The sequence below is a fragment of the Stenotrophomonas sp. CASM114 genome (genome assembly GCF_049384325.1).
GTDB classification, from domain to species: domain Bacteria; phylum Pseudomonadota; class Gammaproteobacteria; order Xanthomonadales; family Xanthomonadaceae; genus Stenotrophomonas; species Stenotrophomonas muris.
On the sequence record NZ_JBMRGJ010000027.1, the window covers coordinates 1 to 56543 of the forward strand.

Consider the following 56543-nt stretch of genomic DNA (forward strand, 5'->3'; position numbering starts at 1 on the left):
TTGCGGGAGTGTCCGCGGCATGGATGCCGCGGCCAAGCCCCCAGGGACGGGTTTACGGCGTCTCCCGCAACCGGACCCACCCGCCTACCCACGGATAGCCAGCTTTTGCCGTTGACGTTGATTCGGCAGGTGCAGGGCTGCAAGCCCTGCCGCCCCCCTACCTGCGCGGCGCGAGCTGCTCGAGCATTTCCCAGGACTTCAGCCCGCGCGCGCCCAGGTGATGGGCCAGCACCCGCCGCATCGGCAGGCGCAGGCTGGCCAGATCGGCCGCATTGGGCTCTTCGTCGGCCGCAAGGGCCAGCAGCGCCGAGCCAGTGGCCGCCGCCCGGCGCTCCCCGCCACGCTCGCTCAGCAGGCGCTGCGCCCCTTCCTGCGGGTCCAGCTCGTAGCGCGCCGCCGGGTCGATCGGCTGGCCATCACTGGCACTGTCCAGCTCGAAACCCAGGCCCAGCGCGGACAACAGTTCGCGTTCGAAACGGCGCAGGGTCCAGGCCAGGCCGGCACCGACCGCCAGCCGCGCGCGTGCCTCACCGTAGGCAAGGTACAGCTCCGGCAGCGGGTCCTGGCGCGGGGCCAGGCGCAGGGTCAGTTCACTCAGGTAGAAGCCGGCCAACATCGCCTGGCCGACCAGGCGTGGTGCGGCATCCAGCGCCTCGGCACCCCGCAACTGGGCCAGTTCACCCCGCTGCTGGGCACTGAAGCGGATCCACTGCAACGGCTGCAGGGCGGCGCGCAGCACCTGGCCCTTGGCGGTGGACACGCCACGCGCCAGCAGGCCGATACGGCCATGCTGCGCGCTCAACACTTCGACCAGCAGGCTGGTCTCGCGGTAGGCCCGTGCGTGCAGCACGAAGCCGGTGTCGTCCTCGATCATCATCGAAGCGACCGTCGCGGCTTATTCGTAGCCGAAGGCCTTCAGCGCGGCCTCGTCGTCGGACCAGCCTTCACGCACGCGCACCCAGGTTTCCAGGAACACCTTGGCCCCGAACAGACGCTCCATCTGCAGGCGGGACTTGGCGCCGATCTCCTTCAGGCGGGCGCCGCCCTTGCCGATCACGATGGCCTTCTGGCCCTCGCGCTCGACCCAGATCACCGCACCGATGCGCAGCAGGTTGCCATCCTCGGTGAAGCGCTCGATCTCGACGGTGGTTGCGTACGGCAGTTCCTCGCCGAGCTGGCGCATCAACTGCTCGCGCACCAGTTCACCGGCCAGGAAACGCTGGCTGCGATCGGTGATCTCGTCCTCGCCGAACATCGGCGGGGCTTCCGGCAGCAGCTTCAGCACGTCGCGCACCAGCGCTTCCAGGCCGTTGCGCTTCTGCGCCGAGATCGGGTGCACGGCGGCGAAATCACGACCTTCGGTCACCTGCTGCAGGAACGGCAGCAGCGCGCCCTTTTCCTTCAGGCGATCGATCTTGTTGACCACCAGCACGACCGGGATGCCGGCGTCGCGCAGCACGTTGAACGCCAGGCTGTCCTCTTCATCCCAGCGACCGGCTTCGATCACCAGCAGGCCTGCATCGACGCCTTCCAGCGAGCCACGCGCGGCGCGGTTCATCACCCGGTTCATCGCCCGCTTCTGCACCTTGTGCAGGCCGGGGGTGTCGACCAGCACCAGCTGGCCTTCCGGATAGGTGGCGATGCCCAGCAGGCGATGGCGCGTGGTCTGCGGACGGTTGGAGACGATGCTGACCTTGGCGCCGACCAGGGCATTGGTCAGGGTCGACTTGCCCACGTTCGGGCGGCCGATGACGGCCACGCTGCCGCAATGATGGGGAGTTTGTTCGCTCACTTGGAATCCAGTTGTTCTAGGACGGCCGCAGCCGCCTGTTGTTCGGCAAGCCGCCGCGAGGCGCCTTCGCCCTCGGTGCTGGCGGCCGGGTCGGCTACGCTGCAGCGTACCCGGAAGTGCTTGGCGTGGTCGTCACCGGATTCTGACACCAGTTCATACTGCGGCAACGCCTTCTGTCGGGCCTGCAGCCATTCCTGCAGGCGGGTCTTGGGGTCCTTCTCGGGCCGGCCGGAGGCCGGCAGTGCCTCGATCGAAGCGCTGAACCAGGGCAGTACCACCGCCCGGCAGGCCTCGAAGCCGGCATCCAGGTAGATCGCAGCCACCACGGCTTCCACCGCGTCGGCCAGGATCGAATCACGACGGTGGCCGCCGGACTTCATTTCTCCCGGACCCAGGATCAGTCGATCGCCCAGTTCCAGGGTGCGCCCGATCACCGCCAGCGCGCCTTCACGCACCAGCTCGGCGCGGGCACGGGTCATCGCGCCTTCGTCAGCCTTGGGCCAGCGCTGGTACAACGCCTCGGCCGCCATCATGTTGACGATGCTGTCGCCCAGGAACTCCAGGCGCTCGTTGTGTGGCGCACCGGCACTGCGATGCGTCAGCGCCTGCTTCAGCAGCGCCGGGTCGCGGAAGGGATGACCGATCAGGTCACCACGTTGGAAAGGTTTATTCGGCACCGCTTCGGGTCAGGTCCTGGGATGAATCGAATTTGCCAACCACGTCCAGGTTGCCGACCAGCGGACGGCGCACTTCGTAGTTGACCTTGAGGGTCCAGCCATTGTCGCGGCGGTCGAACTTCACGTTGGCCGGCTTCACGTTTTCCGAGTAGTTGATGTACAGCCGCTTGAAGAACAGATCCTGGATCCGGGCCGGTTCCATGCTGCCCACACCCGGCTCGTTGGCCAGGCTCTTCATCGCCGAGCGCACCGCGTAATACTCCTGGTACATCGGGAACAGCTTCATGCCGATGTAAAGGAAGAAACCGACCACGATCAGGACCGCCAGGAACGAGGTCAGGGTCATGCCACGCTGCGTGTTCATCGTCTTCATTGCGTTCTCCCCAGATACGCGTTGGATGTGAAAATACTCGGTTGATGCCCGATCAGTTGATGCTCGAGCCGATCCGCGACGGCTCGAAGCCATCCTTGCAGAACCAGCCCTGGCAGTTCAGCCAGATCAGGAAGGCCTTGCCGCGCAGGTTTTCTTCCGGCAGCAGGCCCCAGAAACGGCCATCGTCGCTGTTGTCACGGTTGTCGCCCATCACAAGGTACTTGCCGGCCGGCACGGTCCACTGGCCCTGGCCACGCGGATAGTCGGTCTCCAGCACGGTGTGGGTACGACCCGGCAGGTGTTCGACCAGCAGGTTGGCACCCTCGCCCTGGCCCTTGTGGCCTGCATAGATGCCCTTGTTGTCGTACTTCAGCGGTTCGCCGTTGAGGATCACGCCGTCGCCTTCGAAGACCACGGTGTCGCCCGGCACGCCGATGACGCGCTTGATGAAGTTCTCACCCTTGGCCGGATCGTTGTCGCTGTGGCCGGGGAAGTGGAACACCACCACGTCGCCGCGCGACGGCTCGCCAAACGGCACGATCTTGGTGTTGCTGATCGGCAGGCGCAGGCCGTAGGAGAACTTGTTGACCAGGATGAAGTCGCCGATCAGCAGGTTCGGCATCATCGAGCTGGACGGGATCTTGTACGGCTCGGCGATGAAACTGCGCACGATCAGCACGATCGCCAGCACCGGGAAGAACGCACGCGAGTAATCCACCAGCACCGGCTCGGAGTCGAGCAGGCCCGCGCGCTGGGCGCGACGCTTGGCGAGGTACAGCTTGTCCGCGAGCAGGATCAGGCCCGAGGCCAGGGTCAGCACGACCAGGAGGATCTCAAACAGTTTCATTCAGGGTCCTTTGCAACGTCACCAGACGACCGGCCCCGCAGGGCCGGTGCGGGCCTTACTTGTTGTCCATCTGCAGGACGGCCAGGAACGCTTCCTGCGGAATCTCCACGCGTCCGACCTGCTTCATGCGCTTCTTGCCTTCCTTCTGCTTTTCCAGAAGCTTCTTCTTGCGCGAAACGTCGCCACCATAGCACTTGGCCAGCACGTTCTTGCGCATGGCCTTGACCGTGGTGCGGGCGATGATCTGCGAGCCGACGGCGGCCTGGATGGCCACGTCGAACATCTGGCGCGGGATCAGGTCCTTCATCTTCTCGCACAGCTCGCGGCCACGTCGGTCAGCGTGGCTGCGGTGCACGATCAACGACAGCGCATCGACCTTGTCACCATTGATCAGCACGTCCACGCGCACGAACGGGCCTGCGTCGAAGCGCACGAAGTGGTAATCGAGCGAGGCGTAGCCGCGGCTGACCGACTTCAGCTTGTCGAAGAAGTCCAGCACCACCTCGGCCATCGGCAGCTCGTAGCTGATCTGCACCTGGCTGCCCAGGTAGTTGATGCCGATCTGGCTGCCGCGCTTTTCTTCGCACAGCTTGATGATGTTGCCGATGTACTCCTCGGGGGTGAGCACGTTGGCGCGGATGATCGGTTCGCGGATTTCCTCGACCTGGTTCACCGCCGGCAGCTTGGCCGGGTTGTCCATGTTGATGATCGAGCCATCGGTCTTCAGGACCTCATACACCACCGTCGGCGCGGTGCTGATCAGGTCCAGGTTGTATTCGCGCTCCAGGCGCTCCTGCACGATTTCCATGTGCAGCATGCCCAGGAAGCCGCAGCGGAAGCCGAAGCCCATCGCCTCGGAGCTTTCCGGCTCGAAACGCAGCGCGGCATCGTTCAGGCGCAGCTTGTCCAGCGCTTCGCGCAGGTCCGGGTAGTCTTCGGCATCGACCGGGAACAGGCCGGCGAACACGCGCGGCTGCATTTCCTGGAAGCCCGGCAGCGGCTTCGGCGCCGGATCGCCGGCCAGGGTGAGGGTGTCGCCGACCGGCGCGCCATGCACGTCCTTGATGCTGGCGGTGACCCAGCCCACTTCACCGGCACGCAGCGCCGGCAGCACCTTGCGCTTCGGCGTGAACACGCCGACGTTGTCGACCTGGTGGTTGCGGCCGGTCGACATCACCTGCAGCTTGTCACCGGCCTTGATCTCGCCCTGCATCACGCGCACCAGCGACACCACGCCGAGGTAGTTGTCGAACCACGAGTCGATGATCAGCGCCTGCAGCTTGTCGGTGTCGCGCGGCGCCGGCGGCGGAATGCGGTGCACGATCGCTTCCAGCACGTCCTGCACGTTGAGGCCGGTCTTGGCACTGACCGGCACGGCGTCGGAGGCATCGATGCCGATCACGGCCTCGATCTCGGCCTTGGCGCGCTCGATGTCGGCGGTGGGCAGGTCGATCTTGTTGATCACCGGCACCACTTCCAGGCCCTGCTCCACGGCGGTGTAGCAGTTGGCCACCGACTGGGCTTCCACGCCCTGCGCCGCATCGACCACCAGCAGCGCGCCTTCGCAGGCGGCCAGCGAGCGGCTGACTTCATAGGAGAAGTCGACGTGGCCGGGGGTGTCGATGAAGTTCAGGTGGTAGGTCTGCCCGTCCTTGGCCAGGTACGGCAGTGACACCGACTGCGCCTTGATCGTGATGCCACGCTCGCGCTCGATCGGATTGGAATCGAGCACCTGCGCTTCCATCTCGCGGGCCTGCAGGCCACCGCAGAGCTGGATGATGCGGTCGGCCAGCGTGGACTTGCCGTGGTCGACATGGGCGATGATGGAGAAGTTGCGGATGTTCCGCATCGAATCAGAAGACATAGGTGGCGGCGGCGCGCGGCGTCGTCAGGGTAACGGTCGATTATCGCACGCCCAGCGCCCGGCCGCGAAAACCGGCTGCCGGGCACCGGCCCGGAACGACCGAAGCCCCGCCGGGGCGGGGCTTCGGGGGAGGCCCAGGGGCCGCCGGAGCGGCCCCGGCAGGCCCTACTGGCCGGCCTTGACCGCCACGAAGGCGCTGTTGCCATTGGCCGTGCGGACCAGCAGCATGACCACGTCGTCCTTCTTGAAGCTGGACAGCGCCCGGTTCAGGGCATCCACACTGCCGACCGCGACGCGGCCGACCTGCAGGATCACCATGCCCGGCGACAGGCCGGCATCACGCGCCGCCTGGCCCTTGACCCCGGTGATGCGCACGCCTTCGTTGCCGTTGAGCCCGAACTGCTTGCGCTGAGCTGCGCTCAGGTCGCTCACGTCCAGCCCCAGCAGGGCATTGGCCCCGGTCTGCGGCGCCGCCTCGGCACCGCCGGCCGACGGCCCGCGGGCACTGGCCTGCCCGTCTTCACTCAGGGCGGTCAACGTGGCACTGAGGTCATGCGGCTTGCCGTCGCGGTACACCACCAGGTTCACCTTGCTGCCCGGCGCCATCGCACCGATCAGCGGCGGCAGGTCGGACCAGCTGTTGACCGGGCTGCCGTTGACCGAGCGGATGACGTCGCCCACCTGCACGCCGGCCTTGGCGGCCGCACTGCCGGCCACGATCTGGTTGACCAGGGCGCCACGGCTGTCCGGCAGGCCCAGGCCCTGCGCCTTCAGCGAATCGATCGGCTCCACGACCGCGCCGAGCTGGCCGCGGGTGACCTTGCCGCTCTTCTTGATCTGCTCCACCGCGCTCATCGCCAGGTCGATCGGGATCGCGAAGCTGATGCCCATGTAGCCGCCGGACGCGGAGAAGATCTGCGAGTTGATGCCGACCACTTCGCCGCGGGTGTTCAGAAGAGGGCCACCGGAATTGCCCTGGTTGATCGCCACGTCGGTCTGGATGAACGGCACATAGCGCTGGTCGGGGCCACCCGTACTGCGGCCGACGGCGCTGACCACGCCGGCGGTGACAGAATGGTCGAGGCCGAACGGCGAGCCGATCGCGACAACCCACTGCCCCGGCTTCAGGCTGTTGGAGTCACCCACGCGCACGGTTGGCAGGTTCTTCCCGTCGATCTTCAGCAGGGCGACGTCGTACTGCTGGTCGCTGCCCACCACCTTGGCGGTGAACTCACGGCTGTCGCCCAGCTTGACCTTCACGTCACTGGCGTCGGCCACCACGTGGTAGTTGGTCAGCACATAGCCATCGGGCGAGATGATGAAGCCCGAGCCCATGCCACGGCCCTTGATGCTGGGGCCACCGTCTGGCCCACCCGGCCCCTGCCCCGGCATCGGGAAGTCGGGACCAAAGAAGCGGCGGAAGAACTCCGGCATGTCATCGTCGCCCATCGGGCCGCGCGCGGCCTGGCGGTTGTTGCGGACGATGGTGGTATCGACGTTGACCACGCCCGGGCCGACCTGTTCGACCAGGTTGGTGAAGTCGGGCAGGCCACTGACCAGCGGCTGCGCCGGTGCCCGCGCGGCCGCGGCTGGCGCGGGCTGGGTCTGCGCGACGGGCGCCGGCGCCTGTGCGCAGGCCACCAGGGGAAGGGTCAGGGCCAGCAGGCCAATGGCCTGCGTGCGGAGTCGGGGAGTCATCGGACGGCAACCTCCGGGTCGGGTGGAAAGAGGAATACGGGCCCCGCCGACGGCGGGGCGTGAAGGCGCCCGGCTCAGTCGCGCGGGCGCGGCGGCACCGGCAGGTCATCCTGCAGGCGCGGCTCGAACGGATAGAACGCGGCACTACCGGCGTGGGCCGGGAAGCTGGCATTGAGCGCGCCGCCAGCGGTGGGCGCCAGGCTGGAGCGCGGCCATGGCCGGGCCTGCAGCCCGCTGACCTCGCCGAACGGCAGGTTGCGGTTGGCCGGCACGGTCGGGGTCAACGGTGCCTGCACGGCCGCGATGGCGCGCTGCGAAGTGTCGTCGCGCTGGGCGGCACGCGCGGCCTGCTGGCTGCGCGTAGCGCTGGCACGGCGGGCGTCCTGGCGGCGGCCCGCCGCGGCCATCGCTACGGCCGGCGCAGCAGCCACGGCCACCGCGGCCGTGTCCACCGAAGCCTCGGTGACTGGGGTCGGCGCGGCCGGTGCCAGTTCCGCCTGGCTGGCGATCACCTGCGGCGCCAGCGGTTCACCCGGCGTCGCCTCCTTCAATTTCTCGCCGCCGATGAACAGGGCGACCGCGGCGACCGATGCGGCCAGCGCAGCACCGCCGCCCCAGGCGCGCCAGCCACTGCGACGCACCTGGCGACGCGGCTCGGCCTGCGGCGTCGGCTCTGCCGCAATGGCGGCCGCAACGGCGGCACTGAAGCCGGCCGGTGCCAACGCCGGGGCCTGCCCGCGCATCACGTCGCCCAGCAGCTGCCAGCGCTCCTGGCAGCCGGCCAGTTCGGGGTCGTGTTCCATCCGGCGCAGCAGGAAGCGCGCTTCATCGGCACCCAGCTCGCCATCGACCAGGGCCGACAGCTGCTCGCGATGGCGCTGGTCCAGGCGCTGCCCGGCGGGCGATTGATGGTTCTGCGATTCGTTGAACGGATTACTGGTCATACGCGGCTCTTCTCACGGGTGGCGCTGCCGATGTCCAACAGCGGCCGGAGTTCGGTGTCGATCGCCTCGCGCGCCCGGAAGATCCGGGAACGCACGGTGCCGATCGGGCACCCCATCTTCTGCGCGATATCCTCGTAGCTCAGGCCTTCCACCTCGCGCAGGGTGATCGCCGACCGGAGTTCCTCCGGCAGCGCGTTGACGGCCTTCATGACCGTCTGTTCCAGCTCCTGGCGCATCAACTCGCGCTCGGGCGTGTCGGTGTCCCGCAGGCGGGTACCGCTGTCGAACTGCTCGGCGTCACCGATGTCGATGTCATCGGTCGGCGGACGACGATTGTGTGAAGCCAGGTAGTTTTTGGCGGTATTCACGGCGATTCGATGCAACCAGGTTGAGAACTGGGCATCGCCACGGAAACTCCCGATCGCGCGGTAGGCACGGATGAAAGTGTCCTGGGCGACGTCCTGACATTCGCTCCAGTCGGCGATGTAGCGACCGACCAGGGCCACGACCCGATGCTGGTACTTGCGCACCAGGACATCGAACGCGGCACTCTCGCCGTGCTGCACGCGCCGGACCAGCTCCAGATCCAGCTCCTGAGGTGTATCAACATCGGCCATGAGGGGCCGCACTCCTGTCAGCCCAACCGACGTCGGGCAATGAGACTGCCAATCCCGGGAAAAGTTCAGTCGCCGATCACCTGGCGCCGCACCAGCTTTTAACCACCATTCGGTTAGCGTCCCGATCCACGGCCATGGATCCGGGGGCGCCACTCCCCTGCTATTGGGATTTGACGCGGGGGAAACAACCTCTGGATCATAGCCGCTTCTCCATACACAACCGGATGGAACGTCCATGCTCTCAGGCTTCGATGGTCTCCGCTTCAGCCACTGGCACCCCGAGATCCGCGACGACGGCGTGGTGGTTCTCTCCCTGGATCGCCAGGACAGCAGCGTCAATGCGATGTCGCAGGACGTGCTGCTGGAACTGGGCGACCTGCTTGAGCGCATTGCCCTGGACCCGCCCAAGGGCGTGGTCATCCAGTCGCTGAAGAAGGCCGGCTTCATTGCCGGTGCCGACCTGAAGGAGTTCCAGGAATTCGACCGTCGCGGCACCGTCAACGACGCGATCCGGCGTGGCCAGGCCACCTACCAGAAGCTGGCCGAGCTGCCCTGCCCGACCGTGGCGGCCATCCACGGCCACTGCCTCGGCGGTGGCACCGAGCTTGCCCTGGCCTGCCGCTATCGCGTGGCCTCCAATGACAGCAGCACCCGCATCGGCCTGCCGGAGACCCAGCTGGGCATCTTCCCGGGGTGGGGTGGCAGCGCCCGCCTGCCGCACCTGGTGGGCGCCCCGGCAGCGATGGACATGATGCTGACCGGCCGCACCCTGTCGGCCTCGGCCGCGCGTGGCATCGGCCTGGTCGACAAGGTGGTGGCACCGGCGGTGGTGCTCGACACGGCCGTTGCACTGGCGCTGTCCGGCACCACCCGCCCGTTCAAGCAGCGCGCCACGGCCTGGGCCACCAACACCTGGCTGGCACGCACGCTGCTGGCACCGCAGATGGTCAAGCAGGTCGCCCGCAAGGCGAAGAAGGACCAGTACCCGGCGCCGTACGCACTGATCAGCACCTGGCAGCGCAGTGGCGGCAAGCCGATCCAGGCCCGCCTGGACGCCGAGCGGCGTGCCGTGGTGAAGCTGGCCAGTACTCCGACCGCGCGCAACCTGATCCGTATCTTCTTCCTCACCGAACGCCTGAAGGGCCTCGGTGGCGGTGATTCCGGCATCCGCCACGTGCACGTGGTCGGCGCCGGCGTGATGGGCGGCGACATCGCCGCGTGGGCCGCCTACAAGGGCTTCGAGGTGACCCTGCAGGACCGCGAGCAGCGCTTCATCGACCCGGCCATGGAACGCGCGCAGGCGCTGTTCGCCAAGAAGGTGCGCGACGAGAGCAAGCGCCCGGCCGTGGCCGCGCGCCTGCGTGCCGACCTGGAAGGCAACGGCGTGGCCGAGGCCGACCTGGTGATCGAGGCAATCATCGAGAACCCCGAAGCCAAGCGTGCGCTGTACCAGACGCTTGAGCCGAAGATGAAGCAGGACGCCCTGCTGACCACCAACACCTCGTCGATTCCGCTGGTGGAACTGCGCGACCACATCCAGCGCCCTGCGCAGTTCGCGGGCCTGCACTACTTCAACCCGGTAGCGCAGATGCCGTTGGTGGAGATCATCCATCAGGACGGCATGGCGCCGGAGACCGAGCGTCGCCTGGCCGCGTTCTGCAAGGCGCTGGGCAAGTTCCCGGTGCCGGTGGCCGGCAGCCCGGGCTTCCTGGTCAACCGCGTGCTGTTCCCGTACATGCTGGAAGCGGCCACCGCGTATGCCGAGGGCATTCCGGGCCCGGTGATCGACAAGGCCGCGGTGAAGTTCGGCATGCCGATGGGCCCGATCGAACTGATCGATACCGTGGGCCTGGACGTGGCCGCCGGCGTCGGCCGCGAACTGGCGCCGTTCCTGGGCCTGCAGATCCCGGCCGCACTGCAGACGGTGGAACCGGACAAGCGCGGCAAGAAGGATGGCCAGGGCATCTACACCTGGGAGAACGGCAAGCCGAAGAAGCCGGACGTGGCCAGCGACTACCAGGCCCCGGCCGATCTGGAGGACCGCCTGATCCTGCCGCTGTTGAACGAGGCGGTGGCCTGCCTGCACGAGGGCGTGGTGGCCGACGCGGACCTGCTGGATGCCGGCGTGATCTTCGGCACCGGTTTCGCACCGTTCCGCGGCGGTCCGATCCAGCACATCCGTGCGGTCGGTGCCGATGCGATCGTCGAGCGGTTGAAGGCGCTGCAGCAGCGCCATGGCGACCGTTTCGCGCCGCGCCCCGGCTGGGACAACCCCGTCCTGCGCGAACCGGTGGTCTGAGTTCATCGGCCGGGCCTGCGGCCCGGCACCCGCAGAGGCAACGTCAAGTTCCACAGCAGAAGCCAGAGCCGGAGCAACAGCCGGCTCTGGCTTTTCTATTTGTTGGGCGGGGCGGTGTGGGCAGGCAGGACACGCCGTAAACCCGTCCATGGGGGCTCGATGGCGCCGTCCATGGCCCCAACGGTCCTGCCTGCCCACACCGCCCCACCCCTGACAGTTTCCCGGTAACGGTCGGTGAATCTCGATATCGGTGTGGATCACTACAAACTGATGGGTGTCGACCTTGCTCGTCACCAGGAGCGAAGCGACCGGCGTTTGATTTTGATTTTCTTTTTTCTTCTCCGTGGCTGGACGCACACGGAAACTGTCAGAGGCCGGGCGGGGTGGGTCCGCGGGGGTGTCCGCGGCATGGATGCCGCGGCCAAGCCTCCAGGGACGGATTCACGGCGTCCCCCGCGAACCCACCCCGCCCGGCCAAGCGCGGCTTTTGCTTTACGCAACCAACCCCACAGCCACGAGGGGCTGCGCCGTTGGCTGGAACACCCTGTTACCCAGACGGGGCATGTGCCCATCACAGCTGCATGCGATGCTCACCACCTGATCCCTGCCAGCGAGAATGCCCGCATGACCACCATCATCGCCCCGCGCGTGCACGACATCGGCGGCCTCGAAGTCCGTCGCGCCGTCCCCACCCTGCAGGCGCGCAGCATCGGCTCGTTCGTGTTCGTCGACCAGATGGGCCCGGCACTCATGCACCCCGGCACCGCCATCGACGTGCGCCCGCATCCGCATATCGGCCTGGCCACCGTCACCTACCTGTGGTCGGGCGCGATCGGCCACCGCGACACGCTGGGTTCGGATCAGGTGATCCGTCCCGGTGACGTCAACTGGATGACCGCCGGCCGCGGTATCGCCCATTCCGAGCGGACGCCGCAACCGGACCGCGACCATGACAACCCGATCCACGGCATGCAGACCTGGGTCGCGCTGCCGAAGTCGCACGAGGAAATCGAGCCGGCGTTCTACCACCATGCCGCTGCCACCCTGCCCGAGCAGCGTCGCAACGGCGCGTGGCTGCGGGTGATCGCCGGCCGTGCGTACGGCGAGGAATCGCCGGTGAAGGTATTCGCCGACACCCTCAACGTGGCAATCGATCTCGACCCCGATGCGGAAATCGATATCGACGACGGCCACCGCGAGCGCGCGTTGTACATCCTCGAGGGCGACGCGCAGCTGGATGGCGTGGATATTCCCGCGCAGCACCTGGTGATCCCCGAAGCCGGTGCACGCGGCCGCCTGCGCGCGAAGACGCCGGTGAAGGCGATGCTGTTCGGTGGCGAGCCGCTGGATGGCCCGCGCCACCTGTGGTGGAACTTCGTGTCGAGCTCGAAGGAGCGCATCGAGCAGGCCAAGCACGACTGGGAAGCCGGCCGCTTCGGCACCATTCCGGGCGACGACAAGGAATTCATCCCACTTCCGCAGTACTGAACATCGCGTGTTGCACACATCTGAAGGTGTATCCCTGCACCCGGCGTTGACGCTACAGTCACCCGCTGATCATTGAAATGTGACATAAATCACACTTTCGACCGTCAAAGGAGTGCAACACATGAGCATGGGTAAACGCTTGTCCGCCGAGTTCCTCGGCACGTTCTGGCTGGTTCTGGGTGGCTGTGGCAGTGCGGTGCTGGCCGCCAAGTTCGGTGGCGACGGCAATCCGCTGGGTATCGGTTTCCTCGGCGTGGCGCTGGCCTTCGGCCTGACCGTGGTGACCGGCGCCTATGCGTTCGGCCATATCTCCGGCGCGCACTTCAACCCGGCAGTCAGCGTCGGGCTGTGGGCCGGTGGTCGTTTCCCGACCAGGGATCTGGTGCCCTACATCATCGCCCAGGTTGCCGGCGGCCTGCTGGCCGGCTTCATCCTGCTGCAGATCGCCTCCGGCGCCACTGGCTTCGCCATCGATGGCAGCCAGGCGGGTGCGTTCGCCAGCAATGGCTATGGCACGCTGTCGCCCGGCGGCTACAGCGTGGCAGCCGCCTTCCTGTGCGAAGTGGTGCTGACGGCGGTGTTCCTGATCGTGATCATGGGTTCCACCCACGGCAAGGCACCGGCCGGTTTCGCCCCGCTGGCGATCGGCCTGTCGCTGACCCTGATCCACCTGATCAGCATTCCGGTCACCAACACCTCGGTGAACCCGGCCCGCTCCACCGCCGTGGCCTTCTTTGCCGGCAGCGGAGCAGTCAGCCAGCTGTGGCTGTTCTGGGTCGCTCCCCTGCTGGGCGGCGCGATCGGCGGCCTGATCTACAAGTGGATCGGCAGCGACCGCTGATCCACGCGGCTCCCATTGCGGCCCACCCTCGGCCGCAATGGTTACTTCTGCAACCGCGAATTGTGCGATTGCTCACGTTCCGTTAAGGTTGAGTTGACCGTCCGTGCACATGCCGGATGGGGCGGCATCCGGGGATGGGATGCCACGGCCGCCGGCCCTGCTGGCGGAGCCAAACAACTCATCACCTTGGGGGATGCATGAAGTTCGTGCCTGTCATGTTGTCGAGCCTGCTGTTCGCTGCGGCCCAGGCGGCCGCGCAGGCGCCGTCCGAATGTCCTTCGCTGCCAGCCAGCAGTGGCCTGCAGTGGCAGCAGCAGGTGCAGGCCGATTTCCTGGTCTGCCGCGCCAGCACCCCTGATGGCCGCGAAGTACTGAGCCTGATGCTCAGCGCGCGTGACCCCGCCATTCCGCTGAGCCGCTCGCTGCGCCAGGAAAAAGGCAGCTTCGGCGGTGAATCGCTGTACTGGTACCAGCCCGACCTGGGCGGCCAGCAACCGCCGGGATATGCCGAACGGCGCATCAGCGTGGTCAAGATCGACAAAGGGCGTTATGCGCAGATTGCGCTGTATCCGGACAGCGCGCAGGAACTGAGCTCACTGCAGCAGCTGGCGCAGGGCATGAGCCTGACCCCTTCGGCCGTGGCCGCCGGGCGCTGAAGGTGACGGGATGACTGCCTGGCAGCATCCCCGCAATGCACCTCGATCGGCAGGTAGTGCCGGCCGCCGGCCGGCAAACCCTTCGGTCCTGATCAAAAGCAGGTGCCGGCCGGCGGCCGGCACTACCTCAGAACCTGCCTTCCTGGAAATCGACGAAGGCCTGCATCAGTTCCTGCCGCGTGTTCATCACGAACGGGCCGTGCCGCATCACCGGCTCGCGCAACGGACGGCCGGCCACCAGGATCAGCCGCGCGCCTTCGCTGCCAGCCGAAACATGCAGCTGTTCGCCGCCGCCCAGCACCGCCAGCTCCTGGCGCGCAACATCACGGGCGGCGTCCTGTTCACCCACCGTCAGTCCGCCTTCAAATACATAGGCAAAGGCGTTGTGGCCTTCCGGCAGCGTGTAAGTCCAGGCCCGGTCGGGCGCCAACGTGATGTCGAGATACAGCGGCTCGGTGGCCGGCTGCACGATCGGGCCGCGGGTGCCGTCGACCGAGCCGGCGATCACCTTCACTTCCACGCCGGCTGCCGGCTGCACCACGGGAATGCGCTCGGGCGCGAACTCCTGGTACTTCGGCTCGGTCATCTTCTCCTTCGCCGGCAGGTTCACCCACAGCTGGAATCCACGCATCTGCCCGCTTTCCTGCTCGGGCATCTCCGAGTGCACCAGGCCGCGGCCAGCGGTCATCCACTGCACGCTGCCCGGGGTCAACAGGCCTTCGTTGCCATGGTTGTCGCGATGCCGCATGCGTCCGTCGAGCATGTAGGTGACGGTCTCGAAACCGCGGTGCGGGTGTTCCGGGAAGCCGGCGATGTAGTCCTCGGCCCGGTCGGTGCCGAATTCATCGAGCAGCAGGAACGGGTCCAGGTCCGGCAGCGTCGGGCCGCCGATGACGCGGGTCAGGCGCACGCCGGCACCGTCGGAGGTGGGCATGCCACGGATGGTGCGCAGCACGCGGACCGGTTCGGGAAGGCTCATGGCGACTCCTGTGGGATGGATGCCCCTGAAGATGGACGCCACATGGCCGTACGCCAATGGATGGCACCGCAACCAATTGTTCCATCCCTGATGTTGGCTGCACGTCAGCGCCACCGTCGTACGACCAAAGTACTACCGCCGATTCGTCCTGTGCCAATTGACCCTGTCGTGGGCAAGCAGGACTCTTTGACTGTCTTTCCGGGAGAGAGCACCTCATGAAAGGGTTTTCCAAACTGGGCTGGGCGGCACTCGCCCTGCTCGGCGCATTCTGTCTGGGCACCGTCGCCCTGCGCCGCGGCGAGCACATCAACGCACTGTGGATCGTGGTGGCCGCGGTCTCGCTGTACCTGGTCGCCTACCGCTTCTACAGCCTGTTCATCGCCAACAAGGTGATGCAGCTGGATCCGACCCGGGCCACCCCGGCGGTGATCAACAACGATGGCCTGGACTACGTGCCGACCAACAAGCACGTGCTGTTCGGCCACCACTTCGCCGCCATTGCCGGCGCCGGCCCGCTGGTCGGCCCGGTGCTGGCCGCGCAGATGGGCTACCTGCCCGGCCTGCTGTGGCTGGTGGTGGGCGTGGTGCTGGCCGGTGCGGTGCAGGACTTCATGGTGCTGTTCCTGTCCAGCCGTCGCAACGGCCGCTCGCTGGGTGACCTGGTGCGCGAGGAGATGGGCCAGGTACCCGGCACCATCGCCCTGTTCGGTGCGTTCCTGATCATGATCATCATCCTGGCGGTGCTGGCGATGGTGGTGGTCAAGGCGCTGGCCGAAAGCCCGTGGGGCATGTTCACGGTGATCGCGACGATGCCCATCGCGATCCTGATGGGCGTGTACATGCGCTACATCCGCCCCGGCAGGATCGGCGAAATTTCGGTGGTTGGCCTGATCCTGCTGCTGGCCGCGATCTGGTACGGCGGCAAGGTCGCCGCCGACCCGGTGTGGGGCCCGGCATTCACCTTCACCGGTACCCAGATCACCTGGATGCTGATCGGCTACGGCTTCGTCGCCTCGGTGCTGCCGGTGTGGCTGCTGCTGGCCCCGCGCGACTACCTGTCGACCTTCCTCAAGATCGGCACCATCATCGCGCTGGCCATCGGCATCCTGGTGGTGATGCCGGAACTGAAGATGCCGGCACTGACCCAGTTCGCCGCCAGCGGTGATGGCCCGGTGTGGAAGGGCGGCATGTTCCCCTTCCTGTTCATCACCATCGCCTGCGGTGCGGTCTCGGGTTTCCACGCACTGATCTCCTCCGGCACCACGCCGAAGCTGCTGGCCAATGAAGCGCACATGCGCTACATCGGCTACGGCGGCATGCTGATGGAATCGTTCGTGGCGGTGATGGCGCTGGTGGCGGCCTCGATCATCGATCCGGGCATCTACTTCGCGATGAACAGCCCGGCCGCCGTGATCGGTGCCGATGCAGCCTCGGCGGCGCACTACATCACCAACACCTGGGGCTTCACCATCACCCCCGAGCAGTTGACCGCGACCGCGGCCGCCATCGGTGAACCCACCATCCTGCACCGCGCCGGTGGTGCACCGACGCTGGCGGTAGGCATAGCGCAGATCCTGCACGAAGCGATTCCCAGTGGCAGCGACGCGATGATGGCGTTCTGGTACCACTTCGCGATCCTGTTCGAAGCCTTGTTCATCCTGACCGCGGTGGACGCCGGTACCCGCGCCGGGCGCTTCATGCTGCAGGACCTGCTGGGCAACTTCGTGCCGGCCCTGAAGAAGACCGAGTCGTGGACCGCCAACATCATCGGTACCGCCGGCTGCGTGGCGCTGTGGGGCTACCTGCTCTACACCGGCGTGGTCGATCCGTTCGGCGGCATCCAGACGCTGTGGCCGCTGTTCGGCATCTCCAACCAGATGCTGGCTGGCATCGCGCTGATGCTGGGCACGGTGGTGCTGTTCAAGATGAAGCGTGACCGCTATGCGTGGGTCACTGCGGTACCGGCGGTGTGGCTGCTGATCTGCACCACCTACGCCGGCTTCATCAAGATCTTCGACAGCAACCCGGCGCAGGGTTTCCTGGCGCAGGCACACAAGTTCCAGGCCGCGCTCGCCAGCGATACGATCACTGCACCGGCCAAGTCGGTGGCGCAGATGAAGCAGATCGTGGTCAACGCCTACGTCAACACCGGCCTGACCGCGCTGTTCCTGCTGGTGGTCGGCGCGGTGCTGGTGTATTCGATCAAGACCATCCTGGCGGCACGCCGCAACCCGCAGCGCAGCGACCGCGAGACCCCGTACGTGGCGCTGAAGCCGCATGAAATGGTGGATCTGTGATGAGCACGCAACTGGTTCCCGCCGGCCAGTACCAGGCGCACCGCCGCATCTGGCGGCGCCTGGTGCAGACCGCACGACTGTGCTGCGGCATTCCTGACTACGACAACTACGTCCGGCACATGCTGGATAAGCACCCGGACCAGGAGCCGATGGACTACAAGACGTTCTTCCGCGAGCGCCAGGAAGCGCGTTACGGCGGACGCAACGGCGGGCGCTGCTGCTGAGGGCCAGGCCTGCCTTTCAGCAGGCAAAAGAAAGCCGAGCGCGGGCTCGGCTCTACACTGGCAGAGCGGGTTCGCGGCGCACGCCGCGAACCCGCAACAGGATCGTCCGGCCAGGACTCAGGCGCCGGCCATCCACTTCAGGATCAGGCCGGTGACATACGCCAGCCCGGTGCCGGTGGCATAGCCCACCGTACCCAGCAGCACGCCCACCGGGGCCAGCGTCGGATGGAAGGCTGCGGCCACCACGGGGGCCGAGGCGGCCGCGCCGATGTTGCCCTGCGAACCGATCGCGAAGAAGAACAGCGGCGCGCGCAGCAGCTTGGCTACCCCCCACAGCACCAGCACGTGCGTGGCCATCCAGATCGCGCCAAGCAGGAACAGCCACGGCCGATCCAGCAGCGACAGCAGGTTCATCTGCATGCCGATGCAGGCGATCAGGAAGTACAGGAACACCGTGCCCAGCCGCGAAGCGCCTGCGGCTTCCAGCCGGCGCGCACGGGTGAAGCTCAGGCCCAGGCCCATCGCCGTGGACAGCAGGATCACCCAGACGAACTGGCTGTCGAGGCTGAACTGGCTGGCCCAGCTGACATTGGCCTTGAACCAGCCCGACAACGGCGCGGCGATGGCATGGGCCAGGCCGACGCCACCCAATGCCACGCCAACGATCACCATCAGGTCGGTCATGCTGGGAATGCGCGCGTTCTGTGCCTCGTAGGCGCTGATGCGTGCCTTCATCTCGTCGATGGCGCGGGTGTCGGCACCGTTGCGGGTATCGATCTGCTGCGCGCGGTTGGCCAAAAACAGCAGGATCGCCATCCACAGGCTGGCGCAGGCCACGTCGACCACCGCGAACTGGCCAAAGGTGGTGGCATCGGTGCCGAACACCTCGCGCATGGCCACCATGTTGGCGCCGCCACCGATCCAGCTGCCGGCCAGCGCGGCCATGCCGGCCCAGGTATCACCGGCCACCGTTTCCGGATGGATCAGCTTCATCAGCTGGAACGAGACGATGGCGCCGAGCATGATGCCGGCGGTACCGGCACAGAACACGATCAGCAGCTTTGGGCCGAGCTTGATGACGCCTTTCAGGTCGATCGACAGTGTTAGCAGGACCAGCGCAGCGGGCAGCAGCACGTCGCGCGCGACCGGGTTGTAGAGCGAGGTGTTGTGGCCATCGATGACACCGGCGGTGTTGTAGATGGCGGGGATGAAGTAGCACAGCAGCAGTGCCGGCACCCAGGCGAAGATCTTCTTCAACAACGGGGTCGGACCACTGGCGGCCCAGAAGATCAGGGCCAGGGTGGCGGCAATCAGGCCCAGTCCAACGATGTCGTTGCTGATCAGGGCGGTAGCGGGTTCGGTCGGCATGGGATCCTCTGTCGATCGAAAGAGCGGAGAAAAAAAAGCGCCGCATGAAGCGGCGCAGGTCGAGATTAACATTGTCTTCACGCCTGGTCATGCTGCGCTGCTTGTCGCCTTCCCCTGCATTGACGACGATTGCGGCATCACCGTTGTGGAGCAGGCCCATGCAGCTTGGTGCGTTCTCTGTCAGCCTGTCCGTGAAGGACCTGGCCGCCTCCCGCGCGTTCCACGAAGCCCTCGGGTTCTCGGTCACCGGTGGCGATCCCACGCAGAACTGGCTGGTAATGCGCAGCAACGGCACGGTCATCGGGCTGTTCCAGGGCATGTTCGAGGGCAACCTGCTGACCTTCAACCCCGGCTGGGACCAGCACAGGCAGGAGCTGCCCCACTTCCAGGATGTGCGTGAACTGCAGGCGGAACTGGATGCCAAGGGCATCGAACTGGCAGTCCGCACTGACCCCGATGGCCAGGGGACCGGCTACCTGCAGCTGGCCGATCCCGACGGCAACGTGATCCTGATCGACCAGCACGTGGCGCGGCCGAACGGGCGGTAATGCGAACAGCCATTGCGTGGGTAGGCGTCGACCTTGGTCGACGGGCCGCATGCCAACCAAGGTTGGCATCTACCAGGACGGCCGGATCAGGCCGGGCGCGAGGCACTGAAATCGAGCGTGACACGCGTTCCGCGCGGCTCGCAGGGCTGCAGCTGCAGGGTCCAGCCCAGGTGCTCGCACAACCGCGCGATCAGGTCCAGGCCGATGCCGCCGCCACGATCGGCGCGTCCGCCACGGGCCATGCGCGCGTGGATGGCGGCAATCTCCTCCGGGCTCATGCCATGCCCTGGGTCCTGCAGCGTCAGCACCGCCGACGCACTCAGCTGCAGCTCGATATGGCCGCGGCCGCTGTTCTCGATGGCATTGCGCAGCAGGTTGCCGATCGCCGCCTGCACCACTGCCATCGGCGCAACGATATCCACCGGCGCCGCCTGGATGCCGATGCTCAGGTCCTTGTCACCGAGCAGGTGGCGATGGTCGTCGACGATCTCCGGCAGCAGCTGGTCCAGGGCGATGCGCTCGGCACGCGCGGCCAGGCGTGCCGGATCACGCGCCAGCACCAGCAGCAGCTCGATCAGCTGCTCCACACTCTGCGCTGTGCGCAACACCCGCTGCATCTGCTGGCGGGCGCGCTCGGGCAGGCCCGGTTGCTCCAGCGCGAGCTCGGCAGCACCGGTCATCACCGCGATCGGCGTGCGCAGTTCGTGGCTGGCGGTGCTGATGAAGACCCGCTCGCGCTCGACGAACTGCTCGTTGCGGTCCAGGTAGTCGTTCAACGCACCGGCGATGGTATGCAGCTCAGCGCTGCCGCGCGGATCGACCTCGATACGCTGGCCCTGCACGCCCGGCCGCAGCCCGGCAATGTGCTGTGCCAGCAGGCTCAACGGACGCACCATCCGCTCCATGCCGAACGACGCCATCAGCACGGTGACGAAGATCATGATCACCCCGGCCAGCATCACCCAGCGCGTGGCGAACTGTTCCAGGTCATGGAAATCGGAGATGTCCAGCGCCAGCGCCACCCGTCCCATCGACTGCGTTTCACGGACCATCACCGCCGTCTCGCGGCCCTTGACCATCACGCCGTCATGCAACCCAGGATGCAGGGAGCGCAGGCTCTCTGGCAGATTGACTGCGTCAAAGCGGTACAGGCTCAGCGTGTCCGAGTCCTGCCAGCGATAGTGAGGTTCGTGCTCGACATGCTCGACGATGCTGTCCAGTTCGGAATTGAGCAGCGCGCGCCACGCGGCGTGCTCGGCGTGTTCGTGCACGTAGTTGCCGACACTGAACACTGCAATCGACAGCAGTGCCAGGTACCCGAGCAACCACCACACCACCCGCCGGTACAGCGGCCCCGGCTTACGCGCCCTCATCAGCATTCCTGCCTGCGTCGGCAGCGTCCATCAGCGCCAACCGATAGCCCACCCGCGGCAGCGTATGGATCAGCTTGTCGGCAAACGGGCCGTCGACGCTGCGACGCAGCTCGTAGACATGCGAGCGCAGCAGATCGCCATCCGGTGGCTCGTCGCCCCACAGGGCGAACTCCAGCTGCTGGCGGGTGACCGCACCGGGGCTGGCGCGCATCAGCACTTCCAGCAGCTTGCGGCAGGCCGGGTACAGATGCAGCACCTGGCCACCACGCTGGGCTTCCAGGGTCGCCAGGTCCAGCACCAGGTCGCCCACCTGCAGGCGCTTGCGCGGATTGCGGCCCTGCGCGCGCAGCAGCAGCGCCTCCAGCCGCACTTCCAGCTCGGGCAGGGCGAACGGCTTGGTCAGGTAGTCGTCGGCACCGGCGCGGAAGCCGGCGATCTTGTCCGGCAGCTCGTCGCGCGCGGTCAGCATGATCACCGGCACCTCCGACGCGTGCTCGGCGCGCAGGCGACGCAGCACCTCCGGCCCCTCCATGCGCGGCAGCATCCAGTCCAGGATCACCGCATCGTAGGGGTGGCTGCCTGCCAGGTGCAGGCCGGTGATGCCATCCGGGGCCACGTCGAGCACGTGCCCGCGCGACTCGAAATAGTCGAACAGGTTGGCCACCAGCTGGCGGTTGTCCTCGATCACCAACAGACGCATGCACGAAAGATCCACGGAAGTTCGTACCATGGTAGCGCCGACCATGTCGGAATGCGGTCGCCCTGCGCCCGCTCCGACGCCTTTCCTACCCCAGCCACGTCAGAGTGGCGGTTTTGCTCCCGGAGCCTGCCGTGCCCGTAGCCCTGCCCCGCCGTTGGCGCCTGCCCCTGTTGTGGCTGCTGATCATCGCCGCGTTGGCCGCCGGTATCGGCCTGCGCCAGCCGCAGCCGCCGGACGAGCCGCGCTTCGTGCTGGCGGCCCGTACCATGGTCGAAAGTGGGGAATGGCTGCTGCCGCACCGGGGCGTGGAGCTGTACGCGGAGAAGCCGCCGGTCTTCATGTGGCTGCAGGCGGCCGCTTACGAGGTGGTCGGCAGCTGGCAATGGTCGTTCCTGCTGCCGTCGCTGCTGGGCGCCCTGCTCAGCCTGTGGCTGGTGTCGGACCTGGCACGGCGGCTGTGGTCACCCCGGCATTCCCTGTACGCCCTCGCGGCGCTGTTCTGCACCCTGCAGTTCGGCCTGATGGCCAAGCGCGCGCAGATCGACATGGTGCTGGTCGGCATGACCACGGTGGCCCTGTGGGGATTGATGCGCCACCTGTGCGAGCGCCGCAGCCTGCCCGCGCTGTGGCTGGCCGGTTTCGCCGCTGGCCTCGGCACGGTGACCAAGGGCGTGGGGTTCCTGCCGCTGCTGATGGTGCTGCCGTGGTTCGGCTGGTGGCTGTACCAGCGCCGCCGCGGGCGCAGCGTGGAGGGTCCGCACCCGGCAACGCTGCTGTGGCTGATCCCGGCCTTCCTGCTGGGCGTGGCGGTGTGGCTTGCCCCGCTGGGCTGGGCGTTGCTGCATGAGCCCAGCGCGTCCCTGCAGTCCTACGCCCACGAACTGCTATTCAAGCAGACCGGCACCCGCTACGCCAACGCCTGGCACCACCGCCAGCCGGTCTGGTACTACCTGCAGGTGATCCTGACCTTGTGGCTGCCGGGCAGCCTGTTGCTGCCGATGCTGTTCAAACCCTGGTGGCGCCGCATCCGCCGTGGTGACCGCCGGCAATGGCTGCTGCTGGGGTGGGCGCTGCTGGTGCTGGTGTTCTTCAGTGCCAGCCCCGGCAAGCGCGAGGTCTATGTGCTGCCAATGCTGCCGGCGATGGCGCTGGCGGTGGCCCCGCTGTTGCCTGGCCTGCTGCGACGGCTGTGCGTGCGGCGGTACCTGTTCGGCTACACCGTGGTGCTGATGCTGGCCACCGGCGTGCTCGGCGTGATGCTGATGACCGAGCATCCGTGGGCCCTGGCGCAGCTGGAACGGCGGGCGATGCCCGATTCGCTGCTGCCGGTGCTGGGAGATGGCCTGCTGACCTTTGCCATTGCCCTGGCCACGTTGATCGTGTGGCTGCGGGTGCGACGTGCCGCAACGCTGGTGTTGCTGACCCACGGCATGCTGTGGATGCTCTACGGCCTGGTGCTGATCCCGGCGCTGGATCCGTATGCATCAGCGTCGGCGGTGATGCGCCGGGTGGGCGCGCGGATCGGCCCGGATGCGGAGCTGGCACTGGTCGCCTGGCGCGAACAGAACCTGCTGCAGGCAGATCGGCCGGTGCGCGAGTTCGGCTTCAAGCGCCCGTGGGCCGAGCAGTGGCATGACGCCGGCCCGTGGCTGGCCGAGGCACCGGGCAAGCGCTGGGTGCTGGTGCTGGACGATGCCATGAGCCCCTGCGTGGACCCGGCCAAGGTGATCGACATCGGCATTGCCAACAGGAATCGTTGGCAACTGCTTCCCGGTACGGCCTGGGACCCGAAGTGCCACGCCGAGCGCACCGGATCGACCGCCGAAGAAGACTGAACGGTGACGCGCGCCGGGGACTCATTAACCCGGCGCGAACGGGCGTCCGACCCTTCTCCGACATCGAGGTGACGAGCATGAGCGCGGATTCCCGAACCGCCCCTTCCCAGCATGCCCGTTCGTCCCATTGATGCGGTTGCGCCGCTTGCGACATCACCACTGGCGTCAAGATTCGCCGTAACTCACTTCTGGCTGCCTGTCGCAATCGGTCTGCCCGTGTTTACGCTGCTGATGGGTTTCGGCGGTGATCAATGGGTGGCCGATCACCTGTTCCGCCTCGAAGGTGGCCACTGGGCGTTGCAGGACGCCTGGGTCACCCGCACGGTGGTGCACAAGGCCGGCAAGTGGCTGAGCACATCGGCGGCGCTGGTCGCGATCCTGTTGTGCGTGCACCACTGGCGCAAGGGGGGCGATCGCACCCTGCGATGGGCGCTGCTTTATGTCGTAATTGGCATGGCGCTGGGTACGGGCGTGATCTCCCTGCTGAAGACCCTGGTGCCGATGGAATGTCCCTGGGACCTGCTGCGCTACGGTGGCCATCAGCCCTATATCGGGCTTTTCACGCAGCGCCCGGCCGGCATGGCCGCACAGGCCTGCTTCCCTGCCGGCCACGCCAGCGCAGGTTATGCGTGGCTGTGCCTGTACTATTTCGCCCTGCTGTGGCGCCCGTCGTGGCGCTGGGCAGGCTTGTGGATCGGCCTCGGCACCGGCCTGCTGTTCGGCATCAGCCAGCAGCTGCGCGGCGCGCATTTCCTTTCGCATGACGTTGCCACCGCGTTGATATGTTGGCTGCTGTCACTCGGCCTGTACCTGATCGTCAAAGGCATCCTGATCCGCCGTCAGCTGGACCGTCCCAACCGCCAGGAGGCAAACGCATGAGTGCATCGGTCCAACGCCCCGCCCGCTCTTCTGCGCTGGCGGGTCTTCGCCACTGGCGGCCACAGCTGTCCACCGAAGCACTGATCGCGTTCACCAGCCTGTTCTTCGCGGTGGCCGGCAACGGCCTGTTCTGGCACAGCGCGATGGCCAGCCATCCGGGCAGCCTGCGCTACGCGCTGTCGCTGCTGCTGTTGCTGCTGGGTGCGCACGGCGTGCTGCTGGGCATCCTGGTCTGGCGCTGGAACGCCAAAGTGGTGATCAGCCTGCTGCTGCTGGTGACCGCATTCGCCGCACACTACATGAGCCGCTACCACATCTACCTGGATGCGGACATGCTGCGCAACGTGCTGGCGACCGACCCCAAGGAAAGCCGCGAGCTGATGACCGTATCGCTGCTGTGGCCGGTACTGCTGCTGGCAGTGCTGCCGATGGTGGTGCTGTGGCGCGTGCAGCTGCGCCGCCGCAGCTGGGGCCGCAGCCTGCTCTGGCGCGTCGGCTTCCTGGCGGTGGCGGCAGTGACGGCTGTCGGCGGCGCGTTGATCTCGTTCCAGGATGTCTCGGCACTGATGCGCAACCAGCGTGAAGTGCGCTATCTCGCGACACCGGCCAATGTCCTGTTGGGCATGCCGCGTGCATTGCGTGGCGACAATCCGGTGCAGCGCGCGCCGAAGCTGCCGATCGGCACCGATGCCAAGGCCACCCCGCGCGCGCCGGCCAGCAAGCCGCGCCTGCTGGTGATCGTCATGGGCGAGACCGTGCGTGCGCAGAACTGGGGGCTCAACGGTGGCCGCAACACCACCCCGGAACTGGCGCAGGCCAGCGTGATCAATTTCCCGGACATGCACTCGTGCGGCACCAGCACCGAGGTTTCGCTACCGTGCCTGTTCTCGCCATGGGGTCGTCACGACTACGACGAAAAGAAGATCCGTGCGCACCAGTCGCTGCTGCACGTCCTGGACCGCGCCGGCATCGTGCCGTTGTGGCGTGACAACCAGTCCGGCTGCAAGGGCGTGTGCGAGGGCCTGGACTTCCAGTCGCTGTCCGATGCCACCACGCCGGGCCTGTGCGCCGATGGCCGCTGCATGGATGAGATCCTGCTGCAGGACCTGGCCACCCAGGTGCGGGCCAGGCCCGGCGACCGGGTGGTGGTGCTGCATCAGCTGGGCAACCACGGACCGGCCTACTTCGAGCGCTATCCGCCCGCATTCCGCCGTTTCACCCCGACCTGCGATACCCGTGACATTGGCCGTTGCTCGCGCGAAGAGATCACCAACAGCTACGACAATGCCGTGCTGTACACCGATCACTTCCTGACAAAGACCATCGGCACGCTGCAGGGCATGCAGGATTACGACACGGCGATGATCTACCTGTCCGACCACGGCGAGTCGCTGGGCGAGAAGGGGCTGTTCCTGCATGGTGTGCCCTACGCCATCGCCCCGGCCGAGCAGACCCGGGTACCGATGACGATGTGGTTCTCGCCGGGCTTCGCCAGCAGCCGCGGGCTGGACCTGCAGTGCGTGCGCAAGCGTTCGGCGGCGTATACCGACCATGACAACCTGTTCCCGTCGGTGCTGGGCCTGATGCAGGTGAAGACCTCGCTGTACGAACGCGACCGCGACGTGTTCGCCAACTGCGAGAGTTGAGGGGTGTTCGGCAGGGCTTGCAGCCCTGCATCTGCGGTAGTGCCGGCCGCTGGCCGGCAGCCTCGACAGCAACAGCAACAGCGTGCATTCCGTGGGATGGCGGGGTGGGCCCGGTGGCGGGAGTGGCCGCGGCATCCATGCCGCGGACACTCCCGCCACCGGACCCACCCCGCCTTCGACAGTATTCCGCGATCTGTTGGAACGATCTTGGGGTCAGATCCGTTTTCCGGAGGAAAACGGATCTGACCCCATTTTGATTGTCGATATCTGACAGATGTGTCGACCAAGGTCGACACCTACCGACAGCACACGGAATCTGTCAGAGGTGGGGCGGTGTGGGCTTGCAGGACCGTTGGCGCCATGGATGGCGCCATCGAGCCCCCATGGATGGGTTTACGGCGTGTCCTGCAAGCCCACACCGCCGCGCCATCCCACAGATACCCCGCTGTTGCGGTTGCTTCGGCGGTTGCTGTTGCTTGTGCTCTGGCCTCTGCGGGTGCCGGGCGCCGCCCGGCCGACTTCCGCCACTTGCGGAGGCAGCGGCTGCCCACTAGCCTTCGGCCGTCGTTCACCACCCAAGGACCGCCCGTGAAACACCGTCATCTCCTGCTGGCCTCGGCAATCGCCGCCGCCACGCTGGCCCTGGCCGCCTGCAAGAAGGAAGCTGCCCCAGGCACCGATACCGCCAGCAGCAGCGCCCCGGCCGGCGAAACCGCCGACCAGTTCGTGGCCCGCATCAATGCCGAGTTCAAGGCCGCCTACCCGGAGATGACCTCGGCGCAGTGGCTGTCCTCCACCTACATCAACAGTGATTCGGAACGCATCGCGGCCAAGGCCAACGAGCGCTCGCTGACCCAGCTCAACAGCTGGATCGAACAGGCTGCGAAGTTCGACGGCAAGCCGATGAGCGAGGACAGCAAGCGCGCGATCCACCTGCTGAAGCTGATGTCGTCGATGCCGGCACCGCGCGACCCGGCCAAGCTGGCCGAGCTGACCCAGATCGCCACCCGCATGGAAGGCAGCTATGGCGCCGGCAGGTACTGCACCGATGCCAACGATCCGAACTCCTGCCGCCAGCTGGGCGAGCTGGAGCAGGTGCTGGCACGCAGCCGCGACTACGACAAGCAGCTCGACGCCTGGCAGGGCTGGCACAGCACCACCAAGAACATGCGCGGCGACTACCAGAAGTTCGTCGGCCTGGTGAACGAAGGCGCCAAGGGCATGGGCTTCACCGATGCCGGCCAGATGTGGCGCAGCGGCTATGACATGCCGCCGGAGCAGATCGGCCCGGAAACCGACCGCCTGTGGGAACAGGTCAAGCCGATGTACGAGCAGCTGCACTGCTACGCACGTGGCAAGCTGGACAAGACCTACGGCAAGGACAAGGCCGAAGTGGGCAACGGCCTGATCGCCGCGCACCTGCTGGGCAACATGTGGCAGCAGGACTGGTCGAACCTGTGGGACCAGCTGGAACCGTACCCGGGCGCCGGCAGCCTGGACATCACCGCGGCGCTGGAGAAGCAATACCAGACCAACCTGAGCGCGGCGCTGGCCAAGGCCGGCAAGGATGCCAACGTGGCCGCGCAGTACAAGGCGCAGCGCGAGGCCGAACTGCGCACCGCCAAGCAGATGACCGAACGCGCGCAGGACTTCTACGTGTCGCTGGGCATGCCGTCGCTGCCGCAGTCGTACTGGGAACGCACCCAGTTCATCAAGCCCGATGACCGCGACGTGGTCTGCCACGCCAGCGCCTGGGACATGAACATGGAAGGCGACGTGCGCACCAAGATGTGCATCAAGCCGAACGAAGAGAACTTCACCACCATCTACCACGAGCTGGGCCACATCTATTACGACCTGGCCTACAACCCGCTGCCGCCGCTGTTCCAGGGCGGTGCCAACGATGGGTTCCATGAAGCGATCGGCGACACCATCGTGCTGGCGATGACCCCCAAGTACCTCAGCTCGATCGGCCTGGTCGATGCGCCGACCGAAAGCCGCGAAGCGGTCATCAACAACCAGATGCGCATGGCGCTGTCGGGCGTGTCGTTCCTGCCGTTCGGGCTGATGATCGACCGCTGGCGCTGGGGTGTGTTCGATGGTTCGATCACCGCCGACAACTACAACAAGGCATGGTGGGACCTGAAGGCCAAGTACCAGGGCGTGGCGCCTGCCAGTACCCGTGGCGAGGAGTTCTTCGATCCGGGCGCGAAGTACCACGTGCCAGGCAACACCCCGTACACCCGCTACTTCCTGGCGCGCATCCTGCAGTTCCAGTTCTACAAGGGCCTGTGCGACGCGGCCGGCTACAAGGGCCCGCTGCATGAGTGCACCTTCTACGGCAACAAGGAAGCCGGCCAGAAATACTGGGCGATGCTGAGCAAGGGTGCCAGCCAGCCGTGGCAGGCCACGCTGAAGGAGCTGACCGGCACCGACAAGCTCGATGCCGGCCCGATGATCGAGTACTTCACGCCGGTCAACGAGTGGCTGAAGCAGCAGAACGAAGGCCAGATGTGCGGCTGGCAGGCCAACGCGGCCCCGGCGGCAAAATGAAAAAAGGGGCGGGTCCGCAAGGATCCGCCCCTTCCTGGTAGTGCCGGCCGCTGGCCGGCAACCACGCGATGAAGACCCCGCGGGCAGCCGGCCAGCGGCCGGCTCTACCGGAATGCCTGTCAGCTGTCCTTCTTCGCCGCCATCGCCGCGGCCAGGTCCGCCTTGAACTCCTCGAAGGTCTGGCCCTTCTCCTTCGCTTCGGCCTGTGCGGCGTCGCGCAGCGCATCGGAGTACATCAGGCGCACCGGCGTGCCGTTGCGCTCGTGCAGTTCACCGGCCTGCATGATCAGCGCCAGTACCTGCGCGGCGGAGTCACTGTGGCCGGCGATACGGCCGTCCATGCCCAGCACCCATTCGCCATCGCGGCGCACGACACCGGCCAGCAGGGTGCGCTGCGCGTCGCGCAGTTCCGCATGTGGCTCCACCGGCGAGGCCTGGGCAGCGGCCTTGTTGGCGGCCTGCTTTTCCTGGCGACGGCGCTGGTCGCGGCGGGTCTTGGAGCTGGTGGACATGGTGCGGTACCGCTGCGAAAGGGGGCGCAAGGATAGCGCACCCCACGCGCAGCACCGCTTCACGCGCGCTCGATCCAGCAAGGTCAGTCCAGCACCTTGCCGTGCCGCCAGTAACCCATGAAGGTGATCGTGCGGCGGTCCAGCCCGCACTCGCGGACCAGATGGCGACGGATCGCCATCACCGCTCCCGCCTCGCCTGCCACCCAGGCATACAGCGGCCCGGCCACGCTGGCATCGGCCTGTTCCCAGAGAATCTGCGCGTCAACGTCGATCTCTTCCAGTTCTTCGCCAGCGACCACGCTCGAGGCGGCCAGGCGCGCCTGCACCGCCTGCAACAGGGGCGCCCCGTACGCCGCCCGCCCGCGCGGCAGCCAGACAAGCTCGGCGGTAGCCGGCGCCTTCAGCGGCACGGCGTCGCCGGCCTGCGCCACTTCCAGCAGGGCCAGCGTACGTGGCGGATCCACCCTGGCCGCCAGTTCCTCAAGAATGCCGGCCACTGCCGGCAGCGCGGTCTCGTCAGCCACCAGCAGCACCTGGCCAACGCCGGCCGGCGGCTTCCATTCCCAGCCCTCGCTGCTGTCGGCGCAGTCGGCATCCGGGGCCAGCAGCACCACGCGGTCGCCCGGCCGTGCATGGATGGCCCATCGCGAGGCCGGCCCGGTCTCGCCATGCAGCACGAAATCAACATCGACCTCGCCCTGCTCTGCACGCAGCTGGCGGAGGGTGTAGGTGCGCATCGGCGGGCGCTGATCGTCCGGCAGGGCCCGGTAGCGCGGGTACCAGTCCTCGCCGCTGGGGACCTGCGGCGCCTCCTGGCCGGGCAAGGGGAAGAACACCTTGATGCGCTGGTCCGGCCCTCCGGTCGCCATCCGCGCCACGTCGGCACCGGTGAACACCATGCGGTCCAGGGAAGGGGAAAGAACGCGGCGCTCCTTCAGCGCCACCTCGAACAGGCGGTAGGTCTGCTGCGCAGCCATGGGGAACCTCATGCAACGACAGTGGATCGGCTGGCTGTCGTGCACCTGTGCACCGGCTGGCTGGAGTGCCCAGCCTAGTCCGGCGGTTTCCCGTCGCAAGCGTTGCGGGCGTCGTAGCCTGCCCTACCCCTGCGCGCTGCTCAGTGACCCGTGCAGGCTGCCTGCGCCGCGCGTTCGCGCCGGTGTTCCCAGTACCAGAACACGAAGCCGGCGCCGAAGAACCCAGCCTGGCCCAACGCCAGGTGCAGCGGGCTGGCGCTGAGCAGCGGCGACACCACGCCGGCCACCACGGTGCTGATCATCAGCTGCACGAAGGCCTGCAGCGACGAGGCCAGGCCGCGCTGGTGCGGGTACATGTCCAGCACCGCCAGCGCCAGGATCGGGAAGATCAGCGCCATGCCCATGCCACCCAGGAAGATCGGCAGCACCGCCCACGGCAGCACGAACTGCGGCGCCAGCGCCACGTAGCCGACGTTCAGCAGCACCGACAGCGCGCACAGGCCGAAACCAATGGATACCTGGCGGGTGGGCGTGGTGTGCCCGGCCATGCGCCCGGACAGGAACGAGCCGGTGGTCATGCCGCCGATGGTGGGGATGAACAGCCAGGCGAAGCCGCCCTCGCCCAGGTGCAGGTGCTGCATCACGAACACCGGCGCCGAGGAGATGTACAGGAAGATGCCGCCGAAACCGATGCTGCCGGCCAGCGCCAGGCGCAGGAAACGCGGATTGAAACCGATGCGCACGTAGTCACGCATCAGCACGCGCGGCGACAGCGGCACCCGTGCCTCGACCGGATGGGTTTCCGGCAGGTAGCGCGCGGTCGCTGCCAGCAGGACCAGTGCGAACACCACCAGGAACCAGAAGATCAGCGGCCAGCCCGCGCCACTGAGCAGGATCCAGCCACCGATGATCGGTGCGATGGCCGGGGCGATGCCGAACAGCATCGACACCTGGCTCATCAACCGCTGCGCGTCGTGGCCGTGGTACAGGTCGCGGATCACCGCGCGGCCGACGATCATGCCGACGCCCGCGGACAGGCCCTGCAGCGCGCGGAACGCCAGCAGCGTGGTCAGGTCGGTGGACAGCGCACAGCCGACCGAGGCGCCGACGAACACCACCAGGCCACCGAGGATCACCCGCTTGCGGCCCCAGGCATCGGACAGCGGGCCATGTGCCAGGCTCATCAGGCCGTAGAACAGCAGGTACACGCTGATGGTCTGCTGCACCGCCACCTCGTCCACCGCCAGGCGCTGGGCCAGCTGCGGGAACGCCGGGAAGATGGTGTCGATCGAGAACGGACCGAACATGGCCAGGCCGGCGAGCAGCAGGGCCATGCGGCGGGTGGAAGGAGCAACAGCGGCGGTCATGGAGAAGGCGTCCGGCAGGGCCATGCGCGGCACGCACGGCGGGCGCCAGTCCCCTGCAGCAGGGACGGCGCCAGATGAATTCGGGTATCCGCCCATCATAGGTGTGGATTGCGCCTGATGCCATGCAGCAGTGCACAAAACGCACGGGCGGGCCATCGGCCATTCAGGCGCCGCGGCCGGGCCCGCAGGCGGCTGGCGCGCCCGCAACGGGCTATAATCGGCGGGCAACACGGTGGGAGAAGCGGAACACCGCTGCCGAAGGCGCAACGCCCGTAATCGCTCAGGCCCGATACCACCCGTAACACAACTCTGGAGAGACCGGTTCGATCCGGCGCCGAAGGGGCACGAAGCCGCGGTTTTCCGCGCTTCCAAACTCTCAGGCAAAAGGACAGAGGGGCGCCCCGCAGACCGCCGACCGGCGGCTTGTGCCCGTGCGTGTGCCCTTTCCTGACGGATCCTTCGCCATGTCCCAGAACACCCCTTCCCTGCGTGAGCTCGAGCACCACAATGCGTTCGTCGAGCGCCACATCGGCCCCAACGATGCCGAGATCGCGCAGATGCTCGACGTCGTCGGCCACGCGTCGCTGGATGCGATGACCGATGCCATCGTACCGGCCAAGATCAAGTCGCCGGCGCCGCTGGCACTGCCGGAATCGATGACCGAAGTGCAGGCACTGGCGAAGATCCGTGCGATCGCCGACAAGAACACCGTGCTGCGCAGCTTCATCGGCCAGGGCTACTACGGTACCCACACGCCGAACGTGATCCTGCGCAACATCCTGGAAAACCCGGCCTGGTACACCGCCTACACCCCGTACCAGGCCGAGATCTCGCAGGGCCGCATGGAAGCGCTGATCAACTTCCAGACCCTGTGCGCCGACCTCACCGGCATGGAAATCGCCAACGCCTCGCTGCTGGACGAAGCCACCGCCGCAGCTGAAGCGATGACCCTGGCCAAGCGTTCGGCCAAGTCGAAGTCGGACACCTTCTTCGTGCACGACGCCGTGCACCCGCAGACCCTGGAACTGCTGCGTACCCGCGCCGAGCCCATGGGCATCGTGCTGCGCGTCGGCACCCCGGCCGAGGCACTGGAAGCAGAAGCCTTCGGCCTGCTGCTGCAGTACCCGGACACCTTCGGCCAGATCGGCGACTACAAGGCGCTGGTCGAGGCCGTGCACGCGCGCGGCGGCCTGGTGGCCGTGGCCACCGACCTGCTGGCGCTGACCCTGCTGGCCGCCCCGGGCGAATGGGGTGCGGACATCGTGGTCGGCAACAGCCAGCGTTTCGGCGTGCCGTTCGGCTTCGGCGGGCCGCACGCCGCATTCATGGCCTGCCGCGACGCCTACAAGCGCTCAATGCCGGGCCGCCTGATCGGCGTCTCGGTCGATGCCCAGGGCAACCCGGCCTACCGCCTGACCCTGCAGACCCGCGAGCAGCACATCCGCCGCGAGAAGGCCACCTCCAACATCTGTACCGCACAGGTGCTGCTGGCGGTGATGGCCTCGATGTATGCCGTGTACCACGGCCCGGAAGGCCTGACCCGCATCGCCCGGCGCACCCACCGCCTGGCCTCGATCCTGGCCGCCGCGCTGCGCGAGGCCGGCGTGCAGGTCGGTGGCGACTTCTTCGACACCCTGCATGTCACCGGCGTGCACGCCGATGAGATTCACGCCAAGGCCCGCGCCGCCGGTTACAACCTGCGTGCGATCGACAGCGACTCGGTCGGCATCAGCCTGGACGAGACCGCCACCCGCGCCGACGTGGTCGCACTGGCCGCCGTGTTCGGTGCGCAGGCCGACGTCGACGCGCTGGATGCCAGCACCGCCGATGCGCTGCCGGCCGGCCTGCTGCGCCAGTCCGCATTCCTGACCCATCCGGTGTTCAACACCCACCACAGCGAGCACGAACTGCTGCGCTACCTGCGCTCGCTGGCCGACAAGGACCTGGCGATGGACCGCACGATGATCCCGCTGGGCTCGTGCACCATGAAGCTCAACGCCACCGCCGAGATGATCCCGGTGACCTGGCCGGAGTTCTCGCAGATCCACCCGCTGGTGCCGGCCGACCAGGCGCTGGGCTACAAGGAACTCATCGACACGCTGGAAGCGATGCTGGTGGAATGCACCGGCTATGACGCGGTCAGCCTGCAGCCGAACTCCGGCGCGCAGGGCGAGTACGCCGGCCTGCTGGCGATCCGCGCCTACCACCGCTCGCGCGGCGAAGGCCACCGCGACATCTGCCTGATCCCGGATTCGGCGCACGGCACCAACCCGGCCTCGGCGCAGATGTGCGGCATGAAGGTGGTGGTGACCAAGACCGATGCCAACGGCAACGTCGACGTCGAGGACATCCGCCTCAACGCCGAGAAGTACAGCGACCGCCTGGCCGCGATCATGATGACCTACCCGTCCACGCACGGCGTGTTCGAGGAAGAGGTGGTGGAGATCTGCGAGATCATCCACAAGCACGGCGGCCAGGTGTACACCGACGGTGCCAACATGAATGCCCTGGTCGGCGTGGCCAAGCCGGGCAAGTGGGGGTCGGACGTTTCGCACCTGAATCTGCACAAGACCTTCTGCATCCCGCACGGCGGTGGCGGCCCGGGCGTCGGCCCGTGCGCGGTCAAGGAGCACCTGGCCCCGTTCCTGCCGGGCAAGCTGGGTGACAACGGCCCGGTCGGCATGGTCAGCGCGGCCAGCTTCGGCAGCGCCTCGATCCTGCCGATCAGCTGGATGTACATCGCGATGATGGGCCGCGACGGCCTGCGCAAGGCCACCCAGGTCGCGCAGCTCAACGCCAACTACATCGCCAAGCGCCTGGCCCCGCACTTCAAGACCCTGTACACCGGCCGCAACGGCCTGGTGGCGCACGAGTGCATCCTGGACGTGCGCCCGCTGGAGAAGACCAGCGGCATCGGTGCCGAGGACGTGGCCAAGCGCCTGATCGACTTCGGCTTCCACGCCCCGACCCTGAGCTTCCCGGTGGCCGGCACGCTGATGGTGGAGCCGACCGAGAGCGAATCGCTGCACGAACTGGATCGCTTCATCAACGCGATGATCCAGATCCGCGAGGAGATCACCGCGATCGAAGACGGCCGCCTGGACCGCGAGGACAACCCGCTGAAGAACGCGCCGCACACTGCCACCGCAGTGACCGCCAGCGAGTGGACCCACGCCTACCCGCGCGAACTGGCCGCCTTCCCGCTGGCCAGCCTGAAGCAGAGCAAATACTGGCCGCCGGTGGCGCGTGTCGACAATGTGTACGGCGACAAGAACGTGATGTGCGCCTGCATCCCGGTCGATGCCTACAAGGATGATGAAGTCGAGGCGTGATTCCTCACTGCATCGGTAAAGAAAACGGCCCGCGCAAGCGGGCCGTTTTCATGGGGCGTGTGGACCAAGGCCCACACCCACAAGCATCCGATCACGGGTCCGGCATCTGCCCCAGGCTCAACTGCCACGACACGCCAAAGCGGTCCTGCACCCAGCCGTAGCGATTGCTGAAGTCATAGTCGCCCACCGGCATCAACCAATGGCCGCCCTCACCCAGCACGCGTGCCGCGCGCTCGAACTGCTCGGCACCGGAACACTCGACGAACAGCGAGATCGACGGCGAGAAGGTGAAATCGTGCACGTCCAGGCTGTCGAAGCACAGGTAGTGGGTGCCACCGAGCAGGAAGATGGCCTGGCGGACCTGCCCCGGCACGCCGGCGCCGGCCCCCTCGGGATGGCGTTGCAGGGCCAGCAGCCGGAAATCGGCAAAGGCTTCGGCGTACAGGGCCAGCGCGGCCTCGGCCTGGCCGGTGAACATCAGGAAGGGACGGCTGCGCAGCATGCGGTACTCCTGGTCGACGGGCCGATGACGGCCCACGCGATCAGGATGGCACGGCAGATGTGCAGCCCCCGTGGTAGTGCCGGCCGCGGGCCGGCAACCCCCATCAAGCCTCGCGCATGCGCCGGGCGATGGCGCTGCCGGCGGCGATCGTGGCGGTCAACGCCACCATCGACAGGAACTGCAGGCGGGTGTGCGACTCACTCAGCAGCAGGCCGAAGATCAGCGCAAGGATCGCCAGTGCACAGCAGGTCAGCCACGGGAAACCGGCCATGCGGAACGGCAGTCGGGTACCCAGACGATCCGCGCGACGACGCAGCACCAGCTGCGAGACCAGCGACAGCGTCCACACCAGCAGGCAGGTGGAACCGACGATGTTCAGCAGCACTGGCAGCACCCGGTCCGGGAACAGCAGTTCCATCACCGTGGCGGCAAAGCCGAACAGCACGCTGGCCAGCACGGCGATCACCGGCACCTGGCGCGGGTCGGTCCAGCCAAGCACGGCCGGCGCTTCGCGACGCTGCGCCAGCGAATACATCATGCGCGAGGCGCCGTAGAGGTTGGCATTGAGCGCCGACAGCAGCGCGATCACGGCGATCAGCGTGATGGCGGTACCAGCGCCCGGGATGCGGGCGATGTCCAGCACGGCGGCGAACGGCGACTTCAGCGCCTCGCTGGTCCACGGCACCACGGCGATGATCACGCTCAGCGAGCCGATGTAGAACACCAGGATGCGCCAGGCCACGGTGCGGATGGCACGGGCAATGCTGCGCTCGGGGTCTTCGGTTTCGGCCGCCGCCACGGCCACGATCTCGGTGCCGCCGAAGGCGAACACCACCACCAGCAGCGCCGCGCCGATCCCGGCCAGGCCCTTCGGCGCAAAGCCACCGTGTTCGGTGAAGTTGCTCAGGCCCGGGGAGGTCACCTGCGGCAGCCATCCCATCAGCAGCGCCACGCCAATGGCGATGAACGCCAGGATCGCCGCGACCTTGAGGATGGCGAACCAGAATTCGAACTCGCCGAAGTTCTTCACTCCGAGCAGGTTGATCGCGGTGAAGAACAGCATGAACGCCAACGCCGCCATCGGTACCGGTATCGCCGGCCAGACCGTGGCCAGCAGCCCGGCCGCACCCACTGCTTCGGCGGCGATCACGATCACCAGCTGCACCCACCACAGCCAGCCCACGGTGGCACCGGCGGTAGCCCCCATGGCGTCGGCTGCATACACCGAGAACGCGCCGCTGGTCGGTTTGGCCGCCGCCATCTCGCCCAGAGCGTTCATCACGATGATCACCAGCGCTCCGGCGACCAGATACGACACCAGGACCGCCGGACCGGCCGCCTGCACACCCACGCCCGAGCCGAGGAACAGCCCGGCGCCGATGGCGCTGCCCAGGCCCATCATGATCAGCTGGCGGGGCTTGAGCGAATGTCCGAGGCGGGACGGCGAAGCGGTCGGAATCGAGTTGGGCATCGGCGGGGCTGGCGGCGGGCTACAGGGGCGACACCTTACCCTGTCCCGTGCCCACGGGGATAGGCACAGCGCAGCAGGCCGCTCAGGCCAGCGCCGGCTCGCCGACGTTCCCACCGATACGGGCACGATAGGCACGCGGCGAGAAACCGGTTTCAGCCTTGAACTTGCGGGTGAAGGCACTCTGGTCGCTGAAACCGCAGGCCTGGCCGATGCAGGCGATGCTGTCGTCGCCATGCAGCAGATGCATGGCCATCTGGATCCGCAGCCGGGTCAGCACCTGCTGCGGGGTCATCTGGAACACCTTGCGGAAGCTGCGCTCCAGCTTGGACAGCGAAAAGCCGGTGATGTCCAGCAGGGTCTGCATGCGCACGTTCTCGGCGTAGTGCGCGTTGAGGTGGGCCAGCGCCAGCCGCAGCTGCTCGTACTGGGTGCCGAGGCTGTCCTTCTGGCCAAGGTCGCGCGAAATGCCGATCAGGCCCTCGATGGCCCCGTCGACCACCAGCGGGCGCTTGCAGGTCAGGCACCAGCCCGGTTCGCGGTTGGCGAACAGGTGCAGCTCCATCAGGTTCTCGATCACCTCACCGGACAGCACGCGGGCGTCCTGGTCAACGTAGTCCGCACTGAGGCCGGTCGGGTAGATTTCGGCCGCCGTACGCCCGATCACGTCCTTGCGCGCGCGCAGACCCAGCCGCCGCAGCATGGTCTGGTTGACGTGGGTGTAACGCCCCTGGCGGTCCTTGATGAAGAACAGCACATCCGGGATGGCGTCGAACAGGGCTTCGATGTCGGCGGGCTCGACTCGCATGGAACAAGCATACCCGAGCCTGCTTTTGCCTGTACGTTCACCTTTGCCGGACCTCGGTTTAACGGGCCCGGTTCCAGTGTCGTGGTTCTCTTTGAGCATCCGGAGCCAACGTCAATGGCCGCCAGCAAGCCGACCGGCAAGCGCGCAACCACCCACGCCGAGAACCACCACCGCGGCAACGGCGATGAACTGCACCAGCAGGCCGGGGGCAGTCATCCGGCGATGACCACCGACCAGGGCATTCCGGTGGCGGACAACCAGAACTCCCTGCGCCAGGGACCTCGGGGGCCTACGCTGCTGGAGGACTTCATCCTGCGCGAGAAGATCACCCACTTCGACCATGAGCGCATTCCCGAGCGCATCGTGCACGCCCGCGGCAGCGCTGCGCATGGCTACTTCGAGCTGACCCGATCACTGGCAGCCCATACCCGCGCGCGCATCCTGACCGAGGTCGGCGTGAAGACGCCGGTATTCACCCGCTTCTCGACCGTGGCCGGTGGCGCAGGCTCGGTGGATACCCCGCGCGACGTGCGCGGCTTTGCGGTCAAGTTCTACACCAAGGAGGGCAACTGGGATCTGGTCGGCAACAACATCCCGGTGTTCTTCATCCAGGACGCGATGAAGTTTCCGGATCTGGTGCACGCAGTGAAGATGGAACCGGACCGCGCCTTCCCGCAGGCCGCGTCGGCCCACGACACGTTCTGGGACTTCATTTCGCTGATGCCCGAATCGATGCACATGATCATGTGGGCGATGAGCGACCGGGCCATCCCGCGTTCGCTGCGGATGATCGAAGGCTTCGGTGTGCACAGCTTCCGCCTGCTGAACGATGCCGGCGAGTCGACGTTCGTCAAGTTCCACTGGCGGCCCAAGCTGGGCATTCAGTCCACGGTCTGGGACGAAGCGTTGAAACTGCAATCGGCCGACAATGACTTCCATCGCCGCGACCTGTTCGAGGCCATCCAGCGCGGCGACTTTCCCGAATGGGAGCTGGCGGTGCAGCTGTTCACCGAAGAAGACGCCGACGCATTCCCGTTCGACCACCTGGATCCAACCAAGATCATTCCCGAATCGCTGGTGCCGTTGCAGGTGATCGGGCGCATGGTACTGGACCGCTGGCCCGACAACTTCTTCGCAGAGACCGAGCAGGTGGCGTTCTGCCCGGCCAACGTGCCGCCCGGCATCGACTTCAGCAACGACCCGCTGCTGCAGGGCCGCCTGTTCTCCTACCTGGACACCCAGCTGCTGCGCCTGGGCGGCCCGAACTTCCACCAGATCCCGGTGAATGCACCGAAGTGTCCGTTTGCCAATCATCAGCGCGACGGCCACATGCAGATGCAGGTGCCCAAGGGCCGCGTCGCCTACGATCCCAGCTCGCTGCAGGACGACACCCCGCGCGAGACGCCTGCCGGATTCCGCAGCCATGCCAGCGCCGACGATGGCCGCAAGGGCCGCACCCGCGCGGAGAGTTTCGCCGACCACTACAGCCAGGCCCGGATGTTCTTCCGCAGCCTGGAAAAGCCGGAGCAGGCGCACCTGGCATCGGCGCTGGTGTTCGAGTTGTCCAAGGTGGAAACGCTGAAGGTGCGGGTGCGCACCGTCAGCCACCTGCGCAACATCGATGACGCGCTGGCGCAGCGCGTGGCCGATGGCCTGGCCTTGCCTGCGCTGCCCGACCCGGCCCCAACCGCCACGCCGGTGCTGGACATGCCACCCGCTCCCGAGGTGCGCGTGATCGGGCGTAACAAGCCCACCCTGCAGGGTCGCTGCATCGGCATCCTGTTCGACGAAGGCTCCGACGCGCGCGTGATTGCCAGCCTGAGCAAGGCCGTCCGGAAGGCAGGTGCAGACGTGAAGCTTGTCGCGCCAAAAGTGGGAGGCGCCACGCTGAGCGATGGCGCATTGCAGGCGGCAGATGGGCAGCTGGCGGGCACCCCGTCAGCCGTGTTCGATGCAGTAGCCGTGGTGCTCAGCCTTGAAGCCGCGAAGGCCTTGTCGAAAGAGAGTGCAGCCGTCGAATTCGTCAGCCAGGCGTGGGCACACCTGAAGGCCATCGCCAGCGACGCGGGCGGCCAGGTGCTGCTGAAGGCGGCGCGCGTCGGCAACGACCCCGGCATCGTCGAAGCAGAAGACGCCAAGGCATTCCTGGCGGCGGCCGCCACCCGCCAGTGGGCGCGCGAGCCCAAGCTGCGCCTGCTGGCCTGACCACAACGACAGGAGAATCGTCATGCCACGTGGTGACAAATCCGCATACACCGAAAAGCAGAAGCGCCAGGCCGAGCACATCGAGGAAAGCGAACGTGATCGCGGCGCGAGTGAAGGCACCGCCGAACGCATTGCCTGGGCCACCGTGAACAAGCAGGACGGCGGCGGCAAGCGCGCCGGCAGTGCCCGCAAGGGCGCGAAGAAGGCGACCAGCAAGAAGGCTGCCAAGAAGGCGCCTGCCAGGAAATCGGCCACAAAGAAGGCCGCAACCAAGAGGACGGCGGCGAAGAAGGCACCTGCGAAGAAGGCGGTGGCGAAGAAGGCACCGGCTCGCAAGACCGCGACAAAGAAGGCCGCAAAGAAGACGGCGAAGAAGGCAGCGGTAAAGAAGGCGGGTACGGCCGCCGCGCGGAGCGCCGCCGCGAAGAAGGCAGCCAAGACGCGGGCCGCGAAGAAGACCGTGCGCAAGGCGGCGGCGAAGAAAGCCGCGCGCACGCGCGCACGCGGCTGAGTCTTCGATCAGGAGGGGAACGCCCTCATCCATGCGGCAACTTCGGCTGCGGCTGCCTCGGCACGGGCCTGCAGCAGTAGATGCGGCCCTTCCAGCGATACGTGCCGGGCATCGGGCAACAAGACCTGCAGCTCGGCCACGCTGGGCGGCCACAACAGGTGGTCCTGTCGTGCATGCAGGCATAACGTCGGCAGCGTGAGCTTCGGCAACTGCGCGCGGACATCGATCTGCAGTGTCGCCGCAGCGCGCTGCCGCAGGATCGCGGTCGGTACCGCAGCGATCGCATGTCGCAGCTCGCGAAGGTTCATGCGTGTCCGCCAATGCCCCAGCAGAAGCCGGGCCAGCAACGCCAGCGGCGGCGGTGGCCATGCAGGGGCAAGCAAGCGTGCGCTCGCCGCTGGCAGTGGCACCGGTCGCCGCGCGAAGGTCGTACTCAGTATCAATCCGCGCAATCCCGGCGGTGAAGCCACCGCCAGTTCGATAGCCAGCGGCCCGGCAAACGATTCAGCCAGCAGCACAAAGGGAGAGATGGGAAGCTGCGGGCGCAGGATCGACGCCAATGTAACGTAGTCCTGTGGCCCGTGCATGGGCAGCGGCAGCACCTGCACGGTAACCCCCTGGTCCTGCATCGCTTCCACGAAGCATGTCGACAGCAGGCCGCTGCCATCCAGCCCGGGCAGCATCACGATCGGGAGCATCACGGCGTTCATCACATTGCTCACCTCTCAGCTCCCTTCGCACGGCTCGCTGCCCCGCAGCTTCGCTTATCGGCTCGACCCAGGGAAGTGCACGCCGCTGCTCGCGGCGCTACCCTGATGGCCCCGGACAGACGAGGAAGGCGGCATGCGCAAGCCACGCTGGCTCAGCTGGACCGGCATTGCCCTATGCGCGCTCTATCTCGCGCTGACCACCTGGCTGGTGCTCGATGCCCGGTCCAACAGCGACCCCAAGAGCGCCTACATCCTCATGCAACTGCCGGTGATGCTGCAGACCGCGGCACTCAACGTCATCGGCGTGGGACGCTGGCTTTCCGGAATGACCTGGATCACCGTCTACCTTCTGGTGATTCCTCCCACGCTTGGCGTGCTGTACGTGCTTGGGGCCATGCTCGGCAGCGTCCTGGAGCAATGAGGGCGATCCTCCCTGCTGCCTGAGCGGGCGATGCAAATACGGCCGCCCAAGGCGGCCGCATTCCTGTTACTGCACTGGCAGCCCGCTCAGGCCGCGCGACGGGGCACAGCAGAGACCGTCGCGCCTTCCACCTTGAACACCGCCACCGACGTGGTCAACGCATGTGCCTGCTCCTCCAGCGCGCGGCTCGCCGCAGTGGCTTCTTCCACCAGGGCCGCGTTCTGCTGCGTCACCTGGTCCATCTGCACCACCACCTGGTTGACCTGCTCGATACCGGCCGCCTGTTCCTTGCTGGCCGCTGCGATGTCGCTCATCAGCTGGGTGGTGCGCGAGCTGGCCTGGGCCACGCGCGCGATCGCTGCTTCCGATTCAACGGTCACCGCCAGGCCACTCTTCACCTTGGCAGCGGCGTCTTCGATCAGCTCCTTGATCTCCTTGGCCGCGACGCCGGCGCGCTGCGCGAGCGTGCGTACTTCGCTGGCGACCACGGCAAAACCACGGCCCTGCTCGCCCGCGCGCGCGGCTTCCACCGCAGCGTTCAGCGCCAGGATGTTGGTCTGGAACGCGATGCCGTCGATAACGGTGGAGATTTCCGAGATGCGTGCCGAGGACTGATCGATCTCACCCATCACCGAGGCCATCTGCGCCATCGCCTGCTCGGTCTCGCGTACGGCGGCACCGGCGGCATGCGCTTCGCTGTCGGCCTGACGCGCCAGCTCGGCGTTCTGGCGCACGGTGGAGGTCAGCTCCTCCATCGACGCGGCAGCTTCCTCCAGGTTGGCCGCCTGCTGCTCGGTGCGGCGCGACAGGTCGTTGTTGCCGGCGGCCAGTTCCTGTGCCGCGTTGTTGATGCTGTCGGCAGCCACCTGGATGCCCCGCACAATGCCGGTCAGCTGTGCGGTGGTGGTGTTGGCGTCGTCGCGCATGCGCGCGAACACGCCGTCGTACTCACCGTCCATGCGTGCGGTCAGGTCACCGTGCGAGATCGCGCGCAGCACGTCGGAAACATCGGCAATGCTGGCCTGCGAACTGGCCATCATGCCGTTGAGGTGTTCGACCATTGCCTTGAACTGGTACTGGAACGCAGCAGCATCGCCACGCATGCTGAAGTCGCCGGCGCGAGCCGCACGGGCCAGTTCATCGATCTGCGCGTTGATCGCCATCAGGCTCTGCTTTACCGCGGCCAGAGTGCGGGTCAGCGTGCCCTTCTCGCCCGGGTAGTCCGGCAGGTCACGGCTGAGGTCGCCGATCGCGTAACGCTGCATCACTTCGGCCATCAGCAGCTCCACCTGCACGTGCGATTCGACCAGGCTGTTGGTGGCCTGCACCATGCGGCCGAAATCACCGGGGAAGGCACTGTCGTCCATGCGATAGCGGATCGCACCCGCTTCGTGCTGCTCAGCCATCTGCAGCTGCGCGCCGATCGCCGCCTGCACGCTCTGCCGCACGCTGGCCATGGCCTCGCCCAGCTGGGTCAGCTCATCCCGGCCACCGAGGCGGAACTCCTGGTCCAGCTGGCCCTTGGACAGCCGCTCGGCCAGGTTCACCGCGCGCGCCAGCGGGCCGGTCAGGCTGCGGCCGATCATCACCGAGGCGCCGATGCCGGCAAGCAGCGCGACGCCGCCCAGCACCAGCAGCTGCAGCAGGCTGCGTTCGCCCAGGCGGATCGCTTCGGCGGCAGCTTCACGGCTTTCCTTCTCCTCGAAGTCCACGCCATCGGACAGCGCCTTGTTCCAGCCGTTGGCCGCTTCCTGCACCGCGCCCAGGGTCAGCGCCACGGCGCCGGGATAATCGCCCTGCTCCATCAGTTCGCTGGTCTGCTTGTTGAGCGGGCGCGCAACGGCACGCTTGGCCGCGATGGTTTCCGCGATGGTCTTGCCCTGGGCATCGCTGGGCAGCGCCTGGTAGGCGGTCCAGCTGGCCTCATAGCGCTTGACCAGGTCGGCGATGCGCTTCTCGTCGCTGCCGCGGTCTTCGCCCTGACGGATCAGCATTTCGCGGCGCACGACCATCATCTGGTTGTTGGCATCGAGCATCTGCGACAGCAGGCGCACCTTGGCCACGCTGACGTCGACCACCTGCTGCATCGCGCGCTTCTGCACGACACTGGCAGTGGCGCCGGTGGCCACCACGGCGGCGACCAGCAGCAGCAACAGGCCAAAGCCCAGCCCAAGACGCCAGGCAACCCTGACGTTCCTCAAGTAGTTCATGGGGGTATCCAATACGGGGGGATGTGGCCTTATCGGCGGCACGGCAGGCAATCTTGATCGCCCTCCATCGGTGGCTTCGGCCACGGTTCACCTTGGTGAGTCCCCGTCCCAGCGGCACCTGCCGCTGGCAATCAGCCGCAATGACATGCCTGCTCATGCGGGCATCAGATCCCTTTCACGGCGGCTCGGCGCTGTCTGCGGGCAAGGTGGCGGCGTACCTGCTGGAGATCCCAATGCCCTCATCTGTGTCCCGATCCACCCTGCTCGCACTCTCGCTGCTGGCGTCGCCGGCCTTCGCGCAGGTGCCGCCGCCCAACCTGCCCGCCCCCATTGCCGAGAAGGCCGGCCCGGACACCGCAGTGCGCTCCGCACTGCATGCCCAAGTGCTGCTGGATCGCGCGAATTTCTCGCCTGGCCAGATCGATGGCGAAGTGGGCAGCAACCAGCGACGCGCGGTGGCGGGCTTCCAGGCCGCGCATGGGCTGACCGTAACGGGTGAGCTGGACGACGCCACCTGGAAGGCTCTACAGGCCGATACGATCACGCCGCTGGCCAGCTACACGCTGACTGCCGAGGATGTTGCCGGCCCGTTCCAGCCCATACCGAAAGGACCTGCCGCACAGGCCAAGCTGAAATCGCTGGGTTTCAGCAGTGTGGAAGAAGCCCTGGGCGAGCGCTTCCACGCCTCGCCGGAGTTGCTGAAGGTGCTCAATCCCGGCGTGGATCTGACCAAGGCTGGCAGCCGCATCCAAGTGCCCAACATCGCACCAGCGGCATTGCCGAAGGCGGCGAAGATCGTGGTCGACAAATCCGACTCCACCCTGCAGTTGCTGGATGCGCAGGGCAAGCTGATCGCGCAGGTGCCGGTGTCGTCGGGCAGCCAGCACGACCCGTTGCCGATCGGCGAATGGAAGATCCTGGGCGTGTATCGCGACCCGCCGTTCCACTACAACCCGAAGTTGTTCTGGGATGCGCGCAAGGGCGAAAAGAAGGCGACGCTGCCACCGGGCCCGAACAATCCGGTCGGCCGGGTCTGGATCGACCTGTCCAAGCCGCACTACGGCCTGCATGGCACACCCGAACCCAGCCACGTGGGCAAGACCGAATCGCATGGCTGCGTACGCATGACCAACTGGGATGCGGTGCGTGTGGCCGACGCAGTGGATACTTCGGTGCCCGTGGTGATGCAGGAGTAAGCCCATGCGTCTTTCGCAGCTGATCGTATTGGGCGTACTGCTGGGACTGGGGGCAGGTTGGTGGCTGCGTCGCGATGGGAGTGAGCCGGTAGCCGCCTCGCTGCCGGCAGCGCCATCGGCGGTGTCCGCCGCGCCGGTGGTCGAACCAGCGCCACGCGCAACGGCCCCACCCGCCACCACCGCGCCGCCGGCCGCGCAGGCTGCGGATGCACCGTCCGGCCTGCTGCTGCCGGTGCAGGGCATCCTGGCCTCGCAGCTGCGCGATACCTTCACCGATGCACGCAGCGAAGGCCGCGTACACGATGCCATCGACATCCTGGCCGATGCCGGTACGCCGGTACTCGCGGTGGCTGATGGCACGGTGGAAAAACTGTTCGACAGCGAACGCGGCGGGCTGACGATCTACCAGTTCGAGCCCAGCGGACGCTGGTGCTACTACTACGCGCACCTGCAGCGCTATGCCGATGGCCTGGCCGAGAAACAGGCGATCAAGCGCGGGGATGTGATCGGCTACGTCGGCAGCACCGGCAATGCCAGCGCCGAGGCCCCGCACCTGCACTTCGAAGTGCATGTGTTGGGGCCGGAGAAGCAGTGGTGGAAGGGAGAGTCGATCAATCCCTATCCCTTGCTGAAGTCGGCGGCACCGATGCCCGGCGCTGCTGGCGCCGCAACGCCAAAGTGAAGACAGTCAACGCAGCCCCCGGAATCAGCAGGAACAGCGCCGCCATCTTCCAGAAAAAGAACGGCCACAGCCAGAGGTAGTCCAGGTCGGTCAGCTTCAGCAGACCCAGCGGCGGCTGCAGCTCGATGTCTGCAGTGCGTCCCGCCAGCGCCGGATCCACCTCCAGCACGGTTACCCGCAGCCATGAGCGGCCGCGTGGCAATGCGTCGCCGCGACCGTAACCAAAGTAGGAGGCCATGAGGCCGCTGGACTCAACCGATACCAGCGCGCGGTCGATGCCCTGCCCGGCCACTCCCGAACGCTCCCGTGCGCGGAAGTCTCCATGTTCGGTGGGAGTCTCGATGCGCAGCAGCACTTCAGGGTCAGCCTCTGTACCGTCCGCGGCATAGCGCAGGCGCAGCCGAAGCTGGTCATCGATGAGGCGGTAGACCGTCACCTCGGCCGTCGCACCCGGGCTCAGCAGCAGAGGCAGGGTCTGGGTACGCGAGGCCAGGCAGTTGGCGATGGCGCCAAGCGCCAGAACCAGGCAGGCCATGCACCACAGGCTCCACGACACCCACAGGGTGACCCGCACTACCGTCCCGCCTTTCACGCTGACATCCTGGTCATCGCGTCGCTTCCCCGCTGGCCTGGCCACACAGTAACGAAAAAGCCCCGCGTGCGCGGGGCTTTTCCTGTCACCAACGCCGGGCATGGCCCGGCGCCACCTCAGGCGAACGGATCCTGCAGGACCATGGTGTGGTCGCGGTCCGGGCCGGTGGAGACGATGCTGATCGGGCAGCCGGCCAGCTCTTCCAGCGAACGCAGGTAGGCGCGTGCGGCCGGCGGCAGGTCGTCCCACTGGGTGATGCCGTGGGTGTTCTCGCTCCAGCCCGGGAACTCCAGATACACCGGGGTGCATTCTTCCCAGCCCTGCGCGTCCAGCGGCGCGTACTCGGTGCGCTTGCCGTTGTATTCGTAGGCGATGCAGACCTTCAGCTTTTCCATGCCATCGAGCACGTCCAGCTTGGTGATGCACAGGCCGCTGATGCCGTTGATGGCCACGGCGCGCTTCAGCGCGACGATGTCCATCCAGCCACAACGACGCGGGCGGCCGGTCGACGCACCGTACTCGGCGCCGCGGTCACGAATGCCCTGGCCGACTTCGTCGTCCAGCTCGGTCGGGAACGGGCCACCGCCGACGCGGGTGGCGTAGGCCTTGGCGATGCCCAGCACGTAGTCGATCGAATCAGCGCCGACGCCGGAACCGGCCAGCGCACCACCGACGGTGGTGTTGGAGCTGGTGACGTACGGGTAGGTGCCGTGGTCGATGTCCAGCAGCGCGCCCTGCGCACCTTCGAACAGCACGCGCTTACCCTGCTTGCGCAGGTCGTGCAGGATGCCGGCCACGTCGGACTTCATCGGCTGCACGTATTCGCCGAAGGCCAGCGCTTCGTCGAAGGTCTTCTGGAAGTCGACCGCATCGGTGTTCAGATACTTGGTCAGCACGAAGTTGTGGTAATCCAGCGCGGTGCGCAGCAGTTCTTCCAGCTGCTTCGGGTAATGCAGGTCGGCGATGCGGATGCCGCGACGCGCCACCTTGTCTTCGTAGGCCGGGCCGATGCCGCGGCCGGTGGTGCCGATCGCCTTGCCACCGGCTGCGCGCTCGCGCGCCTGGTCCAGGGCGATGTGGTACGGCATGATCAGCGGCGCGGCCGGGGAGATCTTCAGGCGCGAACGCACTTCCACGCCGGAGGCTTCCAGCTCGGCGATTTCCTTCTGCAGCGCGGCCGGCGAGATCACCACGCCGTTGCCGATCAGGCACAGCGCATCGTCACGCAGGATGCCCGACGGGATCAGGTGCAGGACGGTCTTCTTACCGTTGATGACCAGGGTGTGGCCGGCATTGTGGCCGCCCTGGAAGCGCACGACGGCGCCGATTTCCTCAGTGAGCAGATCGACGATCTTGCCCTTGCCTTCATCGCCCCACTGGGCACCCAACACTACGACAGACTGACCCATGACGGGCTCCTCGGTTTGTTGCGGCCATCGGGGCCGCGGACGGGTAAACCGTGGCGGGGCTGGCCAGCACCTGGAGGGCGGCTCCAAACGGGGAGCGGCCGGCGATGGAGGGCCCAGACACGGAAAAAGCCGAACGGGGAGGCCCGTCCGGCTTTTGTGCATTATCCGGGTTTCCGGGGTCCGCTGCCACCTTTCCGACGGACGGCTTCACCGGCCGGTCAGCCGCCCCGCCCGGTTGTGCCGGCCGCTGGCCGGCAATGCCAACCAAGGTTGGCATCTACCAGAGCCTGGCCACGCAGGTGCAGGTCGGTCAGCTGCCCCGCCCGGTCGTGCCGGCCGCTGGCCGGCAACGCCAACCAAGGTTGGCATCTACCAGGGCCAGGCCACGCAGGTGCAGGTCGGTCAGCCGCCCCGCCCGGTCGTGCCGGCCGCTGGCCGGCAACGCCAACCAAGGTTGGCATCTACCAGAGCCTGGCCACGCAGGTGCAGGTCGGTCAGCCGCCCCGCCCGGTCGTGCCGGCCGCTGGCCGGCAATGCCAACCAAGGTTGGCATCTACCAAGGCCTGGCCACGCAGGTGCAGGCCGGTCAGCTGCCCCGCCCGGTCGTGCCGGCCGCTGGCCGGCAATGCCAACCAAGGTTGGCAGCTACCAGGGCCAAGCCACGCTGGTGCCGGTCAGTCAGCCGCCCCGCCCGGTCGTGCCGGCCGCTGGCCGGCAATGCCAACCAAGGTTGGCAGCTACCAGGGCCAGGCCACGCAGGTGCAGGTCGGTCAGCCGCCCCACCCGGTCGTGCCGGCCGCTGGCCGGCAATGCCAACCAAGGTTGGCAGCTACCAGAGCCTGGCCACGCTGGTGCCGGTCGGTCAACTGCCCCGCCCGGTAGTGCCGGCCGCTGGCCGGCAATGCCAACCAAGGTTGGCAGCTACCAAGGCCAGGCCACGCACGTAGACGCAGGCGGCCGCGCCGGGGCGTCTAGTGCCGCACCCACCACAGCAGGCTCAGGCCGGCCAGCAGCACCAGTCCGCCGAAGCTGCGCAGGGCCGGGCTGGGCAGGTCCAGCAGGCGTTCGGCCATGCGCTTCCAGGCGAACGGCGCGACGAACAGGAACAGGCCTTCCAGCACCGCGACCAGGCAGACGGCGGCGAACAGATCTTTCATCGGGAACTCCGGAAAAAGCACGGGGCCCGGCAGTTGGCCGGGCCCCGTGGGGTAATGCCCTGCGACCTCAGCGGTCGTTCTTCAGGTACTGCAGGAACGGGTCGTTCTTGTCGAGCACGATCACGCCGTTGCCGTCGGTCATGGAGCCGCGGTACGCCTCCAGGCTACGGTAGAACGCGTAGAACGACGGATCAGCCGAACCGGCCTTGCCGTAGATGCGGGTGGCTTCCGCATCACCCTCACCGCGCAGGCGCTGTGCATCGCGCTCGGCCTCGGCGATCAGCACGGTGCTGTCACGGTCGGCCTGGGCGCGGATGGTCAGCGACTGTTCCTCGCCTTCCGCGCGCAGCTTGGCGGCTTCCTGCTTGCGCTGGGCGCGCATGCGCTCGTACACGTCGTTGATCACCTGGCTGTCGGTGGGCAGGTCCACCTGCTTGATGCGCAGGTCGATCATCTGCATGCCCAGGCCGGCCACGGCCTCGTTGATTCCCTTCAACTGCTCGGCGATCAGCTCACTGCGGTCGCCGGACACCAGCTGCTGCAGGGTGCGCGAGTTGATCTGGTTACGCAGCGAATCGGTGATGATCGGCGCCAGGCGGGCGTTGGCCACGCGCGGGTCGCCGCCGGTGGCACGGAAGTAGTCACCCACGTTGGAGATGTAGCCGATGGCGAAGAAGTCGACGCTGACGTCCTTCTGCTCGGCGGTGAAGTAGCGCGCCGGCGCGGTGTCGAGCACCTGGAAGCGGCGGTCGAAGACCTTCACCGTTTCCACCACCGGCACCTTGAAGTGCAGGCCTGGCTTGATGTCCGAACGCACCACCTTGCCCAGGTTCAGCACCATGGCGGTCTGGTCCTCACGGACCACATACACCGAGCCGAGCAGGCCCAGCACCACCACCACGATCACGGCGATCCAGATAGGACTCTTCATCGGCTGCCCTCCTCACGGCCGCTCGGTCGCCCGGTCGGGCGGCCCACCGGCCGGCCCGGATCACGGGAAGCTTCCACCGCTGCGCCCGGCAGCGACGGCATGACCACGTCCGGGTTTGCCACTGCGGCCGGGGCCGACGTGGCGGGACGGGTGTCGCCGGTCATCGGCACGTAGATCAGCTGGCGGCCATCGCCGCCGATCACCTTGCGGTTCTCGCTCAGCACCTGCTGCACGGTCTCCAGCCACAGGCGCTTGCGGGTCACTTCCGGCGCGTCCTTGTACTGGGCCTGCAACAGGCTGAAGCGCTGCGCGTCACCCTCGGCCTTGGACACCACCGCCTGCTTGTAGCCTTCGGCGGTGGTACGGGCGCGCGAGGCCTGGCCCCGGGCTTCCGGCACGACCTTGGCGGCGTAGGCCTGGGCTTCGTTGATCAGGCGTTCCTTGACCTGCTGGGCACCATTGACCTCGTCGAAGGCCGGCTTCACTTCCTCCGGCGGACGCGCGTCCTGCAGGGTCAGGCCGGTCACGGTCAGGCCGGTCTTGAACGCCTTCAGCAGCGCCTGCAGGCGCTCCTCGGCGGCCACGGCCAGCGGGCCACGGTTGTTCAGCACGGCATTGAGGTCGGCGCGGCCGACTTCCTCGCGCACCGCGCTCTGCGCCGACTGCTCCAGCACCTGGTTGGCATCGACCGTGCCGAACAGGTACTGCTGCGGATCGTCGATGCGGTACTGGACGTTCAGCGAGACGTTGACGATGTTCTCGTCGCGGGTCAGGACCGGCACCTGGATCGAGAAGGTCTTGATCTCGGTGGCGTTGACCTTGGTGACCGACTCGATCGGCCACGGCAGCTTGAAGTTCGGGCCGGGCTGCAGGATGCGCGAGAACTGGCCGAAGCGCAGGACCACGCCACGCTGCTGTTCACCGATCAGCTGGAAGCTGGAGAACAGCACCAGCAGCACCACGGCCGCCACCACCCAACGCACGATGCCGCCGTCGAACAGGTCCTTCAGCGGCCCGGGCAGTCCGCCCCAGCCACCACCATTGCCACCGCCGCGCGACCCGAACGGCCCGCGTCGATTGTCCTCGGGGCCTTGTCCGCCCTTGTTGCCGCCGGGTGTATTCCAGGCCATGCACGCTCCATCAAGATGTGGGCTGCGGCGCGGGCCCTTCCCGCGGCGCCAGCCGTGAAACCATTACCGATCATACAAGATGGGGCGGATCGGCAGGATCGAAAGGGCGACGACGGGGTAAGGTGGCGTTTTCCTCGAAGTCAGGCAACGCCGATGGCCCCCACCACCCCGTTCACCGCCTTCCGCATCGAAAACGACGACGCCGGCTATCGCAGCGGCCTGACCCGGATCGGTGTCGACGACCTCAACCCCGGGCAGGTACTGATCCGCGCCCACTGGTCCTCGGTCAACTACAAGGATGCCCTGGCCGGCACCGGCAAGGGGAAGATCCTGCGCCGCTTCCCGCTGGTCGGCGGCATCGACGTGGCCGGCACCGTGGTCGCCAGCACCGACCCGGCCTGGCGTGAAGGCGACGCGGTGCTGGCCACCGGCTGCGGCCTCAGCGAGACCCGTGACGGCGGCTACAGCCAGTATGTGCGGCTGGAGTCGCGTGCGGTGATTGCACAGCCGGCCGGGCTGAGCCCGCGCGAGGCGATGGTGCTGGGCACTGCCGGCTTCACGGCGGCGCTGGCGCTGCTGCGCATGCAGGACAACCGCCAGACCCCGGAGCTCGGCCCGCTGGCGGTCACCGGCGCCAGCGGCGGCGTCGGTGCGCTGGCGCTGTCGATCTTCAGCCGTGCCGGCTACACCGTGCACGCGGTCAGTGGCAAGCCGGACCAGACCGACTTCCTGCGCGACATCGGTGCCAGCGAGGTGCTGCCGCGCGAGGCGCTGGCCGACACCGCCCCGCTGCAGTCGGCGCGCTTCGGCGGGGGCCTGGACAATGCCGGCGGCGCCATGCTCGCCAGCCTGTTGGCGCAGACCGTGCCCTACGGCAGCGTGGTCAGTGCCGGCCTGGCGGCCAGCCCGACGCTGGACATGACGGTGATGCCCTTCATCCTGCGCGGTGTGTCGCTGCTCGGCGTGTCTTCGGCCAATGCGCCGCGCCGGCTGCGCGAAGAGGTGTGGTCGCGCCTGGGCGGTGAGTGGAAGCCGCAGCACCTGGACCGCATCTGCACCGCCGAGGTCGGCCTTGATGGCCTCCGGGCAGTGTTCGAGCGGATGCTGGCGGGTGGATCGCTGGGCCGCGCGGTGGTGCGGATCGACTGAACGTCGCAGGCAGGCGACGGACGGCAGGTGCCCCCCTCCCGCCGGTAATGAGCCCGCACTACACTGCGGGCATTACATGGGGAACAACATGGCACGCATTCTGATCGTCGACGACTCACCGTCGCAGCTGTTGGGGATACAGCGCATCGTCGAGAAGCTCGGGCACCAGATCCTGACCGCCACCGATGGCGCCGCCGGGGTCGAAACCGCCAGGGCCGAGCTGCCCGACCTGGTTTTGATGGACGTGGTGATGCCCAATCTCAACGGCTTCCAGGCCACCCGTACCCTCGCCCGCGACGAGGCGACCCGGCATATCCCGGTGATCCTGGTGACCACCAAGGACCAGGACACCGATCGCATGTGGGGCATGCGCCAGGGCGCCAAGGCCTACATCACCAAGCCGTTCTCGGAAGACGAGCTGTCCGAGGTGCTGGAGCGGGTGTTCGCCGGCCAGGGCTGAGACGCGCGTGGTCGTGGCCGCCCCGGGGCCGCCACTACCGCATGGCCACAACGCCCGTAGCGCCGGTCAGAACGCCGGCAGCACCGCGCCCTTGTACTTGGTCTCGATGAAGGCCTTCACCTGCGGGCTGGTCAGGGCCTTGGCCAGCTTCTGCACGCGGGCGTCGTCCTTGTTGTCCGGGCGCGCGACCAGGAAATTCACGTACGGCGAGTCCTTGCTTTCGATCGCCAGCGCATCCTGGGTCGGGTTGAGGCCTGCGTCCAGCGCGTAGTTGGTATTGATCAGGGCCAGGTCGACCTGGTCCAGCACGCGCGGCAGCATCGCCGAGTCCAGCTCGCGGAACTTCAGGTTCTTCGGATTGGCGATGATGTCGCGCTGGGTCGCCAGTGCGTTGGTCGGGTCCTTCAGCTCGATCACGCCGGCCTTGTGCAGCAGGATCAGCGCGCGGCTGTTGTTGCTCGGGTCGTTCGGGATCACCACGTCGGCGCCTTCGCGCAGCTCGGCCAGCGACTTGACCTTGCGCGAATAGGCACCGAACGGCTCGATATGCACGCCGATCACCTTCACCAGATCGGTCTTGCGGTCGCGGTTGTAGGCATCCAGGTAGGGCTCGGTCTGGAAGTAGTTCGCATCCACCTGCTTCTGCACCAGCTGGTCGTTGGGCTGCACGTAGTCATTGAACACCCGCACGTCCAGGTCCACGCCTTCCTGCTTGAGGATCGGCTTGACCACCTCGAGGATCTCGGCATGCGGCACGGCCGTGGCGGCCACCACCAGCTTCTGCGAGGGCTCGCCGGACTTGCCGCAGGCGGTCAGGGCCAGCGCAGCGGCGAGCAGGGGCAGCAACAGGGTCTTTTTCATGGGGGATTGAATTCTCGGGGGAGTGTCAGGAGTTTTCGTAGTTGCTCAGGGCCAGCTCAAGCAACGCCTTGGCCTGCTCGCGCAGCATCATGGGCTCGACGATCTCGGCATCCGAGCCGTAATGCAGCACATCCATCAGCAGCTCGCGCGAGACGCTGTACGGCACCTTCAGCTCATAGCGGCCGTCGGCCAGGAAGCGGCCCTGCTGCTTGGAATGCCAGTGCTCGTCGGCCACCCAGCGCGCGGCCTTGGCGCTGAACAGGATGGTCGCCCAGCCCTTCGGCGCGCCAGAGAAGATGCCGTAGCTGGCGCCGAGCTGCTCGTCCAGCTCGCTGTCGGCGACATCGCGCGCGGTGCTGTCGACCACCCGCGCCTTGTGGATGCGGTCGACCGCGAAACTGCGCAGGGCGTCGCGGTCATGGTCCCAGGCATCCAGGTACCAGTTGTCGCGATAGTGGGTCAGGCGCTGCGGCGAGACGGTGCGCTTGGTCGGCTCGTCGGTGGAACGGGCACGGTACTCGAACGCCAGCTGGCGGCGCTCCAGCACGGCCGATGCGACGCTGCGGAAGCTGCCTTCGTCAAACTTGCGGCCACGGTGCGGAATCACCCGCACGCGGTCGACCGGCCAGCTGGACACGCCGGCCTGGGCCGCCAGCAGGCTCTCGATGCGTTGCTGCAGCGGTGCCAGCACCGACGACAGCACACCACCGCCGGTCCGCGCCAGCAGGTGCTGCGAGGCCAGCAGGGCATGCAGCTCCTCCGAGCTGAGCCACAGGCCGGGCAGCTCGAAACGGTCGCTCTCGTCAGCCTGGTAGCGGAAGCCCGCCTCGCCGTCGCCCTCGATCGGTGCCATCAGCGCATCGCGCAGGAAGGCCAGGTCGCGGTAGACGGTGGCGCGGGAACAACCGAGCTTGTCCTGCAGGGTCGCCACCGTCACCGGATAGCGCGCGGACTTGAGCAGACGATGCAGGGCGGTGATGCGTTCGTATCGGTCCATACCCCCGATTATGTCCGAGTCGCGGGTCTTGTGTGGGACGTTTGGGCTATCGTGGTCGCCCCCACCCCCATGGAATGCCCGATGCGCCGGTTGCCTGCCCTGTCCCTGCTGGCCTGCCTGCTGCTGGCCGCCTGCGATCGCGCGCCGGCGCCGGCCGGCGCCGAGCCCCCGGTACCCGTCGCCGATCCGACGCAGGCGGTGCTGGGCGCCAGCCAGCGTTTCGCGGCCCTGCGCAGCTTCCACGCCGAACTGGAGGTGCTGGGCGCGCCGCAGCCGGTACGCAGCGGCATGGACTTCGTCGCGCCCGATCGTTTCCGGGTGGAGACGCCGGCGGGGCCGCAGACCATCATCGGCGACACCATGTTCCTGCAGGCCGACGGCGCGATCCGCCAGGTGCCGACCCCGCCCGGCCTGCTCGAGCAATGGCGCAACCCGCTGCCCGCCGATGCCCTGCCCGCCGATCTGAAGGCCGAAGATCTCGGCAGCCAGTCGCTGGACGGGGTGCAGACCCGGCACTACCGGCTGCGCGGTGCCCAGCCCGGCGAACGCCTGGAGTACTGGGTGGATGCCCAGGGCCTGCCACGCCAGATCGTACGCAGCGGCAGCAGCAATGGCCGCAGCTTCCAGCTGCGCCTGCGCTATTCGCGCTTCAACGACCCTGAGGTGCGCGTCGATCTGCCCTGAATAGGCGACCGCGCCAACGTTCGCTGAAGCGCGCATTGGATCGATTCGGACCGCCATCACGCTTCCAGTATCATCACCGGCTGTCAACCGTTTCGGAGAAGCCTCGATGTCCCTGCGCGTGTCCCTGCTGGTCCCCCTGCTGCTGTGTGCGCCGCTCGCATACGCACAGGATGCCTCCGAACTGGCGGCGATGTCCTCGCCGTGGAGTGGCAGTGGTGGCGAGCTCGGGTTTGCCTCGGCACGCGGCAACAGCAGCACCGAGAGCTTCAACGGCCGCCTGCGCCTGCGCTACACCGACGGTGACTGGGTGCACAGCATGGACCTGTTCGGCCTGCGCTCCAGCTCCAAGGTGACCGAAACCAACGACGACGGCACCACCACCCGCCGCAACAACACCACCGCCAACCGCTACACCGGCAGTGCCGGCAGCGCGCTGCAGCTGGGCGAACACCGCCAGCTGACCGCGACGGTGCGTACGGAACGCGACGACTTCGCCACCTACGACCGCCAGAGCTCGTTCGGTCTGGGTTACGGCACCCGCCTGTGGAACACCGAGCGCTTCTCGTTCGACGCGCAGATCGGCCCCGGTGTGCGCCGCACCCACAGCACCGAGGACGACCGCACCCGCACCGGCCTGATCGGCCGTGGCCTGTTCGACATGAAGTATTCGCTGACTGACAACACCGACCTGGTCAACACGCTGCTGGTCGAATCCGGTTCGTACAACACCTTCGGCCAGAACGACTTCGGTGTCTCGGTGAGCATGAACGAGCACCTGGCACTGAAGGCCGGCTGGCAGGCGCGCTACAACAGTGACGTGGCCGAGGACAAGCGCAAGACCGATACGCTGACCACGATGAACGTGGTCTACAAGTTCAAGTAAGCAGAACGGGCGCCCAGGGCGCCCGTTCTTCTTCCGGTAGTGCCGGCGGTAGCTCAGACGTTCAGCAGTTCGCCGGCACCGGCTTCCAGCAGCATCTTCGCCACGCGCTGGCCCAGCGCCTCCGGATCCCGGGCCGGTCCCACCGCCTCGGCGCGCACCGCACGACCATCGCTGGCACTGCCGACCAGGCCCTGCAGGTGCAGGTCGTCGCCCTGCCACTGCGCGATGGCCGCCACCGGCACGTGGCAGCTGCCATGCAGCGCGCGGTTCATCGCCCGCTCGGCTTCCACGCAGGCGCGCGTAGCGGCGTCATCAAGCGTGGCGAACAGCGCCATCAGGCGCGTATTTCCACCGTCGCACTCCACCGCCACCGCGCCCTGCGCCGGTGCCGGCAGCCACTGCGGCGGTTGCAGGCGCGCGACGATGCGCCCGCCCAGGCCCAGGCGCTCCAGGCCGGCCACGGCCAGCACGATGGCGTCGTAGCCACCATTGTCGAGCTTGGCCAGGCGGGTGTTGACGTTGCCGCGCAGGTCCAGCAATTCCAGATCCGGGCGCAGCGCGCGCAGCTGGGCCTGGCGGCGCAGCGATGAGGTGCCGACCCGCGCACCGATCGGCAGCGCGTCCAGCGAGGCGTACAGGTTGGAGACGAAACCATCGGCCGGATCATGGCGGGTCAGCATCGCCGGCAGCGCGAAGGGTTCGTCCAGTTCCATCGGCACATCCTTCAGCGAGTGCACGGCGCAGTCGGCCTCACCGCGCAGCATGGCCAGCTCCAGCTCCTTCAGGAACAGGCCCTTGCCACCGATGGCGGCCAGCGAGCGGTCGAGCACCTCGTCACCGCGGGTGCTCATCGGCACCAGTTCCACATGCAGCCCGGGATGGGCCTGGCGC

General features: G+C 67.2%; 50 protein-coding genes and 1 riboswitch (1 of these 51 running past the window's edge). Of the genes, 21 read left to right on the forward strand and 29 right to left on the reverse strand.

The genetic code is table 11. The features are described 5' to 3' along the window. Positions 1-157 precede the first annotated feature (157 nt). The 9 genes from recO to rpoE all read right to left on the reverse strand — a co-directional run bounded on the left by recO (position 158) and on the right by rpoE (position 8812). Entirely contained in the window at positions 158-877 is a 720-nt protein-coding gene (recO, locus tag VG566_RS18445; protein ID WP_032959000.1) for a DNA repair protein RecO, read from the reverse strand. Positions 878-895: 18 nt separating this feature from the next. After that, positions 896-1792, reverse strand: coding sequence for a GTPase Era (gene era, locus VG566_RS18450; protein ID WP_005410599.1), 897 nt, complete (start codon positions 1790-1792; stop codon positions 896-898). Further along, positions 1789-2469: a ribonuclease III gene (rnc, locus tag VG566_RS18455; RefSeq protein WP_241884312.1), complete on the reverse strand. Its 681-nt coding sequence runs from the start codon at positions 2467-2469 to the stop codon at positions 1789-1791. The genes era and rnc overlap by 4 nt, the downstream gene beginning before the upstream one ends. Next, positions 2459-2842: a DUF4845 domain-containing protein gene (locus tag VG566_RS18460; RefSeq protein ID WP_014647998.1), complete on the reverse strand. Its 384-nt coding sequence runs from the start codon at positions 2840-2842 to the stop codon at positions 2459-2461. The genes rnc and VG566_RS18460 overlap by 11 nt, the downstream gene beginning before the upstream one ends. A gap of 52 nt (positions 2843-2894) precedes the next feature. Further along, positions 2895-3689: a signal peptidase I gene (gene lepB, locus VG566_RS18465; protein ID WP_014038087.1), complete on the reverse strand. Its 795-nt coding sequence runs from the start codon at positions 3687-3689 to the stop codon at positions 2895-2897. Positions 3690-3744: 55 nt separating this feature from the next. Next, positions 3745-5538, reverse strand: coding sequence for a translation elongation factor 4 (lepA, locus tag VG566_RS18470; RefSeq protein WP_032958997.1), 1794 nt, complete (start codon positions 5536-5538; stop codon positions 3745-3747). Between the two features lie 180 nt (positions 5539-5718). Continuing rightward, complete coding sequence (locus VG566_RS18475) at positions 5719-7251, reverse strand: DegQ family serine endoprotease (RefSeq protein WP_014648000.1); 1533 nt, start codon at positions 7249-7251, stop codon at positions 5719-5721. A gap of 74 nt (positions 7252-7325) precedes the next feature. Beyond that, positions 7326-8195: a sigma-E factor negative regulatory protein gene (locus VG566_RS18480; RefSeq protein ID WP_049405576.1), complete on the reverse strand. Its 870-nt coding sequence runs from the start codon at positions 8193-8195 to the stop codon at positions 7326-7328. Beyond that, positions 8192-8812, reverse strand: a complete 621-nt coding sequence (gene rpoE, locus VG566_RS18485) for an RNA polymerase sigma factor RpoE (protein WP_014038091.1) — start codon at positions 8810-8812, stop codon at positions 8192-8194. The genes VG566_RS18480 and rpoE overlap by 4 nt, the downstream gene beginning before the upstream one ends. Positions 8813-9047: 235 nt before the next feature. On the opposite strand from rpoE, the gene VG566_RS18490 reads away from it, so the two are divergent. The 4 genes from VG566_RS18490 to VG566_RS18505 all read left to right on the forward strand — a co-directional run bounded on the left by VG566_RS18490 (position 9048) and on the right by VG566_RS18505 (position 14096). After that, positions 9048-11111 carry a 3-hydroxyacyl-CoA dehydrogenase NAD-binding domain-containing protein gene (locus VG566_RS18490; protein ID WP_241884311.1) on the forward strand — a complete coding sequence of 688 codons (2064 nt, stop codon included), beginning with the start codon at positions 9048-9050 and terminating at the stop codon, positions 11109-11111. Positions 11112-11735: 624 nt separating this feature from the next. Continuing rightward, the gene (locus VG566_RS18495) at positions 11736-12599 is read left to right on the forward strand and encodes a pirin family protein (RefSeq protein WP_005410608.1); all 864 of its coding nucleotides are present in this window, start codon (positions 11736-11738) and stop codon (positions 12597-12599) included. Positions 12600-12720: 121 nt separating this feature from the next. Beyond that, positions 12721-13440 carry an aquaporin Z gene (gene aqpZ, locus VG566_RS18500; RefSeq protein ID WP_014648003.1) on the forward strand — a complete coding sequence of 240 codons (720 nt, stop codon included), beginning with the start codon at positions 12721-12723 and terminating at the stop codon, positions 13438-13440. Between the two features lie 197 nt (positions 13441-13637). Beyond that, on the forward strand, positions 13638-14096 hold the full coding sequence (locus tag VG566_RS18505) for a hypothetical protein (RefSeq protein WP_049441929.1): 459 nt from the start codon (positions 13638-13640) through the stop codon (positions 14094-14096). A gap of 127 nt (positions 14097-14223) precedes the next feature. Here VG566_RS18505 and VG566_RS18510 read toward each other — a convergent pair whose 3' ends face one another. After that, positions 14224-15075: a pirin family protein gene (locus tag VG566_RS18510; RefSeq protein ID WP_014648005.1), complete on the reverse strand. Its 852-nt coding sequence runs from the start codon at positions 15073-15075 to the stop codon at positions 14224-14226. 215 nt (positions 15076-15290) lie between these two features. Here VG566_RS18510 and VG566_RS18515 point away from each other — a divergent pair, with 215 nt between their 5' ends. Both VG566_RS18515 and VG566_RS18520 read left to right on the forward strand, forming a co-directional pair. Next, positions 15291-17372 carry a carbon starvation CstA family protein gene (locus VG566_RS18515; protein ID WP_014648006.1) on the forward strand — a complete coding sequence of 694 codons (2082 nt, stop codon included), beginning with the start codon at positions 15291-15293 and terminating at the stop codon, positions 17370-17372. Then, a complete protein-coding gene (locus VG566_RS18520; protein WP_032958992.1) occupies positions 17372-17596 on the forward strand; it encodes a YbdD/YjiX family protein in 225 nt (74 codons plus the stop codon). The genes VG566_RS18515 and VG566_RS18520 overlap by 1 nt, the downstream gene beginning before the upstream one ends. A 117-nt stretch (positions 17597-17713) precedes the next feature. Here VG566_RS18520 and VG566_RS18525 read toward each other — a convergent pair whose 3' ends face one another. Further along, positions 17714-18964, reverse strand: a complete 1251-nt coding sequence (locus tag VG566_RS18525; protein ID WP_053496043.1) for a DUF819 domain-containing protein — start codon at positions 18962-18964, stop codon at positions 17714-17716. 158 nt (positions 18965-19122) lie between these two features. Here VG566_RS18525 and VG566_RS18530 point away from each other — a divergent pair, with 158 nt between their 5' ends. Then, positions 19123-19512 carry a VOC family protein gene (locus tag VG566_RS18530; RefSeq protein ID WP_014648009.1) on the forward strand — a complete coding sequence of 130 codons (390 nt, stop codon included), beginning with the start codon at positions 19123-19125 and terminating at the stop codon, positions 19510-19512. An 86-nt stretch (positions 19513-19598) separates the two neighbouring features. Here VG566_RS18530 and VG566_RS18535 read toward each other — a convergent pair whose 3' ends face one another. Both VG566_RS18535 and VG566_RS18540 read right to left on the reverse strand, forming a co-directional pair. Further along, positions 19599-20885, reverse strand: a complete 1287-nt coding sequence (locus VG566_RS18535; protein WP_014648010.1) for a sensor histidine kinase — start codon at positions 20883-20885, stop codon at positions 19599-19601. After that, positions 20872-21585 (reverse strand): response regulator transcription factor, encoded by a 714-nt coding sequence (locus tag VG566_RS18540; protein WP_014648011.1) that lies wholly within the window; start codon positions 21583-21585, stop codon positions 20872-20874. Before VG566_RS18540 ends, VG566_RS18535 begins: the two co-directional genes overlap by 14 nt. A gap of 131 nt (positions 21586-21716) precedes the next feature. Here VG566_RS18540 and VG566_RS18545 point away from each other — a divergent pair, with 131 nt between their 5' ends. The 4 genes from VG566_RS18545 (at position 21717) to VG566_RS18560 (ending at position 28498) form a co-directional block, all read left to right on the forward strand. Continuing rightward, positions 21717-23420: an ArnT family glycosyltransferase gene (locus tag VG566_RS18545; protein WP_241884310.1), complete on the forward strand. Its 1704-nt coding sequence runs from the start codon at positions 21717-21719 to the stop codon at positions 23418-23420. 111 nt (positions 23421-23531) lie between these two features. Continuing rightward, a complete protein-coding gene (locus tag VG566_RS18550; protein WP_164111280.1) occupies positions 23532-24299 on the forward strand; it encodes a phosphatase PAP2 family protein in 768 nt (255 codons plus the stop codon). Beyond that, complete coding sequence (locus tag VG566_RS18555; RefSeq protein ID WP_241884309.1) at positions 24296-25945, forward strand: phosphoethanolamine--lipid A transferase; 1650 nt, start codon at positions 24296-24298, stop codon at positions 25943-25945. Before VG566_RS18550 ends, VG566_RS18555 begins: the two co-directional genes overlap by 4 nt. A gap of 588 nt (positions 25946-26533) precedes the next feature. Continuing rightward, a complete protein-coding gene (locus VG566_RS18560) occupies positions 26534-28498 on the forward strand; it encodes a M2 family metallopeptidase (protein ID WP_241884308.1) in 1965 nt (654 codons plus the stop codon). Positions 28499-28617: 119 nt separating this feature from the next. Here the strand turns inward: VG566_RS18560 and VG566_RS18565 are convergent, their stop codons facing one another. The 3 genes from VG566_RS18565 to VG566_RS18575 all read right to left on the reverse strand — a co-directional run bounded on the left by VG566_RS18565 (position 28618) and on the right by VG566_RS18575 (position 31354). Further along, positions 28618-29010: a hypothetical protein gene (locus VG566_RS18565; RefSeq protein ID WP_014648016.1), complete on the reverse strand. Its 393-nt coding sequence runs from the start codon at positions 29008-29010 to the stop codon at positions 28618-28620. Positions 29011-29093: 83 nt separating this feature from the next. Then, positions 29094-29987, reverse strand: a complete 894-nt coding sequence (locus VG566_RS18570; protein WP_241884307.1) for a siderophore-interacting protein — start codon at positions 29985-29987, stop codon at positions 29094-29096. A gap of 140 nt (positions 29988-30127) precedes the next feature. Continuing rightward, complete coding sequence (locus VG566_RS18575; protein ID WP_241884306.1) at positions 30128-31354, reverse strand: multidrug effflux MFS transporter; 1227 nt, start codon at positions 31352-31354, stop codon at positions 30128-30130. 299 nt (positions 31355-31653) lie between these two features. Next, positions 31654-31756, forward strand: a riboswitch (glycine riboswitch). A 62-nt stretch (positions 31757-31818) separates the two neighbouring features. Here VG566_RS18575 and gcvP point away from each other — a divergent pair. After that, positions 31819-34686, forward strand: a complete 2868-nt coding sequence (gene gcvP / locus VG566_RS18580; protein WP_032960028.1) for an aminomethyl-transferring glycine dehydrogenase — start codon at positions 31819-31821, stop codon at positions 34684-34686. 91 nt (positions 34687-34777) lie between these two features. Here gcvP and VG566_RS18585 read toward each other — a convergent pair whose 3' ends face one another. The 3 genes from VG566_RS18585 to VG566_RS18595 all read right to left on the reverse strand — a co-directional run bounded on the left by VG566_RS18585 (position 34778) and on the right by VG566_RS18595 (position 37464). Beyond that, positions 34778-35188: a VOC family protein gene (locus tag VG566_RS18585; RefSeq protein WP_005418291.1), complete on the reverse strand. Its 411-nt coding sequence runs from the start codon at positions 35186-35188 to the stop codon at positions 34778-34780. Between the two features lie 103 nt (positions 35189-35291). Beyond that, entirely contained in the window at positions 35292-36659 is a 1368-nt protein-coding gene (locus VG566_RS18590; RefSeq protein WP_134967145.1) for an amino acid permease, read from the reverse strand. Positions 36660-36741: 82 nt separating this feature from the next. After that, entirely contained in the window at positions 36742-37464 is a 723-nt protein-coding gene (locus VG566_RS18595) for an AraC family transcriptional regulator (protein WP_014038112.1), read from the reverse strand. A gap of 114 nt (positions 37465-37578) precedes the next feature. On the opposite strand from VG566_RS18595, the gene VG566_RS18600 reads away from it, so the two are divergent. Both VG566_RS18600 and VG566_RS18605 read left to right on the forward strand, forming a co-directional pair. Beyond that, a complete protein-coding gene (locus tag VG566_RS18600) occupies positions 37579-39669 on the forward strand; it encodes a catalase (RefSeq protein WP_241884305.1) in 2091 nt (696 codons plus the stop codon). Positions 39670-39691: 22 nt separating this feature from the next. Continuing rightward, complete coding sequence (locus VG566_RS18605) at positions 39692-40180, forward strand: hypothetical protein (protein WP_014648023.1); 489 nt, start codon at positions 39692-39694, stop codon at positions 40178-40180. 8 nt (positions 40181-40188) lie between these two features. On the opposite strand, the gene VG566_RS18610 is transcribed toward VG566_RS18605, so the two are convergent. Beyond that, positions 40189-40890 carry an alpha/beta fold hydrolase gene (locus tag VG566_RS18610; RefSeq protein WP_423172659.1) on the reverse strand — a complete coding sequence of 234 codons (702 nt, stop codon included), beginning with the start codon at positions 40888-40890 and terminating at the stop codon, positions 40189-40191. A gap of 133 nt (positions 40891-41023) precedes the next feature. On the opposite strand from VG566_RS18610, the gene VG566_RS18615 reads away from it, so the two are divergent. After that, positions 41024-41311, forward strand: a complete 288-nt coding sequence (locus VG566_RS18615; RefSeq protein ID WP_032960023.1) for a hypothetical protein — start codon at positions 41024-41026, stop codon at positions 41309-41311. A gap of 86 nt (positions 41312-41397) precedes the next feature. On the opposite strand, the gene VG566_RS18620 is transcribed toward VG566_RS18615, so the two are convergent. Then, positions 41398-43521: a methyl-accepting chemotaxis protein gene (locus VG566_RS18620; protein ID WP_032960021.1), complete on the reverse strand. Its 2124-nt coding sequence runs from the start codon at positions 43519-43521 to the stop codon at positions 41398-41400. Positions 43522-43754: 233 nt separating this feature from the next. On the opposite strand from VG566_RS18620, the gene VG566_RS18625 reads away from it, so the two are divergent. Continuing rightward, positions 43755-44717: a L,D-transpeptidase family protein gene (locus VG566_RS18625; protein WP_197557160.1), complete on the forward strand. Its 963-nt coding sequence runs from the start codon at positions 43755-43757 to the stop codon at positions 44715-44717. A gap of 4 nt (positions 44718-44721) precedes the next feature. Further along, positions 44722-45399: a M23 family metallopeptidase gene (locus VG566_RS18630; protein ID WP_197557161.1), complete on the forward strand. Its 678-nt coding sequence runs from the start codon at positions 44722-44724 to the stop codon at positions 45397-45399. Here the strand turns inward: VG566_RS18630 and VG566_RS18635 are convergent. From VG566_RS18635 to hflK, 5 genes are all read right to left on the reverse strand, one after another. Next, positions 45329-45991 (reverse strand): hypothetical protein, encoded by a 663-nt coding sequence (locus tag VG566_RS18635; RefSeq protein ID WP_241884303.1) that lies wholly within the window; start codon positions 45989-45991, stop codon positions 45329-45331. The two genes, VG566_RS18630 and VG566_RS18635, sit on opposite strands and share 71 nt — an antisense overlap. 116 nt (positions 45992-46107) lie before the next feature. Beyond that, positions 46108-47400, reverse strand: coding sequence for an adenylosuccinate synthase (locus VG566_RS18640; RefSeq protein WP_014648029.1), 1293 nt, complete (start codon positions 47398-47400; stop codon positions 46108-46110). A 971-nt stretch (positions 47401-48371) separates the two neighbouring features. Beyond that, entirely contained in the window at positions 48372-48557 is a 186-nt protein-coding gene (locus tag VG566_RS18645; RefSeq protein WP_005414170.1) for a DUF2065 domain-containing protein, read from the reverse strand. A gap of 67 nt (positions 48558-48624) precedes the next feature. Next, complete coding sequence (gene hflC, locus VG566_RS18650; RefSeq protein ID WP_241884302.1) at positions 48625-49488, reverse strand: protease modulator HflC; 864 nt, start codon at positions 49486-49488, stop codon at positions 48625-48627. Next, positions 49485-50618: an FtsH protease activity modulator HflK gene (gene hflK, locus VG566_RS18655; RefSeq protein ID WP_032957109.1), complete on the reverse strand. Its 1134-nt coding sequence runs from the start codon at positions 50616-50618 to the stop codon at positions 49485-49487. Before hflK ends, hflC begins: the two co-directional genes overlap by 4 nt. A 153-nt stretch (positions 50619-50771) precedes the next feature. On the opposite strand from hflK, the gene VG566_RS18660 reads away from it, so the two are divergent. Together VG566_RS18660 and pilH are read left to right on the forward strand one after the other, a co-directional pair. Next, positions 50772-51767, forward strand: coding sequence for a YhdH/YhfP family quinone oxidoreductase (locus tag VG566_RS18660; RefSeq protein ID WP_241884300.1), 996 nt, complete (start codon positions 50772-50774; stop codon positions 51765-51767). Positions 51768-51855: 88 nt separating this feature from the next. Continuing rightward, positions 51856-52227, forward strand: coding sequence for a twitching motility response regulator PilH (pilH, locus tag VG566_RS18665; protein WP_014648033.1), 372 nt, complete (start codon positions 51856-51858; stop codon positions 52225-52227). Between the two features lie 66 nt (positions 52228-52293). Here pilH and VG566_RS18670 read toward each other — a convergent pair whose 3' ends face one another. Both VG566_RS18670 and VG566_RS18675 read right to left on the reverse strand, forming a co-directional pair. Next, positions 52294-53088: a MetQ/NlpA family ABC transporter substrate-binding protein gene (locus tag VG566_RS18670; RefSeq protein WP_014648506.1), complete on the reverse strand. Its 795-nt coding sequence runs from the start codon at positions 53086-53088 to the stop codon at positions 52294-52296. Between the two features lie 25 nt (positions 53089-53113). Continuing rightward, the gene (locus tag VG566_RS18675; RefSeq protein WP_014648507.1) at positions 53114-54085 is read right to left on the reverse strand and encodes a helix-turn-helix transcriptional regulator; all 972 of its coding nucleotides are present in this window, start codon (positions 54083-54085) and stop codon (positions 53114-53116) included. A gap of 81 nt (positions 54086-54166) precedes the next feature. Here VG566_RS18675 and VG566_RS18680 point away from each other — a divergent pair, with 81 nt between their 5' ends. Both VG566_RS18680 and VG566_RS18685 read left to right on the forward strand, forming a co-directional pair. Continuing rightward, positions 54167-54769 carry a hypothetical protein gene (locus tag VG566_RS18680; protein WP_241884789.1) on the forward strand — a complete coding sequence of 201 codons (603 nt, stop codon included), beginning with the start codon at positions 54167-54169 and terminating at the stop codon, positions 54767-54769. Between the two features lie 106 nt (positions 54770-54875). After that, the gene (locus tag VG566_RS18685; RefSeq protein ID WP_014648509.1) at positions 54876-55652 is read left to right on the forward strand and encodes a DUF481 domain-containing protein; all 777 of its coding nucleotides are present in this window, start codon (positions 54876-54878) and stop codon (positions 55650-55652) included. A 53-nt stretch (positions 55653-55705) separates the two neighbouring features. Here VG566_RS18685 and hemC read toward each other — a convergent pair whose 3' ends face one another. Further along, positions 55706-56543: the 3' portion of a hydroxymethylbilane synthase gene (gene hemC, locus VG566_RS18690; protein WP_014648510.1), read on the reverse strand. 74 nt of this gene lie beyond the right edge of the window; the window shows 838 of its 912 coding nt (coding positions 75-912); its start codon lies off the right edge, out of view; its stop codon occupies positions 55706-55708.

Excerpts from the sequence above, each read along its gene's own strand:
- recO (WP_032959000.1), bottom strand. The coding sequence starts at position 877 with ATGATGATCGAGGACGACACCGGCTTCGTGCTGCACGCACGGGCCTAC.
- VG566_RS18460 (WP_014647998.1), bottom strand. The coding sequence starts at position 2,842 with ATGAAGACGATGAACACGCAGCGTGGCATGACCCTGACCTCGTTCCTG.
- lepB (WP_014038087.1), bottom strand. The coding sequence starts at position 3,689 with ATGAAACTGTTTGAGATCCTCCTGGTCGTGCTGACCCTGGCCTCGGGC.
- lepA (WP_032958997.1), bottom strand. The coding sequence starts at position 5,538 with ATGCGGAACATCCGCAACTTCTCCATCATCGCCCATGTCGACCACGGC.
- VG566_RS18475 (WP_014648000.1), bottom strand. The coding sequence starts at position 7,251 with ATGACTCCCCGACTCCGCACGCAGGCCATTGGCCTGCTGGCCCTGACC.
- VG566_RS18480 (WP_049405576.1), bottom strand. The coding sequence starts at position 8,195 with ATGACCAGTAATCCGTTCAACGAATCGCAGAACCATCAATCGCCCGCC.
- rpoE (WP_014038091.1), bottom strand. The coding sequence starts at position 8,812 with ATGGCCGATGTTGATACACCTCAGGAGCTGGATCTGGAGCTGGTCCGG.
- VG566_RS18490 (WP_241884311.1), top strand. The coding sequence starts at position 9,048 with ATGCTCTCAGGCTTCGATGGTCTCCGCTTCAGCCACTGGCACCCCGAG.
- VG566_RS18495 (WP_005410608.1), top strand. The coding sequence starts at position 11,736 with ATGACCACCATCATCGCCCCGCGCGTGCACGACATCGGCGGCCTCGAA.
- aqpZ (WP_014648003.1), top strand. The coding sequence starts at position 12,721 with ATGAGCATGGGTAAACGCTTGTCCGCCGAGTTCCTCGGCACGTTCTGG.
- VG566_RS18505 (WP_049441929.1), top strand. The coding sequence starts at position 13,638 with ATGAAGTTCGTGCCTGTCATGTTGTCGAGCCTGCTGTTCGCTGCGGCC.
- VG566_RS18510 (WP_014648005.1), bottom strand. The coding sequence starts at position 15,075 with ATGAGCCTTCCCGAACCGGTCCGCGTGCTGCGCACCATCCGTGGCATG.
- VG566_RS18515 (WP_014648006.1), top strand. The coding sequence starts at position 15,291 with ATGAAAGGGTTTTCCAAACTGGGCTGGGCGGCACTCGCCCTGCTCGGC.
- VG566_RS18520 (WP_032958992.1), top strand. The coding sequence starts at position 17,372 with ATGAGCACGCAACTGGTTCCCGCCGGCCAGTACCAGGCGCACCGCCGC.
- VG566_RS18525 (WP_053496043.1), bottom strand. The coding sequence starts at position 18,964 with ATGCCGACCGAACCCGCTACCGCCCTGATCAGCAACGACATCGTTGGA.
- VG566_RS18530 (WP_014648009.1), top strand. The coding sequence starts at position 19,123 with ATGCAGCTTGGTGCGTTCTCTGTCAGCCTGTCCGTGAAGGACCTGGCC.
- VG566_RS18535 (WP_014648010.1), bottom strand. The coding sequence starts at position 20,885 with ATGAGGGCGCGTAAGCCGGGGCCGCTGTACCGGCGGGTGGTGTGGTGG.
- VG566_RS18540 (WP_014648011.1), bottom strand. The coding sequence starts at position 21,585 with ATGCGTCTGTTGGTGATCGAGGACAACCGCCAGCTGGTGGCCAACCTG.
- VG566_RS18550 (WP_164111280.1), top strand. The coding sequence starts at position 23,532 with ATGCCCGTTCGTCCCATTGATGCGGTTGCGCCGCTTGCGACATCACCA.
- VG566_RS18555 (WP_241884309.1), top strand. The coding sequence starts at position 24,296 with ATGAGTGCATCGGTCCAACGCCCCGCCCGCTCTTCTGCGCTGGCGGGT.
- VG566_RS18565 (WP_014648016.1), bottom strand. The coding sequence starts at position 29,010 with ATGTCCACCAGCTCCAAGACCCGCCGCGACCAGCGCCGTCGCCAGGAA.
- VG566_RS18570 (WP_241884307.1), bottom strand. The coding sequence starts at position 29,987 with ATGGCTGCGCAGCAGACCTACCGCCTGTTCGAGGTGGCGCTGAAGGAG.
- VG566_RS18575 (WP_241884306.1), bottom strand. The coding sequence starts at position 31,354 with ATGACCGCCGCTGTTGCTCCTTCCACCCGCCGCATGGCCCTGCTGCTC.
- gcvP (WP_032960028.1), top strand. The coding sequence starts at position 31,819 with ATGTCCCAGAACACCCCTTCCCTGCGTGAGCTCGAGCACCACAATGCG.
- VG566_RS18585 (WP_005418291.1), bottom strand. The coding sequence starts at position 35,188 with ATGCTGCGCAGCCGTCCCTTCCTGATGTTCACCGGCCAGGCCGAGGCC.
- VG566_RS18590 (WP_134967145.1), bottom strand. The coding sequence starts at position 36,659 with ATGCCCAACTCGATTCCGACCGCTTCGCCGTCCCGCCTCGGACATTCG.
- VG566_RS18595 (WP_014038112.1), bottom strand. The coding sequence starts at position 37,464 with ATGCGAGTCGAGCCCGCCGACATCGAAGCCCTGTTCGACGCCATCCCG.
- VG566_RS18600 (WP_241884305.1), top strand. The coding sequence starts at position 37,579 with ATGGCCGCCAGCAAGCCGACCGGCAAGCGCGCAACCACCCACGCCGAG.
- VG566_RS18605 (WP_014648023.1), top strand. The coding sequence starts at position 39,692 with ATGCCACGTGGTGACAAATCCGCATACACCGAAAAGCAGAAGCGCCAG.
- VG566_RS18610 (WP_423172659.1), bottom strand. The coding sequence starts at position 40,890 with ATGAACGCCGTGATGCTCCCGATCGTGATGCTGCCCGGGCTGGATGGC.
- VG566_RS18615 (WP_032960023.1), top strand. The coding sequence starts at position 41,024 with ATGCGCAAGCCACGCTGGCTCAGCTGGACCGGCATTGCCCTATGCGCG.
- VG566_RS18620 (WP_032960021.1), bottom strand. The coding sequence starts at position 43,521 with ATGAACTACTTGAGGAACGTCAGGGTTGCCTGGCGTCTTGGGCTGGGC.
- VG566_RS18625 (WP_197557160.1), top strand. The coding sequence starts at position 43,755 with ATGCCCTCATCTGTGTCCCGATCCACCCTGCTCGCACTCTCGCTGCTG.
- VG566_RS18630 (WP_197557161.1), top strand. The coding sequence starts at position 44,722 with ATGCGTCTTTCGCAGCTGATCGTATTGGGCGTACTGCTGGGACTGGGG.
- VG566_RS18640 (WP_014648029.1), bottom strand. The coding sequence starts at position 47,400 with ATGGGTCAGTCTGTCGTAGTGTTGGGTGCCCAGTGGGGCGATGAAGGC.
- VG566_RS18645 (WP_005414170.1), bottom strand. The coding sequence starts at position 48,557 with ATGAAAGATCTGTTCGCCGCCGTCTGCCTGGTCGCGGTGCTGGAAGGC.
- hflC (WP_241884302.1), bottom strand. The coding sequence starts at position 49,488 with ATGAAGAGTCCTATCTGGATCGCCGTGATCGTGGTGGTGGTGCTGGGC.
- hflK (WP_032957109.1), bottom strand. The coding sequence starts at position 50,618 with ATGGCCTGGAATACACCCGGCGGCAACAAGGGCGGACAAGGCCCCGAG.
- VG566_RS18660 (WP_241884300.1), top strand. The coding sequence starts at position 50,772 with ATGGCCCCCACCACCCCGTTCACCGCCTTCCGCATCGAAAACGACGAC.
- pilH (WP_014648033.1), top strand. The coding sequence starts at position 51,856 with ATGGCACGCATTCTGATCGTCGACGACTCACCGTCGCAGCTGTTGGGG.
- VG566_RS18670 (WP_014648506.1), bottom strand. The coding sequence starts at position 53,088 with ATGAAAAAGACCCTGTTGCTGCCCCTGCTCGCCGCTGCGCTGGCCCTG.
- VG566_RS18675 (WP_014648507.1), bottom strand. The coding sequence starts at position 54,085 with ATGGACCGATACGAACGCATCACCGCCCTGCATCGTCTGCTCAAGTCC.
- VG566_RS18680 (WP_241884789.1), top strand. The coding sequence starts at position 54,167 with ATGCGCCGGTTGCCTGCCCTGTCCCTGCTGGCCTGCCTGCTGCTGGCC.
- VG566_RS18685 (WP_014648509.1), top strand. The coding sequence starts at position 54,876 with ATGTCCCTGCGCGTGTCCCTGCTGGTCCCCCTGCTGCTGTGTGCGCCG.